Source organism: Pseudonocardia oceani, from assembly GCF_019263585.2.
GTDB lineage: Bacteria > Actinomycetota > Actinomycetes > Mycobacteriales > Pseudonocardiaceae > Pseudonocardia > Pseudonocardia oceani.
On the sequence record NZ_JADQDF010000001.1, the window covers coordinates 4,345,391 to 4,401,315 of the forward strand.

52 protein-coding genes, 2 tRNA genes, 2 pseudogenes and 2 riboswitches (2 of these 58 running past the window's edge) are annotated in these 55,925 nt (G+C 74.4%); of the genes and pseudogenes, 23 read left to right on the top strand and 33 right to left on the bottom strand.

Annotated features, from left to right (window positions below):
• The 5 genes in view from I4I82_RS21830 to gcvP are tightly spaced (at most 31 nt apart) and all read right to left on the bottom strand, a layout consistent with a single transcriptional unit that may run on beyond the window.
• Positions 1-999: the 5' portion of an L-serine ammonia-lyase gene (locus tag I4I82_RS21830; RefSeq protein WP_218590352.1), read on the bottom strand. The gene continues 384 nt to the left of window position 1, outside the view; the window shows 999 of its 1,383 coding nt (coding positions 1-999); the start codon lies at positions 997-999; the stop codon falls past the left edge of the window.
• A gap of 4 nt (positions 1,000-1,003) precedes the next feature.
• Positions 1,004-2,305 (bottom strand): serine hydroxymethyltransferase, encoded by a 1,302-nt coding sequence (gene glyA, locus I4I82_RS21835; protein ID WP_218590353.1) that lies wholly within the window; start codon positions 2,303-2,305, stop codon positions 1,004-1,006.
• Entirely contained in the window at positions 2,302-2,700 is a 399-nt protein-coding gene (gene gcvH / locus I4I82_RS21840; protein WP_218590354.1) for a glycine cleavage system protein GcvH, read from the bottom strand. The genes glyA and gcvH overlap by 4 nt, the downstream gene beginning before the upstream one ends.
• Before the next feature lie 31 nt (positions 2,701-2,731).
• Positions 2,732-3,844, bottom strand: a complete 1,113-nt coding sequence (gene gcvT, locus I4I82_RS21845; RefSeq protein ID WP_218590355.1) for a glycine cleavage system aminomethyltransferase GcvT — start codon at positions 3,842-3,844, stop codon at positions 2,732-2,734.
• Positions 3,841-6,696 (bottom strand): aminomethyl-transferring glycine dehydrogenase, encoded by a 2,856-nt coding sequence (gene gcvP, locus I4I82_RS21850; RefSeq protein WP_218590356.1) that lies wholly within the window; start codon positions 6,694-6,696, stop codon positions 3,841-3,843. The genes gcvT and gcvP overlap by 4 nt, the downstream gene beginning before the upstream one ends.
• A gap of 48 nt (positions 6,697-6,744) precedes the next feature.
• Positions 6,745-6,844, bottom strand: a riboswitch (glycine riboswitch).
• A riboswitch (glycine riboswitch) is annotated at positions 6,845-6,933 on the bottom strand.
• Positions 6,934-7,349: 416 nt separating this feature from the next.
• On the opposite strand from gcvP, the gene lipA reads away from it, so the two are divergent.
• Positions 7,350-8,393: a lipoyl synthase gene (gene lipA, locus I4I82_RS21855; RefSeq protein ID WP_218595974.1), complete on the top strand. Its 1,044-nt coding sequence runs from the start codon at positions 7,350-7,352 to the stop codon at positions 8,391-8,393.
• 104 nt (positions 8,394-8,497) lie between these two features.
• Positions 8,498-9,856 (top strand): dipeptidase, encoded by a 1,359-nt coding sequence (locus I4I82_RS21860; protein ID WP_218593945.1) that lies wholly within the window; start codon positions 8,498-8,500, stop codon positions 9,854-9,856.
• 374 nt (positions 9,857-10,230) lie between these two features.
• Here I4I82_RS21860 and I4I82_RS21865 read toward each other — a convergent pair whose 3' ends face one another.
• From I4I82_RS21865 to orn, 5 genes are all read right to left on the bottom strand, one after another.
• Positions 10,231-10,866 (bottom strand): tyrosine-type recombinase/integrase, encoded by a 636-nt coding sequence (locus I4I82_RS21865; RefSeq protein ID WP_225922057.1) that lies wholly within the window; start codon positions 10,864-10,866, stop codon positions 10,231-10,233.
• Positions 10,863-11,420, bottom strand: coding sequence for a site-specific integrase (locus tag I4I82_RS21870; protein ID WP_225920645.1), 558 nt, complete (start codon positions 11,418-11,420; stop codon positions 10,863-10,865). Before I4I82_RS21870 ends, I4I82_RS21865 begins: the two co-directional genes overlap by 4 nt.
• Before the next feature lie 143 nt (positions 11,421-11,563).
• A tRNA-Lys gene (locus tag I4I82_RS21875) sits at positions 11,564-11,636 on the bottom strand.
• A gap of 79 nt (positions 11,637-11,715) precedes the next feature.
• Positions 11,716-11,791, bottom strand: a tRNA-His gene (locus I4I82_RS21880).
• A gap of 36 nt (positions 11,792-11,827) precedes the next feature.
• Positions 11,828-12,451, bottom strand: a complete 624-nt coding sequence (gene orn / locus I4I82_RS21885; protein WP_218593943.1) for an oligoribonuclease — start codon at positions 12,449-12,451, stop codon at positions 11,828-11,830.
• Between the two features lie 105 nt (positions 12,452-12,556).
• On the opposite strand from orn, the gene I4I82_RS21890 reads away from it, so the two are divergent.
• Positions 12,557-14,104: a helicase HerA-like domain-containing protein gene (locus I4I82_RS21890; RefSeq protein WP_218593942.1), complete on the top strand. Its 1,548-nt coding sequence runs from the start codon at positions 12,557-12,559 to the stop codon at positions 14,102-14,104.
• 8 nt (positions 14,105-14,112) lie between these two features.
• Here the strand turns inward: I4I82_RS21890 and I4I82_RS21895 are convergent, their stop codons facing one another.
• The 7 genes from I4I82_RS21895 to I4I82_RS21925 all read right to left on the bottom strand — a co-directional run bounded on the left by I4I82_RS21895 (position 14,113) and on the right by I4I82_RS21925 (position 22,252).
• Complete coding sequence (locus tag I4I82_RS21895) at positions 14,113-15,183, bottom strand: glycosyltransferase (protein ID WP_218595975.1); 1,071 nt, start codon at positions 15,181-15,183, stop codon at positions 14,113-14,115.
• Positions 15,168-16,682, bottom strand: a complete 1,515-nt coding sequence (locus I4I82_RS21900) for a PH domain-containing protein (protein ID WP_218594222.1) — start codon at positions 16,680-16,682, stop codon at positions 15,168-15,170. The genes I4I82_RS21895 and I4I82_RS21900 overlap by 16 nt, the downstream gene beginning before the upstream one ends.
• Complete coding sequence (locus I4I82_RS21905) at positions 16,679-17,167, bottom strand: PH domain-containing protein (protein ID WP_218594223.1); 489 nt, start codon at positions 17,165-17,167, stop codon at positions 16,679-16,681. The genes I4I82_RS21900 and I4I82_RS21905 overlap by 4 nt, the downstream gene beginning before the upstream one ends.
• A gap of 49 nt (positions 17,168-17,216) precedes the next feature.
• On the bottom strand, positions 17,217-18,107 hold the full coding sequence (locus tag I4I82_RS21910) for a ferredoxin family protein (RefSeq protein WP_218594224.1): 891 nt from the start codon (positions 18,105-18,107) through the stop codon (positions 17,217-17,219).
• A 48-nt stretch (positions 18,108-18,155) separates the two neighbouring features.
• Positions 18,156-19,727, bottom strand: a complete 1,572-nt coding sequence (locus tag I4I82_RS21915) for an AMP-binding protein (protein WP_218595976.1) — start codon at positions 19,725-19,727, stop codon at positions 18,156-18,158.
• 366 nt (positions 19,728-20,093) lie between these two features.
• Positions 20,094-21,524, bottom strand: a complete 1,431-nt coding sequence (locus I4I82_RS21920) for a sensor histidine kinase (protein ID WP_218594672.1) — start codon at positions 21,522-21,524, stop codon at positions 20,094-20,096.
• Complete coding sequence (locus I4I82_RS21925) at positions 21,521-22,252, bottom strand: response regulator transcription factor (protein WP_218594673.1); 732 nt, start codon at positions 22,250-22,252, stop codon at positions 21,521-21,523. The genes I4I82_RS21920 and I4I82_RS21925 overlap by 4 nt, the downstream gene beginning before the upstream one ends.
• 115 nt (positions 22,253-22,367) lie before the next feature.
• Between I4I82_RS21925 and I4I82_RS21930 the strand changes: the two genes are divergently transcribed.
• Positions 22,368-23,018, top strand: coding sequence for a DUF2461 family protein (locus I4I82_RS21930; protein ID WP_218594674.1), 651 nt, complete (start codon positions 22,368-22,370; stop codon positions 23,016-23,018).
• A 157-nt stretch (positions 23,019-23,175) separates the two neighbouring features.
• On the opposite strand, the gene I4I82_RS21935 is transcribed toward I4I82_RS21930, so the two are convergent.
• Entirely contained in the window at positions 23,176-23,745 is a 570-nt protein-coding gene (locus I4I82_RS21935) for a TetR-like C-terminal domain-containing protein (RefSeq protein ID WP_218595977.1), read from the bottom strand.
• Between the two features lie 55 nt (positions 23,746-23,800).
• Between I4I82_RS21935 and I4I82_RS21940 the strand changes: the two genes are divergently transcribed.
• Together I4I82_RS21940 and I4I82_RS21945 are read left to right on the top strand one after the other, a co-directional pair.
• Positions 23,801-25,270 carry a TLP1 C-terminal extension domain-containing protein gene (locus I4I82_RS21940; RefSeq protein ID WP_218593324.1) on the top strand — a complete coding sequence of 490 codons (1,470 nt, stop codon included), beginning with the start codon at positions 23,801-23,803 and terminating at the stop codon, positions 25,268-25,270.
• Positions 25,267-26,412, top strand: coding sequence for an acyl-CoA dehydrogenase family protein (locus I4I82_RS21945; protein ID WP_218593323.1), 1,146 nt, complete (start codon positions 25,267-25,269; stop codon positions 26,410-26,412). Before I4I82_RS21940 ends, I4I82_RS21945 begins: the two co-directional genes overlap by 4 nt.
• Before the next feature lie 49 nt (positions 26,413-26,461).
• On the opposite strand, the gene I4I82_RS21950 is transcribed toward I4I82_RS21945, so the two are convergent.
• A complete protein-coding gene (locus I4I82_RS21950) occupies positions 26,462-27,199 on the bottom strand; it encodes a siderophore-interacting protein (RefSeq protein WP_218593322.1) in 738 nt (245 codons plus the stop codon).
• Positions 27,196-27,792, bottom strand: a complete 597-nt coding sequence (locus tag I4I82_RS21955) for a TetR/AcrR family transcriptional regulator (protein WP_218593321.1) — start codon at positions 27,790-27,792, stop codon at positions 27,196-27,198. The genes I4I82_RS21950 and I4I82_RS21955 overlap by 4 nt, the downstream gene beginning before the upstream one ends.
• Positions 27,793-27,861: 69 nt before the next feature.
• On the opposite strand from I4I82_RS21955, the gene I4I82_RS21960 reads away from it, so the two are divergent.
• From I4I82_RS21960 to I4I82_RS21990, 7 genes are all read left to right on the top strand, one after another.
• Positions 27,862-29,319, top strand: coding sequence for a flavin-containing monooxygenase (locus I4I82_RS21960; RefSeq protein ID WP_218593320.1), 1,458 nt, complete (start codon positions 27,862-27,864; stop codon positions 29,317-29,319).
• Positions 29,320-29,323: 4 nt separating this feature from the next.
• Positions 29,324-30,259 (top strand): o-succinylbenzoate synthase, encoded by a 936-nt coding sequence (locus I4I82_RS21965; RefSeq protein ID WP_218593319.1) that lies wholly within the window; start codon positions 29,324-29,326, stop codon positions 30,257-30,259.
• A gap of 288 nt (positions 30,260-30,547) precedes the next feature.
• On the top strand, positions 30,548-31,474 hold the full coding sequence (locus I4I82_RS21970) for an NAD(P)/FAD-dependent oxidoreductase (protein ID WP_218593318.1): 927 nt from the start codon (positions 30,548-30,550) through the stop codon (positions 31,472-31,474).
• A 10-nt stretch (positions 31,475-31,484) separates the two neighbouring features.
• Positions 31,485-32,861 carry an FAD-binding oxidoreductase gene (locus tag I4I82_RS21975; RefSeq protein WP_218595978.1) on the top strand — a complete coding sequence of 459 codons (1,377 nt, stop codon included), beginning with the start codon at positions 31,485-31,487 and terminating at the stop codon, positions 32,859-32,861.
• A gap of 73 nt (positions 32,862-32,934) precedes the next feature.
• Positions 32,935-34,344 carry an AMP-binding protein gene (locus I4I82_RS21980; protein WP_372451432.1) on the top strand — a complete coding sequence of 470 codons (1,410 nt, stop codon included), beginning with the start codon at positions 32,935-32,937 and terminating at the stop codon, positions 34,342-34,344.
• A gap of 18 nt (positions 34,345-34,362) precedes the next feature.
• Positions 34,363-35,832 carry a CYTH and CHAD domain-containing protein gene (locus tag I4I82_RS21985; protein ID WP_218593670.1) on the top strand — a complete coding sequence of 490 codons (1,470 nt, stop codon included), beginning with the start codon at positions 34,363-34,365 and terminating at the stop codon, positions 35,830-35,832.
• 29 nt (positions 35,833-35,861) lie between these two features.
• The gene (locus I4I82_RS21990) at positions 35,862-36,884 is read left to right on the top strand and encodes a PHP domain-containing protein (protein ID WP_218595979.1); all 1,023 of its coding nucleotides are present in this window, start codon (positions 35,862-35,864) and stop codon (positions 36,882-36,884) included.
• Positions 36,885-37,127: 243 nt separating this feature from the next.
• Here the strand turns inward: I4I82_RS21990 and I4I82_RS21995 are convergent, their stop codons facing one another.
• The 6 genes from I4I82_RS21995 to I4I82_RS22020 form a co-directional block, all read right to left on the bottom strand.
• Positions 37,128-37,505, bottom strand: a complete 378-nt coding sequence (locus I4I82_RS21995) for a cupin domain-containing protein (RefSeq protein ID WP_218593672.1) — start codon at positions 37,503-37,505, stop codon at positions 37,128-37,130.
• A 170-nt stretch (positions 37,506-37,675) separates the two neighbouring features.
• On the bottom strand, positions 37,676-38,629 hold the full coding sequence (locus I4I82_RS22000; RefSeq protein WP_226370185.1) for a carbohydrate kinase family protein: 954 nt from the start codon (positions 38,627-38,629) through the stop codon (positions 37,676-37,678).
• On the bottom strand, positions 38,622-39,065 hold the full coding sequence (locus I4I82_RS22005) for an SRPBCC family protein (RefSeq protein ID WP_172153823.1): 444 nt from the start codon (positions 39,063-39,065) through the stop codon (positions 38,622-38,624). Before I4I82_RS22005 ends, I4I82_RS22000 begins: the two co-directional genes overlap by 8 nt.
• 25 nt (positions 39,066-39,090) lie before the next feature.
• Positions 39,091-39,999 carry a hypothetical protein gene (locus I4I82_RS22010; protein ID WP_218594893.1) on the bottom strand — a complete coding sequence of 303 codons (909 nt, stop codon included), beginning with the start codon at positions 39,997-39,999 and terminating at the stop codon, positions 39,091-39,093.
• Positions 39,996-40,289, bottom strand: a complete 294-nt coding sequence (locus I4I82_RS22015; protein WP_218594894.1) for a hypothetical protein — start codon at positions 40,287-40,289, stop codon at positions 39,996-39,998. Before I4I82_RS22015 ends, I4I82_RS22010 begins: the two co-directional genes overlap by 4 nt.
• On the bottom strand, positions 40,289-40,585 hold the full coding sequence (locus I4I82_RS22020; RefSeq protein ID WP_218595980.1) for a YbaB/EbfC family nucleoid-associated protein: 297 nt from the start codon (positions 40,583-40,585) through the stop codon (positions 40,289-40,291). Before I4I82_RS22020 ends, I4I82_RS22015 begins: the two co-directional genes overlap by 1 nt.
• An 80-nt stretch (positions 40,586-40,665) precedes the next feature.
• Between I4I82_RS22020 and I4I82_RS22025 the strand changes: the two genes are divergently transcribed.
• Both I4I82_RS22025 and I4I82_RS22030 read left to right on the top strand, forming a co-directional pair.
• Positions 40,666-41,613 carry an asparaginase gene (locus I4I82_RS22025; protein ID WP_226370186.1) on the top strand — a complete coding sequence of 316 codons (948 nt, stop codon included), beginning with the start codon at positions 40,666-40,668 and terminating at the stop codon, positions 41,611-41,613.
• 125 nt (positions 41,614-41,738) lie between these two features.
• Positions 41,739-42,284 carry an FKBP-type peptidyl-prolyl cis-trans isomerase gene (locus I4I82_RS22030; protein ID WP_218595981.1) on the top strand — a complete coding sequence of 182 codons (546 nt, stop codon included), beginning with the start codon at positions 41,739-41,741 and terminating at the stop codon, positions 42,282-42,284.
• Between the two features lie 69 nt (positions 42,285-42,353).
• On the opposite strand, the pseudogene I4I82_RS22035 reads toward I4I82_RS22030, so the two are convergent.
• From I4I82_RS22035 to I4I82_RS22060, 7 genes and pseudogenes are all read right to left on the bottom strand, one after another.
• Positions 42,354-44,548 (bottom strand): annotated as a pseudogene (locus tag I4I82_RS22035) (heavy metal translocating P-type ATPase).
• A complete protein-coding gene (locus I4I82_RS22040) occupies positions 44,545-45,447 on the bottom strand; it encodes a DUF8832 domain-containing protein (protein ID WP_218590782.1) in 903 nt (300 codons plus the stop codon). Before I4I82_RS22040 ends, I4I82_RS22035 begins: the two are co-directional and overlap by 4 nt.
• 2 nt (positions 45,448-45,449) lie before the next feature.
• Positions 45,450-45,656, bottom strand: a complete 207-nt coding sequence (locus I4I82_RS22045) for a heavy-metal-associated domain-containing protein (RefSeq protein ID WP_218590781.1) — start codon at positions 45,654-45,656, stop codon at positions 45,450-45,452.
• A 59-nt stretch (positions 45,657-45,715) separates the two neighbouring features.
• A complete protein-coding gene (locus I4I82_RS22050; RefSeq protein WP_218590780.1) occupies positions 45,716-45,997 on the bottom strand; it encodes a metal-sensitive transcriptional regulator in 282 nt (93 codons plus the stop codon).
• A pseudogene (locus I4I82_RS22055) lies at positions 45,994-47,772 on the bottom strand (heavy metal translocating P-type ATPase); the annotation flags it as partial. The pseudogene I4I82_RS22055 and the gene I4I82_RS22050, both read right to left, overlap by 4 nt.
• 12 nt (positions 47,773-47,784) lie before the next feature.
• Complete coding sequence (locus tag I4I82_RS34505) at positions 47,785-47,967, bottom strand: hypothetical protein (RefSeq protein WP_267460557.1); 183 nt, start codon at positions 47,965-47,967, stop codon at positions 47,785-47,787.
• Positions 47,968-48,004: 37 nt separating this feature from the next.
• Positions 48,005-48,322 carry a PASTA domain-containing protein gene (locus I4I82_RS22060; protein WP_218590779.1) on the bottom strand — a complete coding sequence of 106 codons (318 nt, stop codon included), beginning with the start codon at positions 48,320-48,322 and terminating at the stop codon, positions 48,005-48,007.
• Between the two features lie 108 nt (positions 48,323-48,430).
• On the opposite strand from I4I82_RS22060, the gene I4I82_RS22065 reads away from it, so the two are divergent.
• The 8 genes from I4I82_RS22065 to I4I82_RS22100 form a co-directional block, all read left to right on the top strand.
• The gene (locus I4I82_RS22065; RefSeq protein ID WP_218590778.1) at positions 48,431-49,894 is read left to right on the top strand and encodes an aldehyde dehydrogenase; all 1,464 of its coding nucleotides are present in this window, start codon (positions 48,431-48,433) and stop codon (positions 49,892-49,894) included.
• A gap of 45 nt (positions 49,895-49,939) precedes the next feature.
• A complete protein-coding gene (locus tag I4I82_RS22070) occupies positions 49,940-50,419 on the top strand; it encodes an SRPBCC family protein (protein WP_218590777.1) in 480 nt (159 codons plus the stop codon).
• Between the two features lie 66 nt (positions 50,420-50,485).
• A complete protein-coding gene (gene glnT, locus I4I82_RS22075) occupies positions 50,486-51,760 on the top strand; it encodes a type III glutamate--ammonia ligase (RefSeq protein WP_218590776.1) in 1,275 nt (424 codons plus the stop codon).
• Positions 51,760-52,620: a class II glutamine amidotransferase domain-containing protein gene (locus I4I82_RS22080; RefSeq protein ID WP_218590775.1), complete on the top strand. Its 861-nt coding sequence runs from the start codon at positions 51,760-51,762 to the stop codon at positions 52,618-52,620. The genes glnT and I4I82_RS22080 overlap by 1 nt, the downstream gene beginning before the upstream one ends.
• Positions 52,608-53,276: a glutamate synthase gene (locus I4I82_RS22085; protein ID WP_218590774.1), complete on the top strand. Its 669-nt coding sequence runs from the start codon at positions 52,608-52,610 to the stop codon at positions 53,274-53,276. The genes I4I82_RS22080 and I4I82_RS22085 overlap by 13 nt, the downstream gene beginning before the upstream one ends.
• Position 53,277: 1 nt before the next feature.
• A complete protein-coding gene (locus tag I4I82_RS22090) occupies positions 53,278-54,570 on the top strand; it encodes an FMN-binding glutamate synthase family protein (protein WP_172153807.1) in 1,293 nt (430 codons plus the stop codon).
• The gene (locus tag I4I82_RS22095) at positions 54,567-55,739 is read left to right on the top strand and encodes an NAD(P)/FAD-dependent oxidoreductase (RefSeq protein ID WP_218590773.1); all 1,173 of its coding nucleotides are present in this window, start codon (positions 54,567-54,569) and stop codon (positions 55,737-55,739) included. Before I4I82_RS22090 ends, I4I82_RS22095 begins: the two co-directional genes overlap by 4 nt.
• Positions 55,736-55,925: the start of a helix-turn-helix domain-containing protein gene (locus I4I82_RS22100; protein WP_218590772.1), read on the top strand. 440 nt of this gene lie beyond the right edge of the window; only the first 190 of its 630 coding nucleotides appear in the window; it begins with the start codon at positions 55,736-55,738; the stop codon falls past the right edge of the window. Before I4I82_RS22095 ends, I4I82_RS22100 begins: the two co-directional genes overlap by 4 nt.

Below are 55,925 nucleotides of genomic sequence, written 5' to 3' on the forward strand. Positions count from 1 at the left end.
CGACGCCAGCTCCTTGTACAGCGATCCGACGGCACCCGCGGTGAGCAGGAAGCGGACGGCTACCTCGTCGGGGTCGCACGCGCCGAACGGGGTGTAGTGCGTCGCGTAGTGCAGCACGGCCGGGACGATGCCGGCGGCGCCGTTGGTCGGTGCGGTGACGATCCGTCCGCCTGCGGCGTTCTCCTCGTTCACCGCCAACGCGACGAGGTTGACCCAGTCCAGCGCGTGTCCGTGGTCGCGGTCGGGGTCTTCGGTCCGCAGCCGCTCGTGCCACGCGCGGGCCCGCCGTCGCACCCGGAGTCCGCCGGGGAGCTCGCCGGCGATCTCGGTGCCGCGCGCCACGCAGTCCCACATGACGTCGCGGATCTCGAGCAGTTTCCTGCGCACCTCGACCACGGGGCGGAAGCCGGCCTCGAAGGAGAGCATCACCGCGCTCATCGAGGTGCTGGACTCGGAGCAACGCCGCAGCAGCTCCGCACTCGTCCCGAAAGGTGCGACTGTGCCTTTCTGGTCCGCGCCGTCACCGGTCTCGCCGCGCGTGATGACGAACCCGCCGCCCACCGAGAAGTAGGTCCGCTCGCGCAGGGTCACCCCGTCCGCGCTCCGCGCTGCGAAGGTCATGCCGTTCGGATGCTCAGGCAGGACGGTGCGGGGACGCAGGACGATGTCCTCGACCCGCTGCGGCACCTCCTGGGACCCGCCGAGCCGGATGCACCCGCCGACGGCGATCTCCGCGGTGCGGCCTCGAACGTCGTCGGCAGTGACCAGCTCCGGGTGGTGCCCCTCCAGCCCGAGCAGCACGGCCGGCAGTGTGCCGTGTCCTGCACCGGTGGCCGCGAGCGAACCGTAGAGCGTCACGTCGAGCGCCGAGACCGTCCCGAGCAGGCCGTCCACGCGCAGCTCGTCGGCGAAGCGGGCACCGGCCCGCATGGGCCCGACGGTGTGCGAGCTCGACGGCCCGATGCCGATGGAGAACAGGTCGAACACGCTGACCGTCACGAGATCAGCCCAGCCCGGCGTAGAGGGGATGCCTCCGGGCCAGTGCCCGCACCTCGTCGCGCAGCGCGACGATCGCGGGGTCGTGCGGGGGCAGGTCGGCGGGCTGCGTCAGTGCCCGGGCGATCACGTCCGCCACGTCGGTGAACGACGCGGTGCCGAAGCCTCGGGTGGCCAGCGCCGCTGTGCCGATCCGCAGGCCGGAGGTCACCATCGGCGGACGCGTGTCGAACGGCACCGCGTTGCGGTTGACCGTGATGTCGACGGCGGCGAGGCGGTCCTCCGCCTGCTTGCCGTCCATGCCGTGCGCACCGAGGTCGACGAGCACCAGGTGCACGTCGGTGCCGCCGCTGACGACGCCGATCCCCGCTGCGGCGACGTCGGGACCGGTCAACCGGTCGGCGAGGATGCGGGCACCGTCGAGGGTCCTCTGCTGGCGCTCGGTGAACCCGGGCTGTGCCGCCATCTTGAACGCCGCGGCCTTCGCCGCGATCACGTGCTCCAGCGGTCCGCCCTGCTGTCCGGGGAACACCGCCGAGTTGATCTTCTTGGCGAGGGACGGGTCGTTCGTCAGGATGATGCCGCCGCGCGGGCCGCCCAGGGTCTTGTGCGTGGTCGAGGTCGTGACGTGCGCGTGCGGCACGGGGGAGGGGTGCAGCCCCGCGGCGACGAGACCGGCGAAGTGCGCCATGTCGACCATCAGGTACGCGCCGACCTCGTCGGCGATCTGGCGGAACCGCGCGAAGTCCAGGTGCCGCGGGTAGGCCGACCAGCCCGCGATGATCAGCTTCGGCTGGTGCTCCTTGGCCACCCGGGCAACCTCGTCCATGTCGACGCGGTGGTCGTCCGGCGAGACCTCGTAGGTGGCCACGTCGTACAGCAGACCGGAGAAGTTGAGCCGCATCCCGTGCGTCAGGTGTCCGCCGTGGGCCAGCGAGAGCCCGAGGATGGTGTCGCGCGGCCGGATCAGCGCCTGCATCGCCGCGGCGTTCGCCTGCGCCCCCGAGTGCGGCTGCACGTTGGCGAACTCGGCGCCGAACAGTGCCCTGATCCGCTCGATGGCGAGAGACTCGATCTCGTCGACGAACTCGCAACCGCCGTAGTACCGGCGGCCCGGGTAGCCCTCGGCGTACTTGTTGGTCAGGACCGAGCCCTGGGCCTGCATGACGGCGAGCGGCGCGTGGTTCTCCGATGCGATCATCTCCAGCCCGTCCTGCTGACGGGCGAGCTCCCGGCCGATCAGCTCGTGGACCTCGGGGTCGAACGCGGCGAGCGGCTGGTCGAGAAGATCCTCGGACACGTCGGTCATCCCTCGTTCGCGGCGCGGTAGCCGGAGGCGTCGAGGACCTCGCCCAGCGCCGCGATCTCGATGGTGAACAGCCAGCCCTCGCCGTACGGGTCCTCGCCCACGAGGGCGGGGTCGTCCCCGAGCGCCTCGTTGATCGAGACGACGGTGCCGCTCGCCGGGCTGACCAGTTCGGAGACCGACTTGGTCGACTCGATCTCGCCGCACACCTCACCCGCGGTCAGATCGGTGCCGACCGCAGGCAGGTCGACGAACACGATCTCGCCGAGGGCCTCGGTCGCCACGGCGGACAGTCCGACGCGGACCCCGCCCCCGGACGGGGACGAGCCCGGAGCGACGTCGATCCACTCGTGATCGGTGGTGTAGCTCAGGTCATCGGGAATGTGGACAGCGGTCATCGGAGGTCCTCTCGGGACGGTGCACGGCGGGTCAAGCGCGCTGGTAGAAGGGCAGGGCAGCGACGGCGTAGGGCTGGCTGCGGCCGCGGACGTCGACGAGGAGCTCCGTGCCGGGCTCCGCGAGCGCGCGGTCGACGAAGGCCAGCGCGATCGGCATCCCCAGGGTGGGCGACAGGACCCCCGAGCTGACCACCCCGACGACCGCATCGTCGGGTCCGAGGACGGTGGCTCCCGCGCGTCCCGCCCGGCGGCCGGTACCCCTGAGACCGACGAGTACTCGCGGGGTCTCCTCGGAGGCCAGGACAGCGAGAGCGTCGTGACCGACGAACTGCTTGTCGAGGGCGACGACGCGGCGCAGTCCGGCGGCGAACGGATTCGTCCCGGCGGTCAGCTCGTGGCCGTAGAGGGCCATGCCGGCCTCCATGCGGAGGGTGTCGCGACACGCGAGGCCGGTGGGGCGGAGGTCGAACGGCTCACCGCTGTCGAGCAGGGCGCTCCACAGCGCGGGCGCCTGTGCGTTCGGCACGTAGAGCTCGAATCCGTCCTCGCCGGTGTAGCCGGTCCGCGCCAGCAGCACGTCGATCCCGGCGACGGTCGCCTGTGCCGATGCGTAGTAGCGCAGCCCGTCGAGGAGCGTCGCGACGCCGGGCTCTGCGTTGCGCAGCACGTCGGGTGAGCGCGGGCCCTGCACGGCGATCAGCGCGGTGGCTGCGGAGCGGTCGGTGACCGCTACGTCGAAGCCCTCGGCGCGGCGGATCAGCTCGTCCGCGTCCTGCGCCGCGTTGGACGCGTTGACGACGACGAGGAACCTGTCGTCGGCAAGGCGGTAGACGACGAGGTCGTCGAGCACGCCGCCGTCGGGCGCGCACAGCAGCGAGTACTTCGCACGCCCCACCTCGACCTTCGACAGGGCTCCGGCCAGCGCGTGGTCGAGTGCATCGGCGGCCTGGGGCCCGGCGTACTCGATCTCACCCATGTGCGACAGGTCGAACAGGCCGGCGGAGCGCCGCACCGAGTGGTGCTCGGCCAGCTCGCTGTCGTAGCGGACCGGCATGCGCCAGCCCGCGAAGTCGGTGAACGTCGCGCCCAGGCGCTCGTGCTCGGCGTCGAGCGGGGTGCGGACGAGCTCCTGGATCGACGTCATGACAGCTCCTGGAGGGTCGCGTCCGGGGTGGCGAAGGCTTCGGGCGGGGGGCAGGAGCAGACGAGGTTGCGGTCACCGTGAGCGCCGTCGATGCGGCCGACGGGCGGCCAGTACTTCGTCCGGCGCAGCTCCGGGACCGGGAACGCCGCCTGCTCGCGCGAGTAGGGCCGGGTCCACCGGTCGGCGAGCAGCACATCGGCGGTGTGCGGGGCGTTGCGCAGCGGGCTGTCCTCGAGTGTCCACGTGCCGTCGCTGACGCGGTCGATCTCGGCGCGGATCGTGATCATCGCGTGGACGAAGCGGTCGATCTCGGCGAGCGACTCGGACTCCGTCGGCTCGACCATGAGCGTCCCCGCGACGGGGAACGACAGGGTCGGGGCGTGGAAGCCGTAGTCGATCAGGCGCTTCGCGACGTCCTCGGCGGTGACGCCGGTCTGCCGGGTGATCGCGCGCAGATCGAGGATGCACTCGTGCGCGACCAGTCCGCCGGGACCCGTGTAGAGCACGGGATAGTGCTCGTGGAGGCGGCGGGCGAGGTAGTTCGCGGCGAGGACCGCCGAGGTGGTCGCCCTGGTCAGGCCGTCCGGGCCCATCATCGCGATGTACGCATAGGTGATCGGCAGGATGCCGGCGGACCCGAACGCGGCGGCGGAGACCGGCGCGCCCTTCGACTCCAGCGGGTCGCCCGGCAGGAACGGCGCCAGATGCGAGCGGACCGCGACAGGGCCGACGCCGGGACCACCTCCGCCGTGCGGGATGCAGAACGTCTTGTGCAGGTTGAGGTGCGACACGTCGCCGCCGAACTCGCCCGGCCTGGCCAGCCCGACCAGCGCGTTGAGGTTGGCGCCGTCGATGTACACCTGGCCGCCCGCCTCATGGACGAGGTCGCACACGGTGCGCACGTCAGACTCGTAGACCCCGTGCGTGGACGGGTAGGTCAGCATGATCGCCGCAGTTCGGTCGCCGTTGGCGTCGAGCCTGGCGCGCAGGTCGTCGAGCTCGATGCTGCCGTCGGCTGCGGTGGCCACGACGACGACGCTCATCCCCGCCAGTACGGCCGACGCCGCATTGGTGCCGTGCGCGGACGACGGGATGACGCAGACCGTGCGCTGGATGTCGCCACGGCTGCGGTGGTAGTCGCGGATGGCGAGCAGGCCGGCGAGCTCGCCCTGAGATCCGGCGTTGGGCTGCAACGACACCGAGTCGTAGCCGGTGATCTCGGCGAGCCAGTTCTCGAGCGTCTCGGTGAGCTCGGCGTATCCGCGGGTCTGGTCCGCGGGTGCGAACGGGTGCAGGGAGGCGAAGCCCGGCGTCCTGATTGGCTCCATCTCCGCCGTCGCGTTCAGCTTCATGGTGCAGGAGCCGAGCGGGATCATCGTGCGGTCGAGCGCGAGGTCGCGGTCGGACAGCGACCGCACGTAGCGCAGCATCGACGTCTCGGAGCGGTGAGCCGAGAAGACCGGGTGCGACAAATAGGGTCCGGTGCGTCGCAGGCCGGCGGGCAGGGCGCTCGACGGCGGCCCGGCCACCGGGGTCGCGCCGAAGGCGGCGAGCACCCGGGCGACGATCGGGGCGGTGGTGACCTCGTCACACGCGGCGGCGACGTGGTCGGGGTCGACGCGCCGCAGGTTGATGCCGTCCCCGGCGGCCGCTTCGACGACCGCGTCGGCCCGCCCGGGTACCCGCGCGAGGACCGTGTCGAAGAACGCGCTGTGCACGACCTCGATGCCCGACGCCCGCAGGCCTGCAGCGAGACCGGCCGCGTGCGCGTGAACACGCTCGGCGATCTGCCGCAGCCCCGCGGGGCCGTGATGGACCGCGTACATCGCCGCGACGTTGGCGAGCAGCGCCTGCGCCGTGCAGATGTTGCTGGTCGCCTTCTCCCGCCGGATGTGCTGCTCACGGGTCTGCAGCGCCAGGCGGTAGCCGGGACGGCCGGTGGCGTCGCGCGACACACCCACCAGCCGGCCGGGCAGCAGGCGCTCGAGCCCACTGCGGACGGACATGTACGCCGCGTGCGGGCCACCGAAGAACAGCGGCACGCCGAAGCGTTGGCTCGAGCCGACCGCGATGTCCGCGCCCAGCTGCCCGGGCGGTGCGAGCAGAGCGAGCGACAACAGGTCGGCCGCCACGGTCACGAGTGCGCCCCGGGCCCGCGCCGCCGAGATGATCGGGCGGAGGTCGCGCACCGTTCCCGAGGCGCCGGGCGCCTGCAGCACGATCCCGAGCACGTCGCCCTCGTCGAGCGCCGCGACGGCCCCCGGCGCCGAGAGGTCGACGACGTCGATCGGGAGGCCCAGTGGCTCGGCCCTGCGGTGCAGCACGGCCAGCGTCTGGGGGAGGCACTCGGAGTCGAGGACGACGCGCGCGCCCGCCGGAGCTGCCTTGTTCGCCCGGGCCATGAGCAGCACCGCCTCGACGACGGCGGTGGCCTCGTCGAGCAGCGACGCCCCCGCCACCGGGAGGTCCGTGAGGTCCTCGACCATCGTCTGAAAGGTCAGCAGCGCCTCCAGTCGGCCCTGCGAGATCTCCGGCTGGTACGGCGTGTACGCCGTGTACCAGGCCGGTGACTCCAGCATGTTGCGACGCAGGACAGGTGGTGTGATCGTGTCGTGGTAGCCCAGACCGATCATCTGCACCATCGTCCGGTTGCGCCCAGCGATGTCCTCGAGCGCGGTGAGTGCGTCCTGCTCGCTCAGCGCGGCAGGTAGGTTCAGCGGCTCCGCCGCCCGGATCCCCTGCGGCACGGCGGCCTCGATGAGCGACGTGAGATCAGGATGGCCGACGATCTCGAGCATCTTCTGCTCGTCGTCGTGGTCGGGACCGATGTGCCGGTCGGCGAAGATCGTCATGCGCTCGCTCCGAGGTCGGGGGGACAGATGACACCTGTGGTGACACCGTCTCCCCGCTCTGTCTTCAGACCTGAGAGATTCCGCGGATCGCTCCGCTTGCCCCGTCGGTGGCTCTCCGGAGGACCGGAGAAGCGCTTTCCAGAGTTGCCTCGCCCCAGCGGTACGGCGGCCTGAGAGATTTCCGGGGAGGATTGCTCCTACGGCTCTGGAATGAACCAGATCTCCCGCTGGGATTCGAGCGGCGTATGGAGTTGTGGACGCGAACTATACGCACATCCCCGACGACCGTGGCAAGTGTCAATCTCCGAGTGATCGCTCCCCCTCGCGCATCACCGCAGCTCACAGGGGTTGCGGAAGGCCGGCGCGGCACCGGTTCCGCAGCGCCCGTGGCCCGCCACCTCGTGACAGGCCGTAGGTGACGCCATTGGCCACCGCACGCTGAGTGCTACGGTGAGCGCGCTCGTGAGGCATCCTGCGGCTCGAATTCGACCGTTCAGGACGGACCCGATCCGGGACAAGTCCCAATTCCTGGTGTCTGGCACCGGGATCCGGCACCGCGCTGCGGACATCTTCCTGCGCGCGATCGTCAGCCATTCCGGTCGCCGCACCGATGTTCTCCGAGATACGTGCCCACCCGCCGCCAGGAGAGTGTCATGACGATCGCACCCGAGGGTCGGAAGCTGCTCCGTCTCGAGGTCCGCAACAGCGAGACCCCCATCGAGCGCAAGCCCGCGTGGATCAGGACCAAGGCGAAGACCGGACCCCAGTACACCGAGCTCAAGGCGCTGGTGCGCTCCGGTGGCCTGCACACCGTGTGCGAGGAGGCCGGCTGCCCCAACATCTACGAGTGCTGGGAGGACCGCGAGGCCACCTTCCTCATCGGCGGCGAGCAGTGCACCCGGCGCTGCGACTTCTGCCAGATCGACACCGGCCGCCCCGCCGAGCTGGACCGCGACGAGCCCCGCCGCGTCGCCGAGTCCGTGGCCCAGATGGGGCTGCGCTACTCCACCGTCACCGGCGTGGCCCGCGACGACCAGCCCGACGGCGGCGCCTGGCTCTACGCCGAGACCGTCCGGCTCATCCACCAGCTCAACCCCGGCACCGGGGTGGAGCTGCTGATCCCGGACTTCAACTCCATCGACGCCCAGCTCGACGAGGTCTTCGCCGCCCGCCCCGAGGTCCTGGCCCACAACCTCGAGACCGTCCCGCGGATCTTCAAGCGGATCCGCCCCGCGTTCCGCTACGACCGTTCCCTCGAGGTCATCACCAAGGCCCGTGCGGCCGGGCTGGTCACCAAGTCCAACCTCATCCTGGGCATGGGCGAGACCCCCGAGGAGGTCGTGTCCGCGCTGCGCGACCTGCACGAGGCCGGCTGCGAGATCATCACCATCACCCAGTACCTGCGGCCCTCCGCCCGGCACCACCCGGTGGAGCGCTGGGTCAAGCCCGAGGAGTTCGTCGAGCACTCCGAGGCCGCCAAGGAGATGGGCTTCGCCGGGGTCATGGCCGGCCCGCTCGTGCGCTCGTCCTACCGCGCCGGGCGCCTCTACGCCCAGACCGTCACCGCCCGCGGCGCGGTCCTTCCTCTGGCCCTGGCTCACCTCGCCGCCGAAGGTGCGGGAACTCAGGAGGCTCGGACGCTGCTCGCCGCGACCGTCGGAGTTCACGACGTCCCCCGGCGCCTCGGCAACACGTGAACATGGTCGACGAGTCACTGCCGATCGGTAGATCTCACGAATGGACCGGCAACATCGTAGGAGATGCCAGTACGTGCCGCCTCTCGACGGGTTAGCCTGACGAAATGTCAAGTCGGGAAGCACTCCTGCGCGCCGTTCGAGGCGAACTGGATCGAGCTCTCGTCGACCTCGAGCAACTCATCCGCATCCCGAGCGTCTGGTCCGATCCGGCACATCGTCTCGACACGCACACAAGCGCTGATGCAGTGGCCGCGATGGCTCGAGACGCCGGCGCGAGGACTGTTCAGATCATCCAGGCTTCCGGCGGCGCGCCATCGGTTCTCGCTCAATGGCCTGCACCTGCCGGGCAGCCGACAATTCTTCTGTACGCACATCACGACGTGCAGCCGGCGGGCAGTCACCGGATCTGGACCAGTCCACCGTTCGAGCCGACGATCCGTGATGGGCGACTGTACGGCCGGGGGGCGGCGGACGACAAAGCTGGCATCATGACGCATCTCAGCGTACTGCGCGCCTACTCGGGAAAGCCGCCGATCGGGGTGACTCTTTTCGTCGAAGGCGAAGAAGAGTCAGGATCTCCCACCCTTCGGGACCTGATGATCTCCCATCAATCATTGTTCACCGCCGACGCTGCAGTGGTTGCCGACGGATCGAATCCCGCGACCGATACTCCGGCGCTGACGACTTCTCTTCGAGGTCTCGTCAACTGCGTCGTCGAGATCGAGGTACTTGATCAGGCGGTTCACTCGGGAATGGCTGGCGGAGTGGCGCCCGACGCGCTGACCGCTCTCTGCAGGATGCTCGGCAGCTTGCATGACGACCGAGGCAGGGTCGCAGTTCGGGGATTGCTAGTTGACTGTGTTGGCACCGACCCCCGTTCTGCAGATGCGGACACCGAACACGACTTCCGATCGAACTACGGCGTGCTCGATGGAGTCGAACTGATCGGGTGCGGCTCGATCAACGACCGCCTGTGGTACGGGCCCGCAGCGACTGTCCTGGGTATCGATGCTCCATCGGTCGATGAGGCCGCAAATGTACTCGTTCCCCGTGCCCGTGCTCTGGTGAGCTTGCGGACAGCTCCTGGCCGAGACTCCCATAGTGCCTATCGTGAGCTTTCCGAACATCTGCAGGCCAATGCCCCATGGGGCGCGCGCGTGCGGACTGACCCGCGCTCGATCGGATCGCCTTCGATCATACGGCCCTCCGGGACTACGTATGACATCGCTCGCAACGCCTTGAGTGAGGCTTTCGGCTCTGTTGTCCATGAGGTGGGGATGGGCGGGTCAATTCCGTTTGTAGCCGAGTTTTCAAGCATGTTTCCCGCCGCCCCTCTACTGATCACTGGCGTTGGCGATCCCGCAAGCCGGTGGCACGGAATCGACGAGAGTCTCGATATGAAAATGTTTACACGCGGCATCTTGGCAGAAGCCCTACTCTTGAACGACCTCGCACAGGAGTGATGTGGCGCACCCGGAGACGGGAGCGGGGATAGTCAGCAAAGCCTCCAATAAAGGAGAACACCTTCATCTCGAGTTCGTGCCAAGTGCGCGTCGTCGAAGTCGCGGTCGCTGACTGGTTCGGCCGACCCCTGGTAGAAGGCCTGCCTGGAGCCGCCGGGCACCCGGCAGGCCACTGCAACAGGAAAGGCCTGGGCACGATGCTGATCCTTCAGTGCGGACTGCGTCCTCACAGGGCTGGGGTCAACTGAACCTGGGTAGTCCCGCCGCTGACGGACGGTCTGCGGGACGCCGGTCGGTCCCGTGTGCTGTGGAACTCGGCGATTCTCAATCGAGTCGTAATCCGTGCGAATGCTGCAACAACGCCTGCCCTGCAATCAACGGATCGCGGCGTCCAGCAGTATCGCTGCATGCGGGTGCAGCTCGCCCCTGCTGACGTAGGCGTCCTTCAGGAACTTGGCCTGGCCCATGAGGTCCGCCTTCGCGCGGTCGGTGAGGGTCATCTCGTCGTCGAGGATCGTGGCGTAGGTGCGGCGCCAGGCGTGTGGCGTCATCCAGTCCAGGTCGACCTGCGCTCGCACGGTCCGCACGGTGCGACGCAGCGTGGAGGGCCACCGGTAGGTCGGTCGACCGTCGCGGCCAGCGGAGGCGAAGACCGGGTGGTCGAGCGGTTCGTCTCCGCATCGGCGCAGTCGTAGGCGGTCGGCTACGAACTCCGGGAGCGGCACGATGCGCAGCGCCATCGAGGTCTTGCCGCCGTGCACAGCGAGGCCTTTGCCCTTCACCGGGTAGACGTTCTGGCGAACGGCCACGACCGGCACGAGGCGCATGGCGTTCTCGTTGACGACGGCGATGCCCTCCAGGTTCACGTCCCGCCACCGGACCGCGCACAGCTCGCCGATGCGCAAGCCGGTGCCGATGGCGAAGCGGATCAGGTCGGGGAGGTCGGCGGCGACCGAGACCGGGTCGGTGTCGACGTAGGTGAAGAGCCGGCGCCGTTCCTCCGGGGTCAGCCCGCGCGGCGAAGCGCCTGGTGGCCCTTGGCCGACTCGATGCGCTCCAGGTTGCGCACTGGGTTCGTCGCGATCGCTTGGTGCAGCACGGCTTGCTGAAGGACGCCGGAGACGACGCTGCGGACCGTGCGCCGGGTCGCCGCGGCGTAGTGCGGCTTGTCGACGATCGTGCCGTCCTCCTGGACGACGGAGAGGCGGGCGCGTTCGAGCCGCGAGAAGAAGGCGTCGATGTTGGCGACGTCGCACTCGACCAGGCGCAGCTCGCCGAGCTGGGGGAGGACGAGCTTGTTCAACCAGGGCGTGTAGAGGTCATACGTGGAGTCGGCCCGCCGTTCCCGGATCTTCAGCATCCAGATGTCGGCCGCGTCGCGGAACCGGGAGTAGGGCCGGAGCGCTTCGACCCGCTGACCGTGGCGCTGGCGTAGCTCGTCCTGAAGGGCGCGTTGCGCCGCTGCGCGGGAGGTGCCGCGCTTCTCGATCTGCCGGGTCACGCCGTCGAGGTCCCGGACGCGGCAGCGGGCCGCCCAGCCCTTGCCCTTGCGGGTGAGGTGCACGATCCCATGATGACCGAGCGCGAGAGGTGGACGAGCCATCGGGCATCAGCTCCAGGAAGGGTTAGCGGTGAGTTTCCGCTGACTTCGATCTTCCTGAAGGTGTAGCAGGCCAGAGCGACAAAGCTCTGGCCTGCTACTTCGTGTGCGCCGTCAGGGACTTGAACCCCGAACCCGCTGGTTAAGAGCCAGCTGCTCTGCCAATTGAGCTAACGGCGCCTGCCTCGCGCCCTACCGCCCGGCGCCGGAGAACCTTAACAAGTCCGATCCGGTGTCCGTGCGGCGGGGTCCCGCGGCATGGGGTGAGTGACGGGACTTGAACCCGCGGCCCCCTGGACCACAACCAGGTGCTCTACCAGCTGAGCTACACCCACCATGCGTTCCCGACCGCGGCCGGCAACTCGTCCACCCTACCGCGGCGCCGCAGGCGCCTGACCACGGGGGGCGAGGGCGGCCGCGACGGCCTGGGCCTCCTCGGTGGTCGGGCCGGGCTGGGGCACGAAGAGGGTGCCGCGGTAGTAGGCGAGCTCGCGGATCGACTCCTCGATGTCGGCCAGGGCGCGGTGCGCGAGGCCCTTCTCCGGCTTCGCGTAGAACACCCGCGGGAACCAGCGGCGGCACAGCTCCTTCACCGAGCTGACGTCGACGAGGCGGTAGTGCAGGTGGGCGTCGAGCTCGGGCATGTCGCGGGCGAGGAAGCCGCGGTCGGTGCCGATGGAGTTGCCGGCCAGCGGGGCGGTGCGGACGTCGGGCACGTGCTCGCGGACGTAGGCCAGCACCTGCTCCTCGGCCTCGCGCAGCGTCACGGTGGAGCGCCGCACCTCCTCGGTCAGGCCCGAGCGCGCGTGCATGTCGCGGACGACGTCGGGCATCCCGGTGAGGGCCGACTCGTCGGCGTGGATGACGACGTCCACGCCGTCCCCGAGCACGTTGAGCTCACCATCGGTGACCAGGCAGGCGATCTCGATCAGCGCGTCGCGCTGCAGGTCGAGCCCGGTCATCTCGCAGTCGATCCACACCAGACGGTCGTTCACCCCGCCACCCTAGGTGACGTGCGGCGACGGGGCAGGACGCCGCGCGGCGCGTCGCCGGGCGTCACCCGGGCGCCGCTGTCGGAGGGCACCGCTAGGGTTCGCCGCGTGGGGAATGACACCGCATCACAGGAGATCGCGTCCGGCTACGCCACCGAGGGGTCGGCGCTGGAGCTGGGGGCGGTCGTCGTCGACGGCGTCGTCGACCCGACGGCGCGCGTGCGCATCCCTTTCGCCACGCTCAACCGGCACGGCCTCGTCGCGGGCGCCACCGGCACCGGCAAGACCAAGACCCTGCAGGGTCTGGCCGAGCAGCTGTCGAACGCGGGCGTCCCGGTGCTGCTGGCCGACGTCAAGGGCGACCTGTCGGGGATGTCGCGGCCCGGCGAGCCCGGCCCGAAGATCGACTCGCGGGCGCACGACACCGGCGACGACTGGACGCCCACCGCGTACCCCGTCGAGTTCCTCAGCCTGGGCGGGTCGAGCTCCGCGGTGCCGATCCGGGCCACGATCACGCAGTTCGGGCCGATCCTGCTGAGCAAGGTGCTCGACCTCAACGACACCCAGGAGTCGACGCTCGGCCTGATCTTCCACTGGGCCGACAAGCGGGGCCTGCCGCTGCTCGACACGAAGGACCTCCGCGCGGTCATCCAGCACCTCACCTCCGACGAGGGCAGGGCCGACCTCAAGGGCATCGGCGGTGTCTCCTCCGCCACGGCCGGGGTGATCCTGCGGGCGCTGGTCAACCTCGAGGCCCAGGGCGGGGAGGACTTCTTCGGCGAGCCCGAGTTCGAGCCGTCCGACCTGATCCGCCTGATCGACGGTCCCGACGGTCCCCGCGGCGTCGTCACGCTGCTCGAGCTCGCCGACCAGGCCGCCAACCCGCGCCTGTTCTCGACGTTCCTCATGTGGCTGCTCGCCGAGCTGTACGAGGAGCTGCCCGAGGCGGGCGACCTCGACAAGCCCAAGCTCGTCTTCTTCTTCGACGAGGCGCACCTGCTGTTCAACGACGCGTCGAAGGCGTTCCTGGAGCGCATCGAGCAGACCGTGAAGCTCATCCGGTCCAAGGGTGTCGGCGTGTTCTTCTGCACACAGCTGCCCACCGACGTGCCCAACGCGGTGCTCAGCCAGCTCGGCGCCCGCATCCAGCACGCCCTGCGCGCCTTCACCCCGGAGGACCAGACGGCGCTGAGCAAGACGGTGCGCACCTACCCGAAGACCGAGCACTACGACATGGAGAAGGCGCTCACGTCGCTGGGCACCGGCGAGGCGATCGTCACGGTGCTGTCGGAGCGGGGCGCCCCGACGCCGGTCGCGTGGTCGCGGGTGCGCGCGCCCCGCTCGCTCATGGCGGCGATCGGTGAGGACGCCGTCACGGCGGCCGCCAAGGGCTCGCCGCTGTTCGGCAAGTACGGCACGACGGTCGACCGCGAGTCGGCCTACGAGAAGCTGACGGCGCGGATCGCCGAGACCCCGCCGCCGCCCGCCCCGGCCGGCGACGCCCCCGCGCCGCGCGCCCGCGAGGAGCGCCCCGAGCCCGGGTTCGTCGAGAAGGCGTTCTCCTCGCCCGTGGTCAGGTCGTTCCTGCGCTCGGCGGCCAGCGCGCTGGGCCGGGAGATCACCCGCGGGATGTTCGGGACGCGCCGCAGGCGCTGAGCGCCGGGTCAGCCCGGCAGCAGCGCCTCGACCTCGTCGGCCGCCGCGCCCGCCCCGTCGCGCGAGCGGACCCGCGCCCCGACAGCGGCCGCCGCCGACCGGTGCGGGCCGTCGCCGAGCAGCGCGCTGATGGCCGCCGCGATCGCGTCGGGCGCGCTGTCCGGCGGCAGCGCCCGGCCGGCCCCGGCCCCTTCCACGGCCGCCCCGACCATCGGGTGCACGAGGTCGGGGTGCCCGGGCAGGACGAGCACCGGCAGGTCGTTGGCCAGCGCGCGCAGCGTGGTGTCGTGCCCGCCGTGACCGACCAGCAGGTGGGCGCGGGCGAGGACGTCGGCGTGGTCGAGGCGGCGGTACAGGGTGACGGTGTCGGGGGACCGCAGCGACTCCCCGTCGCCCCCGTCGCCGATGCCGACGACCGCCTGCCCGCCCCACGCGCCGAGGCCGTCGAGCACGCGCTGCAGCAGCTCCTGCTTGCCCGGGTAGGCGCGCGCGCCGAGCGCGACGGCGACCAGCGGGTCGGGCTCGCGGGCCGGGGGCCGCAGCCGCCCGACGACCGCGCCGGTGTGCACCGCCCCGTCGGGCAGCGGGCCGTCGAGGTCGGGGTCGGTGGCCACCAGCACCCGCGCGGCGCGCGCCCACAGCGTCGCGGGCCGCAGCCGGCGCAGTCGTGTGGCGAACCCGACCGGGCCGCGGGCCCAGCGCCCGGCGAGGTAGCGGTGCAGCGTCGGCATCAGCACGGCGGTCGGCAGGCCGGAGCGCTCCGCCTCGCGCAGGGCGGTGAGGCGGTCGGCGTCGACGAGCACGACGTCGGGGCGGCGGCGCACGAGCTCGGCGCGGACGTCGAGACCGGCCCTCGGGTCCATCGCCAGCGCGACCCGCGCGGCCAGGAACCGGTTGGCGGGCACCGTGCCCGTCAGCTGCGCGGCGTGCGCGTAGGCGGCGAACCCGAGGCCGGCGCCGTGGGCGTCGGCGTAGCGGTCGGCGTGGTCGAGCACGCGCACGTCGTGGCCGCGGCGCAGCAGCTCGGTGCCGATGCCGAGCGCGGCCGGACCGCTGCCGATGATCAGGATGCGGGCCATCGTGCGTCCTCCGGGCGGGGGAGCAGGAACGGGGTGAGGAGCCGGGGCACGGCGGCGTCGGCGAGGGCGACGCCGTCGGCCGCGGCCACATCGAGCACGGTGTAGCCGCCCTGGCCCGCGGCCGTCACGGCCTCCACGGTGACGACACCGGCGCGGCGCTGGAACAGGCTCTGGCGCACCGTCCAGCCGATCACGCCCTCGCGCTGCAGCGCGACGGTGCCGCGGACCAGCGACCCCTGACGCGTGACGAGGTGGCGGGCGGTGAGCTCGTGGCCGAGCTGGCGGTAGCGGTCCAGGCCCAGCACCACGGCCGCGGGGAGCAGCAGCAGCGACAGCGGCCCGGCCCAGCCGGGGCCGAACGCGAACAGGCCCGCGCACACCGCCGCGGCCGGCACCAGCGTGCGGGTGAGCCGGCGGGTGCGGGCGGCCGGGGGATGGCGGCGCAGGAGCGCCCCGGTGATCTCCGCGGGGTGCTCGCGCAGGGCGGCGGCCGCCACCCGGTGCGCCTCGGCGCGCGGTGCGGGCGGCATCAGCGCACCGCCCTGCGCGTCGCCGGACAGCCCCGTCGACAGCGCCCGGCACTGCGCCCCGCGCCCGGCCCGCAGCAGGATCGGCTCGACGACCTCCGCGCCCCGCAGCCGCTGCTCGGCCACCGACAGCGACCGCCGCGTCAGCAGCCCCCGCTTCACGCGCAGCGTGCCGTCGGGCTCGCGGGTGAGCCGGTAGTCGTACCAGCGCTCGGCGTAGAGCAGCAGTGCGCCGACCACGGCCAGCGCCAGCAGTACCGCCACCACGACGAGCACGCCCGCCCAGATCGGGGCGCTCGCGAAGCGGTCGGCGGCGTCGTCGACCGCGCCGATGTCGCGCGGGTCGACACCCAGGTCGTCGACCAGGTTGAACAGGGTGGCGCCGATCGCGCCGATGCCCGCGATCGAGGAGAACGTCAGCGGGGCGAAGCGCAGCCACGACCAGTCGAGCCGGGCGAGCAGCTCGCCCGGCGGCGCCGACTCCTGCGGGGCGACGGGGCCGGAGCGGTCGAGCAGCTCGCGGCGCAGGAGGTCGGCCTCGTCCTTGCTGACGGCGTCGAGGCTCAGCCCGGCGGCCTCCAGCGGCGAACCCGACGCCGCCGCGACCTGCACCACCGACAGCCCGAAGACGCGGTGCAGCAGCCGGGCGGTGAGGTCGACGGTGCGGATCCGGTCGCGCGGCACCGAGCGGCGCTGGCGGCGCAGCCAGCCGGTGTGCAGCTCCACGCGCTCGGGCGTGATCCGGTAGCGGGTGGTGCGCCAGCGCACGACCCCGGCCAGCACCACGAGCCCGGCGGCCACAAGCGCGATCCACACGCGGACGGGGTCGCCGGTGCCGCCCGTGACCAGCAGGATCACGACGAGCGGCAGCAGCCGTCCGAGGCTGCCCAGGGGGCCGACGACGAGCATCCGTACGTCGAGCCGGCGCCACGGGGTGGTGACGACCCCGGTCGCGTGGTCGGTGTCCGTCACGTCGCATCACCGGGCGTCGCCTGCGTCGTCTCGGTGAGGGTGCGGGCGAGCTCGGCGGCGTCGCGGGCGTCCAGGCCGGCGATCTTCACCGCGCCGCGGGCCGAGGCCGTCGTCACGGTGACCGTGGCGAGCTTGAGCAGCTGCTGCAGCGGCCCGTGCTGCGTGTCGACCGTCTGCACCCGCGAGATCGGCGCGATCCGCCACTCCCGCACGAGCCACCCCGACAGCGTGTAGACGGCCTCGTCGGTGATCTCCCAGCGGTGGATGCGGAACAGGATCCGCGGCACGACGAGCAGGTAGGCGAGCACGAGGACCGCGGTGACCGCGAGCGTGACGCCCCATGCCGCGGCGCCCGTCGTCAGCAGGAGGACGACCTGCGGGGCGGCCAGCACCACGAGCCACGGCAGGGTCCGCAGCTGCCACCAGCGCACGGCCCGCGGGTTCACCTGGTGCGCCGGAGGTCGCAGCGGCGGGTCGACGGTCATGGGTCGAGTCTGCCGATGATCGGTACCCGGCGCTCGACCCGGGGCCTGCTCAGGACAGGGGGGTGACGGCGGCCGCGTGCAGCGCGACGAACGGCAGCGCCGCGATGCCGCACGAGGCCGGGCGGGGCTCCGTGCCGGGTCGCTCGGCGACCTCGACGGCCCACCGCCGCCCCGACGGTCCGTGGACGACGACGGTGCCGGGGCGGGCGAGGGGGTCGAGCGTGAGGGCGTCGGCATCGCGCAGGCCGGTGGCGTCGCGGACGGCGAGCTCGGCGACCTGCCCGGCCGCCGACCACGTCGACCGGCCCCGGCTCAGCCCGACCTCCACCTCGCCCAGCGCCGCGGCCTTGCGCGCGGAGATCGCGGTGCCCGGGTCGAGGCGGCCGTAGAGGTAGCCGGTGGGGAGCACGAGGGCGGTGGGGGCGAAGCGGTGCCCGCCGAGGTGGCTGCACTCCCACACGTCCGGCTCGCCGACGGCGGTGACGGCGAGGGCGAGCCGGCGCCCGTTGACGGCGCAGCAGCGGTCGCGCCGGCCGTGCGTGCAGACCAGCAGCAGCGGGTCGTGCAGCGTCTCGCCGGGGAGCGGGCCCGTCGACGGCAGCGGCACGGCGCCGAGCTCGCGGGGACCGGCGACGGTGAGCTGCGTGGCGCGGGTCGTGCCGGGCGCGGTGTCGGCGAGGACGACGCGCGTCGGACCGGCGGGCTCGCGGCGGCCGGGACGGCGGATCAGCAGCGGCCGCCACCCCGCCGCCGACGCGCGCGCTGCGAACCCGGAGACCGACGGGTCGGGGTGGGCGTTGATGTCGCGGGGCCAGGCGCCGCGGTGCTCGAGCGCCACCCAGCGGGCGGCCTGGGGTGCCGTGCCGGCCACCGGCTCGTCGACCGCGCGGGCCAGCACCGCGCAGCGGCCGGGGGCCGCCGGGTTCGCAGCCGGCGTCATCGGGGGAGAGTAGCGTAAGGCTGTCCTAACACGCTTGGGTGAGCCTCGTCACCCGGCCAGCTCCCGGTGGACGACCTTCCCGGTCGCGTTGCGTGGCAGCTCGTCCAGGAACACCACGTCCCGGGGGACGGCGAACCGGCTCAGCTCGGCCCGCACCCACCCGCGGACGGTGTCGGCGTCGGCCGTCGCGCCCGGCTCGAGCACGACGTAGGCGGCGAGGCGCTGCCCGTACTCGTCGTCGTCGACGCCGGTGACGGCCGCCTCCCGCACCTCCGCCCGCGCGACGATCAGGTCCTCCACCGGCCCGGGGTGCACGTTCTCCCCGCCGCTGACGATCATGTCGTCGGCGCGGCCGGTGAGGTGCAGGCGGCCGTGCTCGTCGACGCGGCCGACGTCGCCGGTGCCCATGAGGTCGCCGTGGCGCTCCACGTCGGCGCCCTCGCGGGTGTAGCCCTCGAACGGCATGTCGTTGCCGACGAACACCCGCCCCTCGACACCGGTCGGCACCTCTTCGCCGTGCTCGTCGAGGACCGCCAGCCGGGTGCCCAGCGGCGCGCGCCCCGCCGTGCCGGGGGCCGCGCGCAGGTCCTCGGGCCCGGCGATGCTGACCCACGAGACCTCGGTGGAGCCGTAGAGGTTGTAGAGGCGGTCGCCGTAGCGGTCGAGGAACGCGGTGGCCAGGCCCGCGGGCAGCGCCGACCCGCTGACGGCGACGACCCGCGCCATCGGCCCGTCCAGGTCCTGCTCCAGCAGCCGCTGCAGCATCACCGGCACGGCGAACACGGCGTCGCAACCGCCTGCGATCTGCAGGAACCGCTCCGGCTCGTACGTGCGCGCCAGCACCACCGGCGAGCCGAGCAGCATCGCGAGCTGCAGCGCCGCGTGGCCCCAGGTGTGCAGCAACGGCGCGGCGATGTGCACCGGCTCGCCCGCGCGCAGCGGGATCGAGCCGAGCACCGCGGCGATCGGCGCGAGGTTGTGCGGCGGCGGGCGGCGCGCGCCCTTGGGCGGGCCGGTGGTGCCGGAGGTGAGGACGATCGTGTGGCCGGCGGGCGGGCGGAACGGCAGGGGGTCGGGGCCGCCGCGGGCGATCAGGCCGGAGAGGTCGCGGACCACCCGGCAGGTGTCGGGGAGGTCGGTGAACTCCTCGTCGGCGAGCAGGGTGTGCACGCCGAGCTCGTCGACGACCGACGCCCGCTGACCGGCCGACATCCCCGTGTTGAACAGCACGACGTCGGCGCCGAGCTTGCCCGTGGCGATCTGGGCCTCGACCGGGCCGCGGTGGTTGCGGCACAGCACGCCGACCCGCGTGCCGGGGACGACGCCGTCGGCGGCCAGCGCCTGCGCGATGCGGTCGGTGCGCTCGTGGAGCTCGCCGAAGGTGAGGCGGCCGTCGTCGTCGACGATCGCGGCCCGGTCGGGGTGGCGGGCGGCGCCGGCCTCGTAACCGGCGGTGACGGTGAGGCGGTAGCGGACCGCGGCCGTCGCCATGCGGGCCAGGCGGTCGGGGCGGACGGGGCCGATCAGCCCCGCCCGGCCCAGCTCGCGCAGGGCCACGGCGGAGCCGACCGCCTCGTCCGCCGCCGCGCGCACACCCGTCCACACCCGTCCCACGACCATGGTCGAGATCCTGTCAGCGGGCGGCGGCGGATGCAGCCCCCGACGTCATCCGGCGAGGTCGTACACGGTCGAGCCGCCCACGGTCGTCGCGGGAAGGTGGCGGCGACCCACGTCGCGATCTCGGAGTTCCCGCGACCGGGGCCGGCCCCGCCCTCTCGTGACAGTGGAGTGGCTCTACTGCCACTGGGTGACAGTGAAGCCACTCCACTGTCACGGGGGTGGGGGCGGGGGCGGGGGCTGTGGGGGCCGGGTGTGCGGGAGGTCGAACGTGCGGCCGGGGCGAGACTCGCCGGGCACTGGACGCGAACTCGCCGTGCGCCCGCGGCACACTCGCCGGCCTCCGCAGCGAGCTCGCTGCGTGGGAGGTCAGGCGGGGAGGGTCACCTCGAACACCGTGCGGCCCGGCCGGCTCTCCACCTCGACCGTCCCCCCGTGCGCCACGACCACCGCGTCGACGATCGCCAGGCCCAACCCCGTGCTCCCGCTCTCCCGCGACCGGGAGCTCGACCCCCGCGCGAACCGCTCGAACACCCGCGGCGCGAGGTCGGGGGCGATGCCGGGGCCGTCGTCGGTGACCGTCAGCACCGCCCCGTCCTCGCGCCGCGCCAGCCCCACCGACACGAGCGTGCCGGGCGGGGTGTGGGTGCGGGCGTTGGCGAGCAGGTTGGCGAGCACCTGGGCGAGGCGGGACGGGTCGCCGGTGACGGTCACCGGCTCGTCGGGCAGGTCGAGGCGCCAGCGGTGCTCCGGGCCGGCGACGTGGGCGTCGTCGACGGCGTCGAGCACGAGGTGGGTGAGGTCGACGCCGGTGCGCTCCAGCGGGCGGCCGGCGTCGAGGCGGGCGAGCAGCAGCAGGTCCTCGACCAGCGTGCTCATCCGCTCCGCCGACGACGAGATCCGCTGCAGCGAGTACGCGGTGTCGCCGTCGCTGCGCTGCGACAGCTCGGCGTACCCGCGGATCGCGGCCAGCGGCGTCCGCAGCTCGTGGCTGGCGTCGGCGACGAACTGCCGCAGCCGCAGCTCGCTCGCGTGCCGCTCCGACAGGGCCGCGCCGACGTGGTCGAGCATCCGGTTCAGCGCGGTGCCGACCTGCCCCACCTCGCTGCGCGGGTCGACCACCGGCACCCGCTCGGCGAGCTCGACCTCCCCGCTGGCCAGCGGCAGCGCGCTCACCCGGGAGGCCGTCGCGGCCACCTCCTCCAGCGGCCGCAGCTCGCGCCGCACCGCCACCGCCCCGGCCACCCCCGCGCCGAGCAGCGCCACCGCGACCGCCACCACCTCGACCAGCACCAGCGTCGACAGCGTCTCCTGCACCGGCCGCTCGGACTGCCCGGTCACGACGGTGACGGTGCTGCCGTCGCTCTCCGTCCGCTCCGCCGCGACCAGCCGGTAGCTGCCGAGCGGGCCGAGGTCGGCGCTGCGCGGGGGCGCCCCCACCGGGACGTCGAGCAGCGCCTGCCTGGCCTCGGCGGGCACGGGCTGGTCGTCGCCGCGCCGGTCGAGGACGGCGGCGCTGCTCACGTTCCCGTCGGCGACGACGGCGACGAGCACGCCGAACTGCAGCCCCGGCCTGAACGGCGCCCCGTCCTCGGGGACCGCGCCCGAGGGGGCGTCGGCGGGGGCGTCGTCCGGCGGGAGGCCGCGGGTGATGCCGCTCGCGGCGCGCAGGTCGTCGTCCAGGCGCGCGATGAGGAAGCGGTCGAGCGACAGCGTCGTGACGACCCCGATCAGCGCGCCCGCGACGGCCAGCAGCAGCAGCACCGTCGCGACGAGCCGCGCCCGCAGCGTGCCCCTCACACGCCCGGTTTCAGCACGTACCCCGCGCCGCGCACGGTGTGGATCATCGGCGGGCGCCCGGTGTCGATCTTCTTGCGCAGGTACGAGACGTAGAGCTCGACGACGTTGGACTGCCCGCCGAAGTCGTAGTGCCACACGCGGTCGAGGATCTGGGGCTTGCTGAGCACCCGCTTGGGGTTGCGCATCAAGTAGCGCAGCAGCTCGAACTCGGTGGCCGTCAGCTCGACGAGGTCGTCGCCGCGGCGCACCTCGTGGCTGTCCTCGTCGAGCACCAGGTCGCCGACGACGAGCTCCGAGCCCTGGCGCGCCGCGGCCATGCCGGAGCGGCGCAGCAGCCCGCGCAGCCGCGCGACGAGCTCCTCGAGGCTGAACGGCTTGGTGACGTAGTCGTCGCCGCCCGCGGTGAGGCCGGCGACGCGGTCCTCGACGGCGTCGCGCGCGGTGAGGAACAGGACCGGCACGTCGGGGGTGTCGGACCGCATCCGGCGCAGGACCTCGAGGCCGTCGAGGTCGGGGAGCATGACGTCGAGGACGACGGCGTCGGGCCGGAACTCCCGCGCCGCCCGCACGGCCGACGAGCCGTCGGCGGCGGTGCGCACCTCCCAGCCCTCGTAGCGCAGGGCGAGGGACAGCAGGTCGGCCAGCGTCGACTCGTCGTCGACGACCAGCACGCGGATCGCGCTGCCGTCGGCGCGGCGCAGCGGCGCGGCCTCGTTCATCGTCGACATGCTAGTGACCCTCGCGCGCGCCCCTGTCCGATCGCTGTGCGGAACTTGTGCGCCTCCTGTGGAACCGCAGGCGTCCCGGATCCGTCTGGTGCGGCATCCGAGCCGAGGAGGCCCCGTGTTCCCCACCGACGCGACCGCGTTCCTGTCCGACATCGCCGACGACAACACACCCGAGTTCTTCGCCGCGCACCGCCACCGCCACGCCGAGGCGCTCGACGCCCCGATGCGCGCGCTGGCCGCGGCGCTCACCGGGGAGTTCGGGCCGATCCGCGTGCTGCGGGCGCAGCGCAACCGCCGCTTCCGCCCGGACCTGCCGCCCTACCGCACCGACGCCGGCATCGTCGGCGCCGCGGGCCGCGCGCTGCTGCTCTCGGCCACGGCGTTCACCGTCTCGGCCGGGCCCTGGCGCTTCGACCCGGGGCAGCGCAGGCGCTACCGCGCGGCCGTGGGCGACGAGCTCGCCGGCCTGCTCGACGGCTGGGAGCTCACCTCACCCGCCCTCACCGGTCTGCCCCGGGGCGTCCGCTCCGACGCCCCGCACCTGCGCCTGCTGCGCCTCGACGGCCTGCAGGTGGCCCGGTCCTGGCCGGTCGGCGACTGGCTGACGACCGACGCCCCGCTGAAGCGCGTTCGCGACACCTGGCGCGCGGCCGCCCCGGTGCTGGCCTGGCTCGACGAGCACGTGGGGGAGGCGGAGCCGGTGGAGCCGAGGCCGCGGCCGGCGGCCCCGACACAGCCGGAGGCCGCGGTGGCGGCGGCGGGCTGAGCGCGCGGTCCGGCGGCCGCGCGAGGGGGCTCGCACACAGGCCGCGGGGTTCGCACACAGGGCCGGACCTGTGTGCCGGCCCCCCGACCTGTGTGCGAGCTGGGGAGAGGTGGGGTCGAGGCCGGTGCGGCCGGGTGGCGGTGCGGGGGACGGCGCGCTACTGCGCCACCGCCCGCAGCGCCGCGTCCACCACCACGTCCGCGTACGCCGGGTCCCGCGGACCCGACGGCGCGAACAGCACGTGGCTCAGCACCGCTCCCGTCACCAGCTCCAGGAGGAGGGTGGTCGGGGTGCCCTCGGGCAGCTCGCCCCGCCCCACCCCCCGCCGCACGATCTCGCGGGCCGCGAGCAGGCGGCTGGAGTTGAGGGTCTCGGTGAGGCCGGCGAGCAGGTCGGGGTGCACGCGCGCCTCCATCGCGGCGCGCAGCGTGACCAGCCCGGCGGCGCCGGTGTAGCCGTCGAGGAGCTGGCGGGCGAGCTCGACGAGGTCGCCCCGCGCCGACCCCGTGTCGACCGGCACCGGCAGCGGGCTGCGCACCTCCAGCGCCTCCACCAGCAGCGCGGCCTTGCCCGACCAGCGGCTGTAGAGCGCGGCCCGCCCGACCCGCGCGCGCCGGGCCACCGCGTCGAGGGTGAACCCGGCCCAGCCCGTCTCCCAGTACACCTCGAGCACGGCGTCGTGCACGCGCCGCTCGAGGTCGGGATCGCGGGGCCGGCCACGGGTCACGTTTACGGACACTACCTGTCTGTATTAGCGTCCGGCCCGTGACGGTGGACGAACAGTGAGTGCGGACGAACGACGGCCGGTGCTGGTCGGGGTCGGGCAGCTGCGGAGCAACCGGGAGCGCACGGTCGAGGGTGCGCGGGAGCCACTGCCCCTGATCCTCGACGCCGTGCGCGCGGCGGCGGCCGACGGCGGCGTCGACCTCACCGCGCTCGACTCCGTCTACTCCGTCCACGTCGCCAGCTGGGCCTACGACGAGCTGGCGGCGCGCGTCGCCCGGGAGGTCGGGGCGGCGCCGCGGCACGTCGTCGACACCACCGTCGGTGGGCAGCGCCCCGCCGAGCTCCTGGAGGTCGCGGCCGCGCGGATCGCGGCGGGGGAGTCGCGCGCCGCGATGATCGTCGGCGGCGAGGCCCAGGCGTCGGTGCAGGCGCTGTGGAGGGCGGGGATCGGCCCCGCCGACCACGGCTGGAGCGCCGCCCCCGGCGGGCCGCCGTCGTTCGAGGCGAGCGGGCTGCGCAGCGAGGCGATGGCGCGCACCGGCCTGATCCTGCCGACGCGCGTGTACCCGCTGTTCGAGAACGCCCTGCGCGCCGCCCGGGGCGAGACCCCCGAGCAGGCCGCGCGCGCGTCGGCCGAGCTGTACGCGGCGTTCTCGCAGGTCGCGGCGGCGAATCCGGCGGCGTGGAACCCCGAGCCGCGCACCGCCGAGGAGATCGGCACCGTCGGCCCGGGCAACCGGATGGTGTGCGAGCCGTACCCGCTGGCCGTCAACGCGATGCCGCACGTCGACCAGGCCGCCGCGGTCCTGGTGATGTCCGCGGCGGCCGCGCGCGAGGCGGGCGTGCCGGAGGACCGGATGGTCTACGTCCGCGGCGGTGCGGGCGCCCACGACGCCGTCGACGTGCTCGCCCGCCCCCGCTTCGACGCCTCGGCCGCGCTGTCGGACGTGCTCGACCGCGCGCTCGCGGGCGTCGACGCCCCCGACCTCGTCGACGTCTACAGCTGCTTCCCGGTCGTGCCCAAGCTCGTCGGCGCGCACCTGGGCACCGCCCCGCCGGTGGGCGTGACGGGCGGGCACTCGGCGTTCGGCGGGCCGCTGTCGAGCTACACGCTGCACGCGCTCGTCGCCGTCACCGGGCACCTGCGCGCCCGCCGCGGCACCGCGCTCGTGCACGGCAACGGCGGCTACCTCACCCACCAGCACGCGCTCGTCGTCAGCACGACGGCGCAGGACTACGCGGGCGACCCGGAGCCGCGCGACACCGCGCAGCCCGGGCCTCCGGTGGCCGGGAGCGTCGACGGCGAGGTGGTGGTGGTCGAGACCGCGACGGTCGAGCACGGCCGCGACGGTGCTCCGGCGCAGGCGTGGCTCGTGGCGCGCACGGCGTCGGGGGAGCGGTACAGCGCGGCGACGGCACCGGGTGACGCGGCGAGCGCTCGGGCGCTGTCGCTGGAGCACGGCGAGAACGTCGGGCGGACGGTCCGGGCGACGACGAAGGACGAGTTCGTGGTGGTGGAGCTGTGACGACCGATCCGTGGCGCACCGACGAGCGCCAGGCGCTGCGCGCGCTCGTCGCCGACTTCACGACCCGCGAGATCGTGCCGCACCTGTCCGACTGGGAGCGCGACGGGGAGGTCCCACGCGCGCTGCACCGGAAGGCGGCGGAGGCCGGGCTGCTCGGCGTCGCGTACCCCGAGGAGGTCGGCGGGGGCGGCGGTGACGCGATCGACGGGTTCCTCGTCGCCGAGCAGATCATCCTGTCCGGCGGCTCGGGCGGGCTCGTCGCCGCGCTGCTGACGCACGGGATCGCGCTGCCGCACATCATCGCGGCGGGTGATGCCGACCTGGTCGACCGGTTCGTGCGCCCCACCCTGGCCGGCGGGACGATCGGCGCACTGGGCATCACCGAGCCCGGGGGCGGGTCCGACGTCGCCGGCATCCGGACGCGGGCGCGGCGCGAGGGCGGCGAGTACGTCGTCGACGGGGCGAAGCTCTACATCACCTCCGGGGTCCGCGCCGACTTCGTGACGACCGCGGTCCGGACGGGCGGTCCCGGGCACGCGGGGGTCTCGCTGCTGGTGGTGGAGAAGGGGACGCCAGGGTTCACGGTGTCGAAGAAGCTCGACAAGACCGGCTGGCTCTGCTCGGACACCGCGGAGCTGTCCTACGCCGGGGTGCGGGTGCCGGCCGGGCACCTCGTCGGCGCGGAGGGCAGCGGGTTCCTGCAGATCGCGCAGCAGTTCCAGAGCGAGCGGCTCTCGCTGGCCGTGCAGGCCTACGCCACCGCGCAGCGCTGCGTCGACCTCACGAGCACCTGGATCCGCGAGCGCGAGACGTTCGGGCGGCCGCTGTCGTCGAGGCAGGTCGTGCGGCACCGGATGGCCGAGACGGCCCGGCAGATCGACGTCGCGCGGGTCTACACGCAGACCGTGACGACCCGCTGGCTCGCCGGCGAGTCGATGCTCATGGAGACGGCGATGGCGAAGAACACCGCCGTCGCCGCGTGCGAGCACGCCGTCTACGAGTGCGTGCAGCTCCTGGGCGGGCTGGGGTACATGCGCGAGCACGAGGTGGAGCGGCACAGCCGCGACGCCCGGCTGCTCAGCATCGGCGGCGGCACGACGGAGATCATGAACGAGATCATCGCGAAGCTGCTGGGCTACTGACCCGTGAGTGGCAACCGTGGCCAGGGCCACGGTTGCCACTCACGAGGGGTCAGCGCGCTCGCCAGTACCCGGTCGCGTAGACGGCGCGGCGGTCGAGTCCGCGGTCGTCGAGCAGGTGCTTGCGCAGGTCCTTGACGCACGCGCTCTCGCCCGACAGCCACGCCTGCCCGCGCCCGGCCGGGAACTCCGCGGCGCGCACGGCCTCGGCCAGCGGGACACCGGCGTCGCGGTCGCCGCGGTGCACCCACGTGACGCCGTCACCGAGCCCCTGCTCCTCCGACGCGTCGGCCACCTCGAGGAACACGAGCGCGGGCACGCCGCCGGGCAGGGCGTCGAGGACGGTCGCGACGGCGGGCAGCGCGGTCTCGTCGCCGATGACGACGTGGAAGTCGGCCGCCGGATCCGGGACGTACCGCCCGCCCGGCTCCGACACCGCTACCCACGCGCCCGGCTGGGCCTCGCGCGCCCACGCGGCGGCGGGGCCGTGGCCCTCGTGCAGCACGAAGTCGACGTCGAGCTCGTTGGCGCCGGCGTCGAAGCGCCGGACGGTGTAGGTGCGGATCGCGGGGCGGGCCTCGCCGGCCGGCCACACCGGCCCGCCCGACGCGGCCCGCGGCACGGCCGGCCGCTCCTGGCCGGGGACCGGGAAGAACATCTTGATCCGCCGGTCGGGACCGTCGCCGCCGAAGCCCGCGAGCTCGTCGCCGGTGAGCGTCACGCGGATCATCCGCGGGGTGATGCGCGTGCTGCGGCGGACCTGCAGGAGGCGGGGGGCGGTGGTCGTCACCCGCCCGATTCTGCCGCAAGGCCCGTCCAGACCAGGTCCATGAGGTACTCGGTGGCCTGGTCCGGGGTCACGGTGCGGGCGCTGCCGCGCCACACGGCCAGCCGCTCGCACGCCCCGACGATCACCTGCGCCCACCCGGCGAGCCGCTGCGGGTCGGCGCCCGGGGCCTGCGCGGAGAGCAGGGCGGCGATGAAGTCGGTCTGCTGCGCGCGGATGCCCTCCAGCGCCTCGCCGGCGACGGTCGACTCGCAGTAGAGCAGCGACCACTCCGCCTCGTGGCGGTCGAGGTGGTCGAAGAACGCGAGGGTGCCGCGGCGCAGCATCTCCTCGGGCGTGCTCGCCGAGGCCGCCGCGCCGGACGTGACCTCCAGCAGCTCCGCCCGCGCGCGGGAGATGCAGGCCAGCAGCAGCCCGTCCTTCGAGCCGAAGTGCGTGTAGACGACGGGCTTGGTGACGCCCACGCGCTCCGCGACCGCGTCCATCGACGCGTTCTGGAACCCCCGCTCGCCGAACACGGCCACGGCGGCGTCGAGGATCTGCTGCTCGCGCTCCGCCCGCCCGACCCGGCGTCGGGGAGCCCGTGCTGTGGTCACCGGCGGACCCTATCCCAGGAAGGTTACCCGTGGTAACTTACCGCCGGTAACACCTACGGGGAGGACGAGATGACCGATCAGACCGTGGACGTGGCCATCGTCGGCAGCGGCTTCGCCGGGCTCGGCGCGGCCGTCACGCTGGCGCAGGCGGGGCGGACCGACGTCGTCATCCTGGAGAAGGGGAGCAGCGTCGGCGGCACCTGGCGCGACAACACCTACCCCGGCTGCGCCTGCGACGTGCAGAGCCACCTCTACTCGTTCTCCTTCGCTCCCAACCCCGACTGGACGCGCACGTTCGCCCGGCAGCCGGAGATCCGCGCGTACCTGGAGTCGATCGTCGACCGCTTCGACCTGCGCGGGAAGCTCCGCTTCGGCCGCGAGGTCACCGCGATGGAGTGGGACGGCGCGCGCTGGGCCGTCACCACCGCCGACGGCTCCGTCGTGCACGCGCGGGCCGTCGTCTGGGGCACCGGACCGCTGCACCTGCCGTCGACGCCCGAGATCGAGGGCGTCGAGGAGTTCCGCGGCACCGTCTTCCACTCCTCGCGCTGGGACCACGGCCACGACCTGCGCGGCCGGCGCGTCGCCGTCATCGGGACGGGGGCGAGCGCGATCCAGTTCGTGCCGCACATCCAGCGCGAGGTCGCGTCGCTGACCCTGTTCCAGCGCACCGCGCCGTGGGTGCTGCCCAAGCCCGACCGGCCCATCCCCGCGCCCGTCCGGGCGCTCTACAAGCGCGTCCCGCTCGCGCAGAAGATCCAGCGCTCGCTCGTCTACGCGCGCAACGAGATGCTCGTCGGCGGGTTCCTCAAGCCGGCCCGCATGAAGGTGATCGAGGCCTTCGCCCGCCTCTACCTCGACCGCACGTTCGCCGACCGCCCCGACCTCAAGGCGACGCTGACGCCCGACTTCACCATCGGCTGCAAGCGGATCCTCATGTCCAACGACTACTACTCGGCGCTCAAGCAGCCCAACGTCCACGTCGTGACCGACGGCATCACGCGCGTCACGCCGACCGGCGTCGTCACCGCCGACGGGGTCGAGCACGAGGTCGACTCGATCATCTTCGGCACGGGGTTCCGGGTCGGGGAGAGCCTGCGCGACGTCGCGGTCACCGGGCGCGACGGCGTCAAGCTCGCCGACGAGTGGGCCGACGGCCCGCAGGCCCACCTCGGCACGACCGTCGCAGGCTTCCCCAACCTGTTCCTCATGATCGGCCCGAACACCGGCCTGGGGCACAGCTCGATGGTCTTCATGATCGAGTCGCAGACCCGGTTCATCCTCGACGCACTGGCGCTGCTCGACACCCACGGCGCCACGGCGATCGACACGCGCCGCGACCGGCAGGACGCGTTCAACGCCGAGGTCCAGCGGCGGCTGCAGGGGTCGGTGTGGAACTCCGGCGGCTGCAGGTCCTGGTACCTCGATGCCGCCGGCAACAACCGGACCGTCTGGCCCGGCTACACGTTCGACTACCGGCGCCGCGTCCGGAAGGTGCACCCGGCCGACCACGAGCTGGTTTCCTGACGGGGTGTTCGTCTACGCCCTCCCCATGACCACCCGCTTCCGCGGGATCACCGTCCGGGAGGGCCTGCTCCTCGAGGGCCCCGCCGGCTGGGGGGACTTCTGCCCCTTCCCCGAGTACGGCGACGCCGAGGCGCGCTCCTGGTACGACGCGGCGCACGAGGCCGCGTTCGACGGGTGGCCGGAGCCGGTGCGGGCGTCGGTGCCGGTCAACGCGATCGTGCCCGCGGTCGCTCCCGCCGTCGCGCACGCGCTGGTGGTGGCGTCGGGGTGCGGCACGGCGAAGGTCAAGGTGGCCGACGCGCCCGGCTCGCTGGCCGACGACCTCGCGCGCGTCGAGGCCGTCCGCGACGCGCTGGGGCCGGGCGGGCACGTGCGGGTCGACGCGAACGCGCGGTGGGCGGTCGACGAGGCCGTCACCGCGATCCGGGCGCTCGACCGCGCGGCCGGCGGGCTGCAGTACGTCGAGCAGCCGTGCGTGACGCTGGAGGAGCTGGCCGCGGTGCGCCGCCGGGTCGACGTGCGGATCGCCGCGGACGAGTCGATCCGCCGCGCCGAGGACCCGCTGCGCGTCGCCGTCGCGGGTGCGGCGGACGTGGCGGTGCTCAAGTGCGCGCCGCTGGGCGGGGTGCGTCGGGCGCTGGAGGTGGCGCAGGCGTGCGGGCTGCCGTGCGTGGTGAGCTCGGCGCTGGAGTCCGGCGTCGGGCTGTCGGCGGAGATCGCCCTGGCCGGGGCGCTGCCCGACCTGGACTTCGCCTGCGGCTTGGGCACCGGCGCGCTGTTCACCGCCGACGTGACCGCCCCGCTGGCGCCCGTGGGCGGGGAGCTCGCGGTCCCGCGCCGCCCGCCCGAGCCCGAGCTGCGGGACGGTGTGGCGGCAGCGGGGGAGCGGGTGGAGTGGTGGGAGGCGCGGCTCGCCCGCGTCCGCGGTCTCCAGCCGTGACCCCCCCCGCGAGGCGGGATCTGGTGGCGAGTGTGTTGGGGTGTCCGCGCGCGGCTCATGCAGAGGGGCGCGGGCCGGGGCGACGACCGTGATCGTCGGGAGTGTGACGCGGCGGTCGCTCGGAGGGCCGTAGCGGCGCGGTTCCGGTGATCACGCGGCTCCCGCCAGGCCCCGACTCGCGCAATGAGAGCCCAACACGCTCGCAACGCCACCCCGACTCGCGGGGGGTGTGCCGGACGTGACCGGAGGCGAACGGCGCCCCGCCCGGACCTGACCTACGGTGGCGCCATGTCGGTGATCGTCGTGGGGGCCGGGATCGCCGGGATCGCGTGCGCGCGGGCGCTCACCGAGGCCGGGGTGCCGGTGCGGGTGCTGGAGCGCTCCCGGGTGGTCGGCGGGCGGTTGGCCAGCAAGCGCCTGGCGGGCCGCCCGGTCGACGTCGGCGCGGCCTACTTCACCGCCCGCGACCCCGAGTTCAGCGAGGTCGTCACCGCCTGGCAGCACGCCGGGCTCGCCCGGGAGTGGACCTCCGAGCTCGCCGTGCTCGGCGGCGGGCGGCGGGGGAGCGCGCCGGGTCCCGTCCGCTACGCCGCGCCGGGCGGGCTGCGCAGCCTCGTCGCCGACCTCGCGGCGGGCCTGGACGTGCGCCTCGAGCACGAGGTCGCCCGCGTCGGGCCGGGGCCGGTCGTCGACGGCGACCCGTGCGACGCCGTCGTCCTCGCCATGCCCGACCCCCAGTCCGCGCGGTTGCTGGGCACGGCACCGTCCGCGCCGGAGTGGTCGCCGGTGATCTCCGTCGCGGCGGGCTGGTCGCGGCGGCGCTGGGAGCCGCTGCCCGCGGCCTTCGTCAACGACCACCCGGTCCTCACCCTCGTCGCCGACGACGGCGACCGCCGCGGCGACGGCGCGCCCGTCCTCGTCGCCCACACCACCGCCGACGTCGCGCGCGAGCACGACGCCGACCCCGACGGCGCCGTCCCGCTCGTCCTCGACGCGCTGGCCCGCCTGCTCGGCGTCACGGCCGAGCCGGAGTGGACCCACGCCCACCGCTGGCGGTTCGCGAGCCCCGGGCAGGACCGCGAGGAGACCCACCTCCTGCGCGACGACGGCATCGCGTTCGCCGGCGACGGCTGGGGGAAGGCGCGCGTGGAGACCGCCTGGCGCTCGGGTACCGACCTGGGACGCGCGCTGGCCGCCCGCAACGCCGGGAGCTAGCGTCGGACCCATGACGGTGCTCGACGACCTGCGCGCCGCTCTGCCGGCGCAGCACCTGCTCACCGACCCCGACACCGTCGCTCCCTACCTGCACGACGAGGCCGAGTGGGCGCCGCACGGCGCCGCGGTCGCGGTGGTCCGCCCGGGCACGACCGCGGAGGTGGCGGCCGTGGTGCGGGCGTGCGCCGCGCACGGCGTGCCCGTCGTCGCGCGCGGGGCGGGCACGGGGCTGTCGGGCGGGGCCAACGCCGTCGACGGCTGCGTGGTCGTATCGACGGAGCGGATGCGCGACATCGTCGAGATCGACCCCGCCGAACGCCTCGCCGTCGTGCAGCCCGGCGTCGTCAACGACGACCTGCGCGCCGCCGCGGCGAAGGAGGGCCTCTGGTACCCGCCGGACCCGGCGAGCGCCCCCTGGTCGACGATCGGCGGCAACGTCGCGACCAACGCGGGCGGGCTGTGCTGCGTCAAGTACGGCGTCACGCGCGACTACGTGCTCGCGCTGGAGGTCGTCCTCGCGAGCGGCGAGGTCGTGCGGCTCGGGCGGCGCACCGCGAAGGGCGTCGTCGGCTACGACCTGGCCGGGCTGATGGTCGGCTCGGAGGGCACGCTCGGCGTCGTCACCGAGGTCACGGTGAAGCTGCGCCCGGCGCGCACGACCACGCCACGCACCGTCGTCGGCTTCTTCGACACGCTCGCCGCCGCGGGCGACGCCGTCTCCCGCGTCACGGCGGCGGGGCTGCAGCCGGCGATCTTCGAGCTGGTCGACCGGGTGTGCATGCAGGCGGTGAACGACTGGAAGCGCGCCGGGCTGCCGGAGGGGGCCGCGGCCCTGCTGCTCGCCCAGACCGACCTGCCCGAGCCCGCCGCGGAGCACGAGGCGGAGGCGATCCACGCCGAGTTCCTGGCCGCGGGGGCGAGCGACGCGATGCTCTCGACCGACCCGGTCGAGGCCGAGGCCCTGTTCGACGCCCGCCGCCTCGCCTACCCGGCGCTCGAGCAGCGCGGGATGGCGATGCTCACCGAGGACGTCTGCCTGCCGCGCGGGCGGATCGCGGAGATGCTCGCGCGCATCGAGGAGATCGGCGCCGAGCACGACACGCAGATCGCGACCGTCGCCCACGCCGGCGACGGCAACCTGCACCCGCTGCTGCTCACCCCGCACGGCGACGACGCGGCGCGGCGGCGCGCGCAGGCCGCCTTCGACGACATCGTCGACGCCGCGCTCACCCTCGGCGGCACCGTCAGCGGCGAGCACGGCGTCGGCCTGCTCAAGCGCGACGGCGCCCTGCGCGAGCTCGGGCCGGCCGTCGTCGCGATGCACCGCGCCGTCAAGGCGGCCCTGGATCCGGCCGGGATCCTCAACCCGGGCAAGGTGATCATGTGAGCGAGCCTGCGAGGTCACCGTTGGACACAGCACGCCCTGTCGCGGCCGCGACGAGCGCCAGCGAGGAGTGGACGTGACCCTGCTGCCCACGCTCCTCGACCCGTCCGACCGGCCCGCCCTGCGCGCGGGCGACGACGCGCTCACCCACTCCGAGCTGGCCGCCGTCGCCGGGGCGCTCGGCGAGCGGGTCCGCGGCAGCGGCGCGCGCCGGGTCGCGGTGCACGCGGTGCCGGGGATCCACACGGCCGTCGCGGTCGCCTCGGCCGTCCTCGCCGGGATCCCGGCGGTGCCGCTGAACCCGAAGCTGGGGCAGCGCGAGCTCGCGCACGTCCTGTCCGACTCCGCGCCCGGGGCGGTGCTGGCCGCGCCCGGAGCGGCCCTGCCGGACGCGCTCGGCGCGCTCCCGCGGATCGACGTCGAGCTCGGCAGCAGCGGCGGCGGCGTGCCCCCGCGCGACCCCGGCCCGGCCGCGCCCGCGCTCGTCGTCTACACCTCGGGGACGACCGGGCCGCCCAAGGGCGCGGTGCTGTCGCGCGGTGCCGTCGCGGCCAACCTCGACGCCCTCGCCGAGGCCTGGGCCTGGACCGGCGACGACATCCTCGCCCACGCCCTGCCGCTGTTCCACGTCCACGGGCTCGTGCTCGGCGTGCTCGGGCCGCTGCGCCGCGGCGGGGCGCTGCACCACCTCCCCGCGCTCGACGCGGCCGGGCTCGCCGCCGCCGTCGACGGGGGCGCGACGATGGTGTTCGGCGTGCCGACGCAGTACCACCGCCTCGCCGACGAGCTGGAGTCCGACCCGCAGGCGGCGGAGCGGATCGGGCGCGCGCGGCTGCTGGTCTCGGGCTCGGCCGCGCTCACGACCGTCGACCACACCCGCCTGCGCGCTGCCACAGGGCTCGCCGTCCGGGAGCGCTACGGGCTGACCGAGTCGCTCATCCTCACCGCCGCCCGCGCCGACGAGGAGCCCGAGCCCGGCACCGTCGGACGCCCGGTGGCGGGCACCGAGGTACGCCTGGACCCGGTCGAGGGCGATCCCGACCTCGGCGCCGTGCACGCGCGCGGGCCCGGCCTGTTCGACGGCTACCTGGGCCGCGACGGCGCGCTCGACGCCGACGGCTGGTTCGCCACCGGCGACATCGGCCGCTGGACGGGGTCGGGCGCGCTCGCGCTCGTCGGTCGCCAGGCCACCGATCTCATCAAGTCCGGCGGCTACAAGATCGGTGCGGGGGAGATCGAGAACGCGCTGCTCGAGCACCCGGGGGTCGCCGAGACGGCGGTGTTCGGCGTGCCCGACGACGACCTGGGGGAGCGGGTGGTCGCCGTCGTCGTCGCGGCCGGGGAGGCGCCGGAGGCGCGCGAGCTGATCGACCACGTCGCCGCGCAGCTCGCCCCGCACAAGCGTCCGCGCGAGGTGCGCTTCGTCGACGCGCTGCCCCGCAACGACATGGGCAAGGTCCTCAAGGCGCGTTTGCGCGAGCGCTGATACCGGGCATCTGAAGGAATGCCCGACACCACCGCACCGACCACCGTCCAGTATTTCCGCGGCGCCGCCGAGGCCGGCGCGCCGAGGCTGGCGGGTCTGCCGGGGGTGCACCGCGACGAGCCGGGGCCGACGGAGGTCCGCGAGGTCGAGCGCTACGACACCGACGACCGCCGCCTCGCCGCGGCCGGCATCACGCTGGCGCTCCACCGGGGCGACGGCCCGCCGCAGTGGCGGCTCGCGCTGCCCGACGGCGACCACGACGAGCACCTCCGCGTCCCGCTGGCCGCCGACGCGCCCGACCCGGCCCCCGTGCCCGCCGAGATCGAGGAGCTGACCCGCGGCGCCGCGCGCGACCGGGTCGTGCGCCCCGTCGGCAGGGCCCGGACCACCCGCAGCGTGACGCGGCTGGTCGGGGACGGCGGCGCGGTCGTCGCCGACGTCGTGCACGACCACGTCACCGTGGCCACGCTGGGCCGCTCGACGGAGCTCGTCTCGTGGGCCGAGGCCGCGCTGCACCCGCACGAGGGCGCGTCCGGCGAGCTGCTCACCGAGCTGGCCGGGCGCTTCGCCGACGACGGTCTGGAGCCCGCCGCGCCCGGTGTCGAGGCCGAGCTCGACCGGCTGCTGCGGCCCGCGGGCGTGCGCCGTGGACGGGCCGGGAAGAAGGGGTCGTCGGGGGCCGCGCTGATGGAGTACCTCGGGGCGCAGGCCGAACGGCTCGCCGCCGAGGACCTGCGGGTGCGCCGCGACGAGCCCGACGCCGTGCACCAGCTGCGGGTGGCGTCGCGGCGGATGCGCAGCGCGCTGCAGGCGTTCCGGCCGCTGCTCGACGTCGAGCGGACCGAGCCCGTCGTCGAGGCGCTGCGGGAGCTGGGCCGCGCGCTGGCCCCCGCCCGCGACGTCGAGGTGCTGCGCGAGCGCATCCTGGGCGGGCTCGCCGACCTGCCGCCCGAGCTGCGGCTGGGGCAAGCCGAGGCGTTCACGACGCGGCACTTCGCCCGCCTCGAGGCCGAGGCCAGGGCGGCCGTGCTCACCGAGCTCGACGGCCCCCGCTACACCGCGCTGCGCGGCGCGGTCGACGCCCTGCTCGACGAGCCCCCGCTGACGAAGGCGGCGCGCTCGCGCACGGGACTCGACGACGGCGTGAGGAAGGCGCGGCGGCGGCTGCGCAAGGCGGTCGAGGTGGCCGTCGAGCCCGGTCCGGAGCAGGAGACGGCCGTGCACACGGCGCGCAAGGCGGGAAAGCGGCTGCGGTACGCGACGGAGGTCGCGGGCACGAAGGACAAGCGCCTCAAGCGGCTGCAGACGGCGCTGGGGGAGCACCAGGACGCGGTCGTGGCGCGGGACGCGCTGCGCGAGCTGGGGGCGGCGGCGCACGCGAGCGGGGAGAACGGCTTCAGCTTCGGCGTGCTGCTGGGCCGCGACGTGGAGCGGGCGCTGCGGATCGAGCAGGAGCTGCCGGCGCTGTGGAAGGCGGCGCGGCGCTGAGGCTCGTGGCTCCTGCGACAATCGCGGCCGTGAGCGACGACCGCGACCCCGTGGCGGACCTGCGCCGGGCGGCGTTCCTGCTCGAGCGGGCCCACGAGTCCACCTACCGCGTCCGGGCCTTCCGCACGGCCGCGTCCGTGCTGGCCCGCCGCGACCGGGACGAGCTGGTCCAGCTCGCCCTGTCCGGTGAGCTGGTGCGGCTCAAGGGCGTCGGCGAGGTGACGGCGCGGTGCGTGGTGGAGTCGCTCAGCGGCGAGGTCCCCGTCTACCTGCGCCGCCTCGAGGCCACCGAGGGCACGCCGCTCGACGAGGCCGCGCAGGCGCTGAAGCAGGCCCTGCGCGGTGACTGCCACAGCCACACCGACGCCTCCGACGGCGGCTCACCGCTGCGCGAGATGGTGCAGACCGCGCGCGAGCTCGGGCACTCCTACCTCGTCGTCACCGACCACTCGCCGCGCCTGACCGTCGCCAACGGGCTGTCGCCGGAGCGCCTGCGCGCGCAGCTCGAGCAGATCGCCGAGCTCAACACCGAGCTCACCGACTTCCGCGTCCTCACCGGGATCGAGGTCGACATTCTCGACGACGGCGCGCTCGACCAGGACCCCGACCTGCTCGACCAGCTCGACCTCGTCGTCGCCAGCGTCCACTCCAAGCTGCGGATGCCGCGGGCGGAGATGACCGAGCGGATGCTGACGGCCGTGGCGAACCCCCACGTCGACGTCCTCGGGCACTGCACCGGGCGGATGGTCACGGGCAAGCGGTCGCGGCCGGAGTCGGAGTTCGACGCCGACCGCGTCTTCGCCGCCTGCGCGGAGTACGGCGTGGCGGTGGAGGTCAACTCGCGCCCCGAGCGCCTCGACCCGCCCAAGCGCCTGCTGCGCCTGGCCGTCGAGGCGGGCTGCGACTTCACGATCGACACCGACGCCCACGCCCCCGGCCAGCTCGACTGGCTGGGCAACGGGTGCGAGCGGGCGGTCGCGTGCGCCGTCCCGACCGAGCGGGTCCTCAACACCTGGCCGGTGGAGGAACTGCTCGACCGCACCCGCGCCTGAAGAACCCGCGCGAGTGTGCCGGTCCCGCCCGATGAGTATGCCGATCCCCCGGCGAGTCTGCCGGTCTGCGTCGGCGAGTCGGCCGACTCGTGCGCAGTCACACCCCGACTCGTGCGCAGTCACACCCCGACTCGTGCGCAGTCACACCCCGACTCGTGCGCAGTCACACCCCGACTCGCGCGCAGTCACACCCCGACTCGCGCGCACTCAGAGCCCGACTCGCGGGTTTTCGAGGCGGAGTGCTCAGGCCAGCTCGAAGTCGGCGAAGTCGAAGCCGGGGCTCACCACACAGCTCACCAGGGCCGGCTCCGGCCCGAGCAGCCGCGCCGACTGCCACACCCCGGCCTCCACCACCTGCTGCGGGCGGGCGGCCTCGAGGACCGCGGGCACTCCGTCCACCGTCAGCTCCACCGGCGAGCCGGAGTGCCAGAGCCACACCTCGGCCGACGCCACCCGGTGCCGGGCCGAGACGCCGTCGAGCAGGTAGAGGATCGCCGTGGCCGACGGCCGCGCGCCGCTCGGCGTGTCGACGACGACCGGCGAGGTCCAGGTGCGCCGGTACCAGCCGCCCTCGGGATGGGGTGCGAGGTCGTGAGCTGCGGCTTCCGGGGGGATCGACATCCCCGCATCCTGACGCAACGCGACGCGCCGACCCGATGGAGGGCCGCCCGAACCGGTGCCTGGACTGGCGCCGGGCACCCTGCGCGGTCGATGATTCGTGCGGGGTCGCAAGCAGACCCGAGGGTGGGACGGCGGCGAATGGATCTGGGGCGTCGTCGTCCCACCCTGGGTCAGGACCCCGCGGCGGACCGCAGCTCGTCGGCGGTGGGTGGGTCGGCCCCGCGCCGCGAGCAGGTGATGGCCGCGGCCCGCGCGGCGAGGTCGAGCAGGGCGTCGAGCCGTTCGGCGTCGAGCGCGCGCAGGGCGTCGCGCCGGTCGGCTCCCAGCAGGTCGCGCTCGTGCAGCCCGGCGAGCAGCGCGGCCGAGAACGTGTCGCCCGCTCCGACGGTGTCGACCACCGTGACCGCCACCCCCGGCCGCCGCGTGCGCAGCCCCGCCGCGGTGCCGGCGAGCACGCCGTCGCCGCCCAGGGTGACCGCGACGAGCGCCGGCCCCCGCGCGATCCAGTCCTCCAGCGCGGCCTCCGGCGAGAGCCCGAGCCACTCGAGGTCCTCCGAGCTGACCTTGACGACGTCGGCCACGCCCAGCAGCGCGTGCACCCCGCGCAGGACGTCGGCGGGGTCGCCCATCAGCAGCGGGCGGCAGTTCGGGTCGTAGCTGACGGTCGCGGTGGCCGCCGCCCGGGCGAGCATCGCGCGCAGCGGGCGGTCGCCGGGTGCCGTGGTCAGGGCGAGCGAGCCGGAGTGCACCGCGACGACGGGGCCGTCGAGCGCGCCCGCGAGCTCGTCGTCGGTCCACTGCCAGTCGGCGGTGCCGGCGATGCGGAAGTCGTAGCTCGGCACGCCCTCGTCGTCGACGGTGACCAGCGCCATCGACGTCTGCTCGACGGCCGGCACGACGTGGTCGAGCTGCACGCCGTTGTCGGCGAGGTGCGCGCGCATGCGGGCGCCGAGCGGGTCGCCGGCCAGGCGGGCGAGCATCCGCGCGGGGACGCCGAGCCGCGCGAGCCCGACCGCGACGTTCGCCGGGCTCCCGCCGGGCGCGATCTCCAGGTACCCGCCGACCGGGGCGGGCACCAGGTCGACGAGCGCCTCGCCCGCGACGGCGACGATCCCGTCAGCCACGCACGGCGCCGTCGAGGTTGGCCAGCACGCCGTCGTAGATCCTGGCCAGGCCCTTCGGGGCGAACAGCCGCTCGAAGAACCCGCCGATGCCGCCGGCGCCGTTCCACGTCGAGGTGACGGTGACGGTGCTGCGGTTCGTGCCCTCCGACCGCACGCGCCACGTCGTCACCATGCTGGAGTTGGCGTCGCGCTCGACGAGGGTGGTGTGGTCGGGGGCCTCGACGTCGACGAGCTGATCGCGCACCCGCTTCTCGGTGGCCGCGAGCTTCCAGTGCACCCGGCTGCCCGCCCCCTGCCCGCCCGACTCGACCCGGTACTCGGTGAACCGGTCGGTCAGGATCTGCGGCCGGACCTTCTCGTAGTCCGCGAGCGCCGCGCTGATGTCGGTCGCGGGGGCGTCGATCACGCGTTCGGCCGTCGCCGTCACCTGTGCCATGGCGCCATCCTGCCCGGTGACCGGCTCAGGACGGGGCGGGGGCCTCCCAGCCCTCCTGGCTCGCCCGCACGCCCGACCACTGCTTGCCCCACTCGGTGACCTCGGCGGCCGGGCTGTCGTCGAGGTCGTCGGCGACCTCCCGCACCCTGGGGTGCGCAGGCGGCAGGACGACCCGCGCCTGCGCGGCGGTGACGCGCAGCGCGGCGGCGATCTGCCCGGCCGCGCCCGCCGCGTTCTCGACGGCCCCGAGGAGCTCGGAGATCTCGTGCGCGATGCGCCCGCCGAGCGTGAGGGCCTCGCCGACGGCCCATCCGGTGAGGACCGCGACGCTGCCGCCGAAGGTGAAGAACGCGGAGACGGCCGCGACGACGACCTGCTTCGCGAGCCACCAGACGAAGTCGGCGATCCGGTCGCGGATCAGGGCGCGGGTGGTGCCGACCATCGCGCCGGTGCCCAGGACCAGCTCGGCGAGCGCCTCGGCGTCGTCGCCCGCTCGGTGCAGGCGGTCGGTGAAGCCCGCGACCGCGCCCCCGTACGCCTCGCGCGTCGCGCCGTCCCATCCCGGGACCGCGGCGGCGCCGTCGGCGTAGGCCATGGCCGCGCGGTGCAGCTCCGTCCCGACGTTGTGCCAGGTCCGAGCCTGCGCCGCGATCTGCGTGGGGTCGCCGGCCAGCGCGTCGAGCGGCTCGTGCAGGAAGTCCACGTGCTCGATCAGCCAGCCCAGCCCGGCCGTGGCGAGCGCACCGAATGGGTCGGCCAGGGTGCCGAGCGCGTCGAGGCCGAGCCCGGCGGTGGAGAACATGATCTGGGCCGGGTCCGCGGCGGCCCACGCCGCGCCGACGTCGGTGGTGCTCGAGTACAGGCCGGCGCCCTCGGCGCTGTCCCACGCCACCTGGTCCTCGTTCTCGGGCTCGACGATCAGCGGGTTCGTCACGACGGTCCGCCGAGCAGGCCGCGGTTGTGCGCCTCGGTGCGCCGGTAGCCGTCCTGGGTGGCGCGCAGGCCCTCGGCGAAGCGCGCGCCCGCAGCAGCCAGCTCGCCGACGGCCCGGGAGGCGTCGGCGGCCGCCTGCGTCGCGGCACCGGCGAAGACCGTGCCGATGACCCCGTAGGCGGCGCGGTCCAGCGGCCGCCCGGCCTGCGAGGCGCGCTCCAGCGCGGTGACCACGTGCTCCTCGACCCACGCGATGTGGTCGTCGACGCCCGTGAAGACGAAGCCGTCCATCACGCCTCCAGCAGCGGTGCGACGGCCTCCGCCACCAGCCGGTCGACCTCCGCCTGCGCCCGTGCGGCGGTCTCGACGACGAGCGCCGCGAGCTGCACCCGCGTCAGCTCGGCGCTGCGTTCGGCGAGCTCGAGCCGGCGCAGCGCCCCGCCGGGCGCGACGGTGACCGTGACGGCCCCGTCCGCGCTGGCCGCCGTGCCCTCGACGCCCGCGAGCACGACCCGCGCCCGGTCGGCCCGGGACGTGAGGTCCGCGAGGCGGTGCTGGTAGCCGTCCAGCCACTGTCGTCCGTCCATGGGCGCGGACCGTACGGAGCCCGCGCCGTCCCCGTGGCCGTTCAGAGGAATCCGGCCGCGCTCCCGTAGCGTCCCGGCCCGTGATCGACGATCGGGCGCAGGCCCTGGCCCACGTGGTGCGCGGCGGAGCGGTGGAGTCGGTGCACCGCGGGCACCTCGTGGCGCTCGACGGCGGCGGCGCGGTCGTGCTGCACCGCGGCGACCCCGGCGCCACGGTCTTCGCGCGGTCCGCGCTCAAGCCGGTGCAGGCCGTCGCGATGCTGCGCACCGGGCTCGACCTCGACGGCGAGCTCCTCGCCCTCGCCTGCGCCAGCCACTCCGGCGAGCCGCGCCACGTCGACGGGGTCCGGCGCATCCTGGCCGGCGCCGGCCGCACCGAGGACGACCTGGCCAACACCCCCGCCTTCCCGCTCGGCGAGGACGTCGGCGCGACCTGGCGGGCCGACGGGTTCGGACCGTCGTCGCTCGCGCAGAACTGCTCGGGCAAGCACGCCGGGATGATCGCGACCTGCGTCGGGGCGGGGTGGCCCGTCGACGGCTACCGCGACCCGGCGCACCCGCTGCAGGAGGCGATCCGGGCGACGGTGCAGGAGCTCACCGGCGACGTCGCCGAGCACGTCACCGTCGACGGCTGCGGCGCCCCGCTGTACTCCTGCACCCTCACCGGCCTCGCGCACGCGTTCGCGCGGCTGGTGCTCGCCGAGCCCGGCACGCCCGAGCACCGGGTGGCGGCCGCGATGTCGGCGCACCCGGAGTGGGTCGGCGGGCTGGGCCGCGACGTCAGCGCGCTCATGGCCGGCGTGCCCGGGCTGGTCGCGAAGGACGGGGCCGAGGGCGTGTTCGCGGCGGCGCTGCCCGACGGCGGGGCGGTGGCGGTGAAGGTGCTCGACGGGGCCGCCCGCCCGCTGCCGGTGGTGGTGTCCGAGGCCCTGCGCGCCCTGGGCGCCGACGTCCCGGAGGAGCTGGGCCGCCGTCCGGTGCTGGGCGGGGGAGAGCCGGTGGGGGAGGTGCGGGCGGTCCTGCGCTGACCTGCCCGCGAGTCGGGGTGTGGTGGCGGGTGAGTCGCGGTCCCGCTGTGGGCGAGTCGGGATGTGGCTGTGCACGAGCCGGGCCCGGCTGCGGCGACGACCGCGCTGCGTGGTCTGCTGGCCGGATGAGACGGCTCCTGCTCCCCGCACTCCTCGTCGTGACGCTCGCCGGTTGCGGCGGCGCCGCCGAGACCGCCGCCCCCACCGCCGCGTCCCCGTCCGCCGCCCCGTCGGCCGCCGCCACCGCGGCCGCCCCCGCCGGGCCCGAGGGCGGCGTCCCCGGCCTCACCGGCGAGCCCGCCGACCTCACGGCCCCGACCCAGGCCGGCCCCGGCACCGGGGCCCCGCCGACCGAGCTCCTCACCGAGGACGTCGTCGTCGGCGAGGGCGCGGCCGCGACGCAGGCCGACACGGTGCAGGTCCGCTACACCGGCACGCTCTGGTCGGACGGGTCGGTCTTCGACAGCTCCTGGTCGCGCGGCGACGAGCCGATCGAGTTCCCGCTCGACCGGGTCGTGCCGGGCTTCTCCCAGGGCATCGAGGGCATGGCGCCCGGCGGCCGCCGGGTCATCGTCATGCCGCCGGACCTGGCCTACGGCGACAACCCGCCCCCCGGCCTCCCCGCCGGCGCCACCCTCGTGTTCGTGGTGGACCTGGTGGCGATCAGCTGATCCGGCGGTGATCACCGGGAGTGCGACGTGGTGGTCGTGTCGACGACCGTGGCGACACACTCCCGACGATCACCGCGCCGCCCGGAACCCCCGCAACCGCAGGCTGTTCGCCACCACGAACACCGAGCTGAACGCCATCGCCGCCCCGGCGATCATGGGGTTGAGCAGGCCCGACGCCGCCAGCGGCAGGGCCGCCACGTTGTAGGCGAACGCCCAGAACAGGTTCCCCTTGATCGTGCCCAGGGTGCGGCGGGACAGGCGGATGGCGTCGCCGACGGCCCGCAGATCGCCGCGCACCAGGGTGAGGTCGCTCGCCTCGATCGCGACGTCGGTGCCGGTGCCCATCGCGAGGCCGAGGTCGGCCTGGGCGAGCGCGGCCGCGTCGTTGACGCCGTCGCCCACCATCGCGACGACCCGCCCCTCGTCCTGCAGCCGCTTGACGACGTCGAGCTTGTCGGCCGGCAGCACCTCGGCGATCACCTCGTCGATCCCACCTCCGCCGCGACCGCGTGCGCGGTGGTCGCGTTGTCGCCGGTGAGCAGCACCGGCCGCAGGCCGAGGCGGCGCAGCTGGGCGACGGCCTCGCGCGAGGTCGGCTTCACCGTGTCGGCGACGACGAGCACCGCCCACGGCTCCCCGTCCACCGCGACGACGACGGCGGTCCGGCCCTCCCCGAGCGCGGTCTCCAGCGCCTCGGGCAGCGGCGCGTCGACGAGCGCGCGGCGCCCGACCACGACCTCGCGGCCGTCGACGGTGCCCCGCACGCCGAGCCCCCCGACGTTCACGAACGCACCGACCTCGGGCAGCGGCCCCCGCTCCCGCGCCCCCGCGACGACGGCCGCGGCGACCGGGTGCTCCGACGCCGCCTCCACCGCGCCGGCCAGGCGCAGCGCGAGGTCGGCGTCGACCCCGTCGGCGACGTGCACGCCGACCAGCGCCATCCGGCCGGTCGTGACCGTGCCGGTCTTGTCGAGCACCACGGTGTCGACGCGGCGGGTCGACTCCAGCACCTCCGGGCCCTTGATCAGGATGCCCAGCTGCGCACCGCGCCCGGTGCCGACCAGCAGCGCCGTCGGCGTGGCCAGCCCGAGCGCGCACGGGCACGCGACGATCAGGACCGCGACCGCCGCGGTGAACGCCGTCGCCGCCCCCGCGCCGGTGCCGAGCCAGAAGCCCAGCGTGGCCGCGGCCAGCGCGATGACGACGGGCACGAACACCCCGGACACGCGGTCGGCCAGGCGCTGCACCTGCGCCTTCCCGCTCTGCGCCTCCTCGACGAGCCTCGCCATCTGCGCGAGCTGGGTGTCGCCGCCGACGCGGGTGGCCCGCACGACGAGCCGCCCGCCGGAGTTGACGCACGACCCGACGACGGCGTCGCCCGGCCCGACCTCGACCGGCACGGGCTCGCCGGTCAGCATCGACGCGTCGACGGCGGAGCTGCCGTCCTCGACGACCCCGTCGGTCGCGATCTTCTCTCCGGGCCGCACGACGAACCGGTCGCCGACGCGCAGCGCGTCGGTCGGCACCCGGGTCTCGACGCCGGCCCGGAGCACGGCGACGTCCTTCGCCCCCAGCTCCAGCAGCGTCCGCAGCGCCGCCCCGGCCTGCCGCTTGGACCGCGCCTCGAACCAGCGCCCGGCCAGCAGGAACGTCGTGACGCCGGTGGCGACCTCGAGGTAGATGTTGCCGGCGCCGTCGCTCGGGGAGATCGTCAGCTCGAAGGGGTGCACCATCCCGGGCGTGCCGGCGGTGCCCCAGAGCAGGGCGTAGAGCGACCACGCGAACGCGGCCAGCACGCCCATCGACACCAGCGTGTCCATCGTGGCGGCGCCGTGGCGCAGGTTGGTCCAGGCGGCGCGGTGGAACGGCGCCGCCGCCCAGACGACGACCGGCCCGGACAGCGCCAGCACGATCCACTGCCAGTACGTGAACTGCCACGCCGGCACCATCGACAGCGCGACGACCGGCACCGTCAGCACGATCGAGGTGACCAGCCGCTCGCGCAGCGGGTCGGCCTCCTCGGCGGGCACGGGGTCGGCCTCGGGCAGCGCCGCGGTGTACCCGGCCGCCTCCACCTGCGCGACGAGCACCGCAGGGTCGACGCCGCCGGGCGCCTGCACGCGCGCCTTCTCGGTGGCGTAGTTGACGCTGGCGCTGACGCCGTCGAGCTTGTTGAGCTTGCGCTCGACGCGGTTCGCACAGGACGCGCACGTCATCCCGCCGATCGCCAGCTCGATCTCGGTCACGGGGAGCGTCGCGGTCATCGGGGTGCCTCCTCGTGCGAGTGCGGCAGCAGTTCGGGATCGACAGGAGCGGCGGCCCCGGACGTCGGCACCGTGAACTCCGCGGTCCGCACGACCCCGCCGTGCGAGAAGTCCAGGAACAGCCGGTAGACGGCCTCGCTCGGCACCTCGGCCACGAACCCGATCGCGGGCCCGGCCGGGCCGTCGGCGGGGTGGACGTGCAGGTAGGCGAGGTCGCCCCCGCGCAGCGCGACGAGGTGACCGTAGGCGCCGAGGTAGGGGTCGAGGTCGGTGACGGGCGCGCCGTCGCGGTTCACGGTGAGCGTGACGGGCGACGCGCGCCCGGCGGTGAGCTCGCCGTCGAGGGTGACGGTGTAGCCGTCGACCTCGGCCGTGCGGCTCGGCGCGTGCTCCACCGGCGTGAAGGTGCCGGGCACCGCCACGTCGACGCCCAGGGTGACGGGCTCGCCGCCGGTGGGGGCGAAGTCGGCGAAGGCGCGGTAGCTGCCGCCCTCGGGCAGGTCCAGCGGCACGCTCCACGTGCCGTCGGCGGCCATCTCCGGGTGGACGTGCCGGAAGCCGGTGCCGTCGCGGCGCACCACGACCAGGTGCATCCGCTTCTCGTGCTCGACGTCGAACGCGGTGACCGGGGCGCCGTCGGGGCCGGTGATCCGGAACGCGAACGGGCCGCCGGTGTGCGTGGTGGCGGCCGGGTCGAGCGTGTAGCCGTGCTCGGTGCGGGCCAGCCCGGCGGGCAGGCCCGGTGCCTCCGTGACGGTGCCGCCGTGGACGTCCCCGTGGGCCGCTGCGGCGGGTGCCGCGGCGACCGGGGGACCGACAGCGGATCCGACGCCGAACGCCCCGGCCGTGACCAGGACGAGCGCCGCACCGTAGACGGTCAGCGTGACTGCGGGTCGCATCGTCAGGCGGCCACGACGTACCCCGCCTCCGCGACGGCGGCGCGCACGGCGCCCTCGTCGAGGGGGGCGGTGCTGCGGACGGTGACGACGCCGGTCGGGAGGTCCACGGCCACGGCGGTGACGCCGTCGATCTCGGTGATCTCCTCGGTGACCGACGCGACGCAGTGCTCGCAGGTCATGCCGGAGACGGTCCAGGTGTGCTCGGTCATGCGATCTCTTCCTTCGCTGCGTGGGGGAGTGCTGCGTGGGGGAGTGCTGCGTGGGGGAGTCAGGAGCGGACGAGGCGCGCGATGGCCGCGCTGGCCTCGGCGACCTTGTCGTCGGCCGCCTGCCCGCCCTGCGCCACGGCCTCGGTGACGCAGTGGCGCAGGTGCTCGTCGAGCAGGCCCAGCGCCACGGCCTCGAGGGCCTTGGTGGCGGCGGAGACCTGCGTGAGCACGTCGATGCAGTACTTGTCGTCCTCGATCATCCTGGCGATGCCGCGCACCTGGCCCTCGATGCGCTTCATGCGCTTGAGGTACGCGTCCTTGTCCTGGGCGTATCCGTTCACGACCCCACCATACTCTGGGGGGGTAGGGTACGCAGGTCGACCCGGCGCAGGAGCTGCGCGTTCAGCGCGACCACCACCGTCGACAGGCTCATCGCGACGGCCGCGGCCGCCGGCGGCAGCACGAACCCGACGCCCGCGAGCACGCCCGCGGCCAGCGGCACCGACAGCACGTTGTAGCCCGTGGCCCACACCAGGTTCTGCACCATCTTCCGGTAGCCCGCGGCGGACAGGCGCCGGACGGCGAGCACCGTGCGCGGGTCGTCGGAGGCCAGCACGACCCCGGCCGAGCGCCGCGCCACATCGGTGCCCGCCCCGATCGCGATGCCCACGTCGGCGCGGGCCAGCGCGGGGGCGTCGTTGACGCCGTCGCCGACCATCGCCACCCGCAGCCCGCGCTCCTGCAGCCGCGTCACGGCGGCGTCCTTGTCGGCGGGCAGCACCTCGGCGACGACCTCGTCGACGCCGACCTCCGCCCCGACGGCCTCGGCGACGTCCCGCGCGTCACCGGTGAGCAGGACGAGCAGGACGACCCGCACGCCGGCCGCGTGCAGCCCGTCGACGGCGGCGCGCGACTCCGGCCGCACCGCGTCGGCCAGCGCGATCGCGCCGACCACCGCCCCGTCGCGCACGACGTGCAGCACCGTGGCGCCCGCCGGGAACGCGGCGTCGAGCGGGTCCAGGCCGAGCTCGCGCAGCAGCGCGGGGCCTCCGACGGCGACCTCGCGGCCGTCGACGACCGCCCGGACGCCGCGCCCGGTCAGCGAGCGGAAGTCGCGGGCGGGCGGGACGTCCGACGCCGCCGCCACGACCGCGCGGGCCAGCGGGTGCTCGGAGTCCGACTCGGCCGCCGCGGCCAGCGCCAGCAGCTCGTCGCGCTCCACGCCCGGGGCGGGGGTGACGGCGACGACGGCGGGCTCGCCGCGCGTCAGGGTGCCGGTCTTGTCGAACAGCACGGCGTCGACCGAGCGCATCCGCTCCAGCGCGAGCCGGTCGGTCACGAGGATGCCCGCGCGGGCCGACATCGACGTCGAGAGCGCGATGACCAGCGGGATCGCCAGGCCGAGCGCGTGCGGGCACGCGATCACCAGGACCGTGACGGTCCGCTCGACGGCGGACCCGACGTCGCCCAGAGCCGTCCAGACGGCGAACGTCAGCGCCCCGGAGCCCAGCGCGAACCAGAACAGCAGCGCGGCGGCGCGGTCGGCGAGGGCCTGTGCCCGCGAGCGCGACGCCTGCGCGTCGGCGACGAGGCGGCGGATGCCGGCCAGCGCGGTGTCCTCGCCGACCGCCGAGACCCGCACGCGCAGCGCGGAGTCGGTGGCGATCGTGCCGGCGACGACCCTGTCACCCGTGCCGCGCGGCACGGGCCGCGACTCGCCGGTGACCGTCGACTCGTCGACCTCGGCCGCCCCCTCGGTCACCGTCCCGTCCGCGGGCACGCGGGCACCGGAACGCACCAGGACGACGTCGCCGACGGCGAGTGCGGCGAGCGGCACGGGGGCCACGGCGCCGTCGGGACCGACCCGCTCGGCGGAGTCGGGCAGCAGCTCGGCCAGCGCGTCGAGCGCGCCCGAGGCCTGTCCGAGCGCCCGCATCTCCAGCCAGTGCCCGAGCAGCATGATCACGACCAGCAGCGCGAGCTCCCACCAGAAGTCGAGCATCAGCCCGCCGACGCCGAGCGTGGTGGCGGCGCTCGCCCCGGCGGCCACGGTGATCGCGAGGGCGACCAGCGTCATCATCCCGGGGCGCCGCTCCCGCAGCTCCGCGACGGCGCCGGTGAGGAAGGGTCACCCGCCGTAGAGGTAGAGGAGCGTGCCCAGCACGGGCGGGACCGGTGCGGCCCAGGCGGGCACGGAGTAGCCGAGCAGGTCGGCGAACATCGGGCTCGCCGCGACGACGGGGACGGCGAGTGCCAGGCTCAGCCAGAACCGGTCGCGGAACCGCGCGGCGTGATCGTGGTCGTGGGTCATGGACCCACGAACGGCATACCCCCGGGGGGTATTACACTCAGCAGGCCTCGTCCTTCAGCACCACGCCGAGGTCGATCATCGAGTCCTCGGTGAGATCGGTGCCGGCTGCGGGGATCTGCTCGCAGACGCGCCACTCCGCGTCGACCACCTGCATCCGGCCGGCGCCGGTGCGGTCGTGCGAGGTCACCGGCACGCCGAAGTTGGTGAGGACCTGCACGGTGTCCTGTGCGGACTGCAGGTCGACGCCGACGACGTCGGGCATCTCCCACGTCGGGCTCCCGGCGCAACCGGCGGCGGACGGCACCGTGACGCACAGTGCCGTGAGCAGGGCGGGGAGGAGCCGGCTTCGGGTCACGCCTGTATGTCGCCGAGGTGGCTCCGGTGTTACCGCCGGGTACACGTGCGCGGGTCCGGCGCGCCTCGTAACGTCCCCCGCGCAGACCCGCACGGCGAGGAGGACGGCATGACCGAACGGTTCCGGATGCTGATCGGGGGTCGCGCGGTCGACGCGGCCTCGGGCCGGACTTTCGAGTCGGAGAACCCCTACACCGGGCAGCCGTGGGCCGAGGTGCCCGACGGCGGGCCGGAGGACGTCGACGCCGCCGTGGCCGCCGCCCGCGCCGCGCTCGACGGCGAGTGGGGCTCCCTCACCGGCTTCGCCCGCGCCGCGCTCCTGCGCCGCCTCGGCGACCTCATCGGGGAGAACGCGGAGCGGCTGGCCCGCCTGGAGGTCAACGACTCCGGCAAGCTCTACCGCGAGATGATCGGCCAGCTCACGGGCCTGGGCTCCTGGTACCACTACTACGCGGGCCTGGCCGCCACGCTCGAGGGCCGCCAGATCCCCGCGCCCAACCCGAACTTCCTCGTCTACACCCGCCGCGAGCCCGTCGGCGTGGTCGCCGCGATCACGCCGTGGAACTCCCCGCTGCTGCTCATGACGTGGAAGCTCGCCCCCGGCCTCGCCGCGGGCTGCACGTTCGTCGTCAAGCCCTCGGAGCACGCGCCGGCCTCGACGCTGGGCTTCGCCGAGCTGTTCGAGCGGGCCGGGTTCCCGGCGGGCGTGCTCAACGTCGTCACCGGGCTCTCGCGGGAGACCGGCGCCGCACTGGCCGGGCACCCGGGCGTCGACAAGGTGGCGTTCACCGGCTCCACGGCCACCGGCCGCTCCGTCGCGCACGCCGCCGCGGAGAACCTCAACGCCGTCACCCTCGAGCTGGGCGGGAAGTCGCCGCAGATCGTCTTCCCCGACGCCGACCTCGCCGCCGCGGCCAACGGCCTGATCGCCGGGGTCTTCGCGGCCACCGGGCAGACCTGCATGGCCGGGTCGCGGCTGATCGTCCACGAGTCGGTGCACGACGAGCTCGTGCGGCTCGTCGCCGAGCGCGCCGCCACGATCAGGCTCGGTGACCCGAACGACCCCGACACGGAGATGGGCCCGGTCGCCAACGCCCCGCAGTACGAGAAGGTGCTCGGCTACCTGCGGACCGCGCGGGACGAGGGCGCGACCGTGGCCCACGGCGGTGCCGCGTCCGAGGTCGGGGGCTACTTCGTGCAGCCCACGGTGCTGTCGGTGAAGCCGTCGGACACGGTCTTCCGCGAGGAGGTCTTCGGGCCGGTCCTCTCGGCCGTCACCTTCGGCACGGAGGAGGAGGCGCTCGAGCTCGCCAACGACACGCCCTACGGCCTGGCCGGCGCGGTGTGGACGAAGGACGTGCACCGGGCGCACCGGGTGGCGGCCAAGGTCCGGGCCGGCACGGTGTGGATCAACGCCTACCGGGTAGTGGCGCCGAGCGTCCCCTTCGGCGGCATGGGGCAGTCGGGCGTCGGGCGGGAGAACGGGATGGAGGCGGTCCTGGCCTACACCGAGAACAAGTCGGTCTGGGTCGAGCTGACGGGCGGCACGCGCGACCCGTTCGTCATCGGCTGATCGGCCGCCGGGGTTGCGACGGACACCACCCGGGTACGCGACCTCATGGACACCGACAAGAAGCTGCAGGCGACCAAGGTCATCGACGCCCCCGCCGAGGCCGTGTTCGCGGTGCTGTCCGACCCGAACCGGCACTCCGCGATCGACGGTGCCGACTCGATCCGCGGCGTCGAGGGCACCACACCTCCCATCTCCGGCATCGGCCAGGTCTTCACCATGAACATGCACGCCGACGACCTCGGCGACTACCGCATGGTCAACTCCGTGACCGCCTACGTGCCCGGCGCGCGCGTCGGCTGGGCGCCGAAGGTCGACCCGACCTGTGAGCTGGCCGAGAAGCTCGAGGGGATGGACGCGAGCGGCCACACGTTCACCTACGACCTGCGCGAGGTCGACGGCGGCACGGAGGTCACCTCGGTCTACGACTGGACCGGCGTCAAGGACCCGCAGTTCGAGAAGATGTTCCCGCGGGTGTCGCAGGAGCAGCTGGCCGGCACGCTCGACCGGCTCGCCTCCGCGATGTAGCCGACCGGCGGCACCGTTCACCGATCCGTAACCCGCCCGGGGTTTCTCTGCGTGATACTTCGTCTCATGTCAGGAGACCTCGCGGCCCGGGCGGCCGCGGACGGCGTCACGTTCCTGCTCGCCGTGTTCGTCGACCTCGCCGGGAAGCCGTGCGCCAAGCTCGTGCCGGTCGAGGCGGCCGACGAGTTCGAGTCCGACGGCGTCGGGTTCGCCGGGTACGCGGTCGGCGCGATCGGCCAGCAGCCCAGCGACCCCGACCTCGTCGCGATGCCGGACGTCGCCACCTACACGCCGCTGCCGCAGGTGCGCGAGGGGCTGGCGCTGGTGCACTGCGACCCGCACGTCGACGGCGTGCCGTGGCCGTACGCACCGCGCGTCATCCTCAAGGCGGCGCTGGAACGGGCGGGCGACCTGGAGCTGCGCGCCGGCGCCGAGGTCGAGTACTTCCTCGTCACCCGCGACGCCGAGGGCCGCCTCAGCCCGGCCGACGTCCGCGACACCGCCGCCCAGCCCTGCTACGACGCCCGCGGCCTCACGCGGATGTACGACCACCTCACCGAGGTCTCCACCGCGATGAACCGCCTCGGCTGGGGCAACTACGCCAACGACCACGAGGACGGCAACGGACAGTTCGAGCAGAACTTCACCTTCGCCGACGCCCTCACCACGGCCGACCGCGTCGTCACCGCCCGGTACCTCATCTCGGTGCTCGCCGAGCGCCGCGGGATGACGGCCACGTTCATGCCCAAGCCCTTCACCGACCGCACCGGCAGCGGGATGCACCTGCACCTGTCGCTGTGGCGCGACGGCGAGGCGCTGTTCCCCGGTGACGGCGGGCTGTCCCCGCTCGCGCGGGCGTTCCTCGCGGGCGTGCTCGACCACGCGTGCGGGCTGCAGGCGGTGATCGCGCCGACCGTGAACTCCTACAAGCGGTCCGGTGCCACGTCGACGCGCTCGGGGGCCACCTGGTCGCCGCGCCGCGCGACCTACGGCGGCAACGACCGCACCCACCTCGTCCGGGTCCCCGACGCGAACCGCATCGAGCTGCGCGGCGCCGACGGCTCGGCCAACCCCTACCTGGCGCTGGCCGCCACGCTCGCCGCCGGCCTCGACGGCGTCGCACGCGACCTCGACCCCGACGACGTCGACGGCGGCGAGCTGGCCCCGACGCTCCTGCACGCCGTCGACGCCCTGGTCGCCGATCCCGTGGTCAGCGGAGCTCTCGACGCCGCGGGCCCCGGGGTGTGCGACTACGTCGCCGACCGGGCCCGGACGGAGTTCCTGGACTGGCACGGCACGGTGGGCGAGTGGGAGATCGACCGCTACCTGACGGCCTTCTGATGTGCGGCATCGTCGGCCTGCACCTGCGGGACCCGGAGCTGCACCCGCGCCTGGGCGTCCTGCTGGAGACCATGCTCGGCCACATGTGCGAGCGCGGCCCCGACTCGGCGGGCGTCGCGGTGTACGGCGACCGCAGGCGCTGCCCCGAGGGCTGGGCCGCGGTGTCGCTGCTGGACGCCCCGCCCGACCTGTCCGTCCCCGGCGCGCTGATCACGGCCGCGGGGGACACCACCGTCGTCGCCGCGCCGCTGACGGTCGACGAGCTGGTCGCGGCGGTGCGCGGCACGGGAGCGCTGGTCGTGGGCTCGGGCACCGACCTCACCGTCTACAAGGGCACCGGCCACCCCCGTGACCTCGCCCGCACCTACGACCTCGCCGGCGCGCAGGGCTGGCAGGGCCTCGCGCACACCCGGATGGCCACGGAGTCGGCGGTCACGGCGTCGGGCTGCCACCCGTTCTCCGTCGGGCCCGACCAGTGCCTGGTGCACAACGGCTCGTTCGCCAACCACGCCACGATCCGCCGCGAGCTGGAGGCCGACGGCGTGGTGTTCGACAGCGAGAACGACTCGGAGGTCGGCGCGCGGTTCGTCGCCTCCCGGCTGGCCGCGGGCGACGACCTCGACAAGGCGCTGCGGCTGCTCTGCGAGCGCTTCGACGGCTTCTACACGCTGCTGGTGACCAGCGCCGACGGGTTCGCCGTCGTCCGCGACGCCATCGCGTGCAAGCCGGCGATCATCGCCGAGACCGACGCCTGGGTGGCGATGGCGTCGGAGTTCCGGGCGCTGGCCGAGCTCCCGGGCATCGACCGCGCGAAGATCTGGGAACCGGAACCGGAACGGGTGCACGCATGGGTGCGGTGATCGACCTGACCTCGTCGACGGTGCGGGAGCTCAACGCCGAGCTGCACGCCCCCACCGCCGAAACCTACGAGGTCCTCCACCCGCGCGGCGCGCACGCCGTGGCCGCCGGGCTGCACCACCCGATCGCCGTCGACGTCCGCGGCCACGCCGGGTACTACTGCGCCGGCATGAACCAGCTCGCCGAGGTCACCGTGCACGGCAGCGTCGGCACCGGCGTCGCGGAGAACATGATGTCGGGCGTGGTGCGGGTGCGCGGCGACGCGTCGCAGTCGGCGGGCGCCACCGCGCACGGCGGGCTGCTCGTCATCGAGGGCAGCGCGTCGATGCGGTGCGGGATCTCGATGAAGGGCGTCGACGTCGTCGTCGGCGGTGACATCGGCCCGATGAGCGCGTTCATGGCCCAGGCCGGGCGGCTCGTCGTGTGCGGCGACGCCGGGGAGTCGCTCGGCGACTCGATCTACGAGGCGCGGATCTACGTGCGCGGTTCGGTGGCGTCGCTCGGCGCCGACTGCGTCGAGAAGCCGATGGCCGACGAGCACCGCGCCGAGGTGGCGGAGCTGCTCGCGGCCGCCGGGCTCGACCACGACCCGGCCTCCTTCCGCCGCTACGGGTCCGCGCGGCGGCTCTACCACTTCACGGCGGGGAACGAGTACTGAGATGCGCGAGTCAGCGACCTTCGACCGCGGGGTGATCGCGGAGATCCAGCGCGCCGCCGAGACCGGCGTCTACGACATCCGCGGCTGGGGGGCCAAGCGCCCCGTCCCGCACTTCGACGACCTGCTCTTCCTCGGGGCGAGCATGTCCCGGTACCCGCTGGAGGGCTACCGCGAGCGCTGCGACACCGACGTCGTCCTCGGCGACCGCCACGCCACCCGCCCGCTGCACCTCGACATCCCCATCACGATCGCCGGGATGAGCTTCGGCGCGCTGTCGGCGCAGGCGAAGGAGGCGCTGGGGCGCGGGGCGTCCGCGGCGGGCACGTCCACCACCACCGGCGACGGCGGGATGACGCCCGAGGAGCGCGGGCAGTCGCGCCACCTCGTCTACCAGTACCTCCCCAGCCGCTACGGCATGAACCCCGACGACCTCCGCAAGGCCGACGCCATCGAGGTCGTGCTGGGGCAGGGCGCCAAGCCCGGCGGCGGCGGGATGCTGCTCGGGCAGAAGATCACCGACCGTGTCGCAGGGATGCGCACGCTTCCCCCCGGCATCGACCAGCGCAGCGCCTGCCGCCACCCCGACTGGACCGGCCCCGACGACCTCACGATCAAGATCCTCGAGCTGCGGGAGATCACCGACTGGCGCACCCCGGTCTACGTCAAGATCGGCGCCAGCCGCACCTACTACGACGTCAAGCTCGCGGTGGCCGCGGGCGCCGACGTCGTCGTCCTGGACGGGATGCAGGGCGGCACGGCGGCCACCCAGGAGGTGTTCATCGAGCACGTCGGCATCCCGACGCTCGCCGCGCTGCCGCAGGCCGTGCAGGCGCTGCGCGAGCTGGGGCTGCACCGCACGGTCCAGCTGGTCGTCTCCGGCGGCATCCGCACCGGCGCCGACGTCGCGAAGGCGATGGCCCTGGGTGCCGACGCCGTCGCGATCGGCACCGCCGCGCTCATCGCGCTGGGCGACAACCACCCCCGCTACGCCGCCGAGTACGCCGACCTCGGCTCCGGCGCCGGCTTCTACGACGACTACCAGGACGGCCGCGACCCCGCCGGCATCACCACGCAGGACCCGGACCTCGCCTCCCGCCTCGACCCGGTCGAGGGCGGCCGCCGCCTCGCCAACTACCTGCGCGTGCTCACGATGGAGGCGCAGACCCTGGCCCGGGCCTGCGGCAAGGCGCACCTGCGGCACCTGGAGCCCGAGGACCTGGTGGCGCTGACGATCGAGGCGGCGGCGATGGCGCGGGTCCCGCTCGCGGGCACGAACTGGATCCCCGGAACGTGAGCGCCCCCGACACCGCCGACGTCGTCGTCGTGGGCGGCGGGATCGAGGGCGCCGCCGCCGCGTGGGCGCTCACCGCCCGCGGGGTCGCCGACGTCGTCGTGTGCGAGCGGCACACCGTCGGCTCGGGCGGCACCGGCAAGTCCAGCGGCGTCGTGCGCTGCCACTACGGGATCCCGGTGCTCGCGGAGATGGCGTGGTCCAGCCTGCGCGTGCTGGAGGACTCGCTCGACGTGCTGGGCGAGGACGTCGGCTTCGTGCGCACCGGGTACGTCGTCGCCGTGGGGGAGGGCAACGTCGACGCGCTGGACGCGAACCTCGCCGCCCAGCGCGCGGTGGGCGTCGAGACCGGCCGGATCTCCCGCGACGACGTCGCCGCGCTCTGGCCCACCGCCCGCCTCGACGACGCCGTCGCGTTCGGCTGGGAGCCCCGCGGCGGCTACGGCGACGCCTACCGCACCGCGCAGGCCTTCGCGGCCGCCGCGCGCCGGGGTGGGGCGCGGATCCGGCAGGGCGCGCCGGTCGCGGAGGTGCTCGTCGACGGGTCCGGCGTCGCCGGCGTGCGGCTGGCGTCGGGGGAGGAGATCGCGAGCCGCGCGGTGGTCGTCGCGGCCGGGCCGTGGTCGGTCGGCCTGCTGGCCCCGCTCGGCGTCGACGTCCCGGTCACGGTGCACCGCGAGCAGCTCGTCCTCGTCGCACCGGGGGCCGACGTCCGCGGGGTGCCGGTGCTCTCGGACCTCGTGTCGCTGCAGTACGTGCGCTCCGAGCCCAGCGGCGAGCTGCTCGTCGGCAACTCCGACCTGAGCCGCCCGGCCCCGGCCGACCCCGACCACTACTCCGACCGGCCCGAGCCCGCGCAGTTGGAGCGGGCCGTCGAGAAGATCGCGCACCGCTTCCCCGGGCTGCCCGACGCGGCGGTCAGCCGCACCTACGCCGGCTGCTACGACGTCACGCCCGACTACAACCCGGTGATCGGCCCGACCGGCGTCGAGGGTCTGCTGGTCGCCGCGGGGTTCAGCGGCCACGGCTTCAAGATCTCCCCGGCGGTGGGGGAGCTGGTGGCGCGCCTCGTCGTCGACGGCGGCCCCACGCCGTTCCCGCTCACGCGGTTCGCCGACGGCGCGCCGCTGCGCAGCCCGTACCCCTACGTCGGCGCGGGCGAGATGCGGTGAGGCCCGACCACGGCCCGGCCGCGCGGGAGGTCGACGAGCCCGCGCCGTCCGACGGCGTGCTGGAGCGGGCGATCGCGGTGCAGGTCCGCCGCCACCGCCTCGCCGGCGGGCTCACCCTCGGCGAGCTGGCGGCCCGGGCGGGGATCTCCAAGCCGATGCTGTCGAAGATCGAGAACGCCCAGACCT

What these genes read in the sequence shown, in the direction of transcription:
- glyA (WP_218590353.1), bottom strand. Translation starts at nt 2,305, where the DNA reads ATGACCGACGTGTCCGAGGATCTTCTCGACCAGCCGCTCGCCGCGTTC.
- gcvH (WP_218590354.1), bottom strand. Translation starts at nt 2,700, where the DNA reads ATGACCGCTGTCCACATTCCCGATGACCTGAGCTACACCACCGATCAC.
- gcvT (WP_218590355.1), bottom strand. Translation starts at nt 3,844, where the DNA reads ATGACGTCGATCCAGGAGCTCGTCCGCACCCCGCTCGACGCCGAGCAC.
- gcvP (WP_218590356.1), bottom strand. Translation starts at nt 6,696, where the DNA reads ATGACGATCTTCGCCGACCGGCACATCGGTCCCGACCACGACGACGAG.
- lipA (WP_218595974.1), top strand. Translation starts at nt 7,350, where the DNA reads ATGACGATCGCACCCGAGGGTCGGAAGCTGCTCCGTCTCGAGGTCCGC.
- I4I82_RS21860 (WP_218593945.1), top strand. Translation starts at nt 8,498, where the DNA reads ATGTCAAGTCGGGAAGCACTCCTGCGCGCCGTTCGAGGCGAACTGGAT.
- I4I82_RS21895 (WP_218595975.1), bottom strand. Translation starts at nt 15,183, where the DNA reads ATGGCCCGCATCCTGATCATCGGCAGCGGTCCGGCCGCGCTCGGCATC.
- I4I82_RS21905 (WP_218594223.1), bottom strand. Translation starts at nt 17,167, where the DNA reads ATGACCGTCGACCCGCCGCTGCGACCTCCGGCGCACCAGGTGAACCCG.
- I4I82_RS21910 (WP_218594224.1), bottom strand. Translation starts at nt 18,107, where the DNA reads ATGACGCCGGCTGCGAACCCGGCGGCCCCCGGCCGCTGCGCGGTGCTG.
- I4I82_RS21915 (WP_218595976.1), bottom strand. Translation starts at nt 19,727, where the DNA reads ATGGTCGTGGGACGGGTGTGGACGGGTGTGCGCGCGGCGGCGGACGAG.
- I4I82_RS21925 (WP_218594673.1), bottom strand. Translation starts at nt 22,252, where the DNA reads ATGTCGACGATGAACGAGGCCGCGCCGCTGCGCCGCGCCGACGGCAGC.
- I4I82_RS21960 (WP_218593320.1), top strand. Translation starts at nt 27,862, where the DNA reads ATGACCGATCAGACCGTGGACGTGGCCATCGTCGGCAGCGGCTTCGCC.
- I4I82_RS21970 (WP_218593318.1), top strand. Translation starts at nt 30,548, where the DNA reads ATGTCGGTGATCGTCGTGGGGGCCGGGATCGCCGGGATCGCGTGCGCG.
- I4I82_RS21975 (WP_218595978.1), top strand. Translation starts at nt 31,485, where the DNA reads ATGACGGTGCTCGACGACCTGCGCGCCGCTCTGCCGGCGCAGCACCTG.
- I4I82_RS21985 (WP_218593670.1), top strand. Translation starts at nt 34,363, where the DNA reads ATGCCCGACACCACCGCACCGACCACCGTCCAGTATTTCCGCGGCGCC.
- I4I82_RS21995 (WP_218593672.1), bottom strand. Translation starts at nt 37,505, where the DNA reads ATGTCGATCCCCCCGGAAGCCGCAGCTCACGACCTCGCACCCCATCCC.
- I4I82_RS22005 (WP_172153823.1), bottom strand. Translation starts at nt 39,065, where the DNA reads ATGGCACAGGTGACGGCGACGGCCGAACGCGTGATCGACGCCCCCGCG.
- I4I82_RS22015 (WP_218594894.1), bottom strand. Translation starts at nt 40,289, where the DNA reads ATGGACGGCTTCGTCTTCACGGGCGTCGACGACCACATCGCGTGGGTC.
- I4I82_RS22020 (WP_218595980.1), bottom strand. Translation starts at nt 40,585, where the DNA reads ATGGACGGACGACAGTGGCTGGACGGCTACCAGCACCGCCTCGCGGAC.
- I4I82_RS22030 (WP_218595981.1), top strand. Translation starts at nt 41,739, where the DNA reads ATGAGACGGCTCCTGCTCCCCGCACTCCTCGTCGTGACGCTCGCCGGT.
- I4I82_RS22040 (WP_218590782.1), bottom strand. Translation starts at nt 45,447, where the DNA reads ATGCGACCCGCAGTCACGCTGACCGTCTACGGTGCGGCGCTCGTCCTG.
- I4I82_RS22045 (WP_218590781.1), bottom strand. Translation starts at nt 45,656, where the DNA reads ATGACCGAGCACACCTGGACCGTCTCCGGCATGACCTGCGAGCACTGC.
- I4I82_RS34505 (WP_267460557.1), bottom strand. Translation starts at nt 47,967, where the DNA reads ATGACCCACGACCACGATCACGCCGCGCGGTTCCGCGACCGGTTCTGG.
- I4I82_RS22065 (WP_218590778.1), top strand. Translation starts at nt 48,431, where the DNA reads ATGACCGAACGGTTCCGGATGCTGATCGGGGGTCGCGCGGTCGACGCG.
- I4I82_RS22070 (WP_218590777.1), top strand. Translation starts at nt 49,940, where the DNA reads ATGGACACCGACAAGAAGCTGCAGGCGACCAAGGTCATCGACGCCCCC.
- glnT (WP_218590776.1), top strand. Translation starts at nt 50,486, where the DNA reads ATGTCAGGAGACCTCGCGGCCCGGGCGGCCGCGGACGGCGTCACGTTC.
- I4I82_RS22080 (WP_218590775.1), top strand. Translation starts at nt 51,760, where the DNA reads ATGTGCGGCATCGTCGGCCTGCACCTGCGGGACCCGGAGCTGCACCCG.
- I4I82_RS22085 (WP_218590774.1), top strand. Translation starts at nt 52,608, where the DNA reads ATGGGTGCGGTGATCGACCTGACCTCGTCGACGGTGCGGGAGCTCAAC.
- I4I82_RS22090 (WP_172153807.1), top strand. Translation starts at nt 53,278, where the DNA reads ATGCGCGAGTCAGCGACCTTCGACCGCGGGGTGATCGCGGAGATCCAG.